The sequence below is a fragment of the Pantoea trifolii genome, assembly GCF_024506435.1.
Taxonomy (GTDB): Bacteria; Pseudomonadota; Gammaproteobacteria; order Enterobacterales; family Enterobacteriaceae; genus Pantoea; species Pantoea trifolii.
On record NZ_JANIET010000001.1, the window covers coordinates 3,506,308 to 3,563,978 of the forward strand.

The 57,671-nt window shown below is 55.4% G+C and carries 47 protein-coding genes (2 of these 47 only partly in view); 20 read left to right on the forward strand and 27 right to left on the reverse strand.

From position 1 onward, the window contains the following. From NQH49_RS16175 to NQH49_RS16195, 5 genes are all read right to left on the reverse strand, one after another. Positions 1-274 carry the beginning of a patatin-like phospholipase family protein gene (locus NQH49_RS16175; RefSeq protein ID WP_256697415.1) on the reverse strand. 779 nt of this gene lie to the left of the window's left edge, so 274 of the gene's 1,053 nt are visible here — the first part of the coding sequence; its start codon is at positions 272-274; the stop codon falls past the left edge of the window. Positions 275-453: 179 nt separating this feature from the next. Then, on the reverse strand, positions 454-615 hold the full coding sequence (locus tag NQH49_RS16180; RefSeq protein ID WP_007893192.1) for a DUF1328 domain-containing protein: 162 nt from the start codon (positions 613-615) through the stop codon (positions 454-456). Positions 616-708: 93 nt separating this feature from the next. Then, on the reverse strand, positions 709-1,323 hold the full coding sequence (gene osmY / locus NQH49_RS16185; RefSeq protein ID WP_101761824.1) for a molecular chaperone OsmY: 615 nt from the start codon (positions 1,321-1,323) through the stop codon (positions 709-711). Between the two features lie 261 nt (positions 1,324-1,584). Next, a complete protein-coding gene (prfC, locus tag NQH49_RS16190) occupies positions 1,585-3,174 on the reverse strand; it encodes a peptide chain release factor 3 (RefSeq protein WP_256697417.1) in 1,590 nt (529 codons plus the stop codon). A 327-nt stretch (positions 3,175-3,501) separates the two neighbouring features. Beyond that, a complete protein-coding gene (locus NQH49_RS16195; RefSeq protein WP_256697418.1) occupies positions 3,502-4,605 on the reverse strand; it encodes an amidohydrolase in 1,104 nt (367 codons plus the stop codon). Between the two features lie 238 nt (positions 4,606-4,843). Here NQH49_RS16195 and ftnA point away from each other — a divergent pair, with 238 nt between their 5' ends. Continuing rightward, positions 4,844-5,350, forward strand: a complete 507-nt coding sequence (gene ftnA, locus NQH49_RS16200; RefSeq protein WP_256697419.1) for a non-heme ferritin — start codon at positions 4,844-4,846, stop codon at positions 5,348-5,350. A gap of 60 nt (positions 5,351-5,410) precedes the next feature. On the opposite strand, the gene NQH49_RS16205 is transcribed toward ftnA, so the two are convergent. The 5 genes from NQH49_RS16205 to NQH49_RS16225 all read right to left on the reverse strand — a co-directional run bounded on the left by NQH49_RS16205 (position 5,411) and on the right by NQH49_RS16225 (position 14,075). Beyond that, positions 5,411-8,254: a bifunctional diguanylate cyclase/phosphodiesterase gene (locus NQH49_RS16205; RefSeq protein WP_256697420.1), complete on the reverse strand. Its 2,844-nt coding sequence runs from the start codon at positions 8,252-8,254 to the stop codon at positions 5,411-5,413. Between the two features lie 202 nt (positions 8,255-8,456). Further along, positions 8,457-10,193, reverse strand: a complete 1,737-nt coding sequence (locus NQH49_RS16210; RefSeq protein ID WP_256697421.1) for an ABC transporter permease — start codon at positions 10,191-10,193, stop codon at positions 8,457-8,459. 2 nt (positions 10,194-10,195) lie between these two features. Further along, on the reverse strand, positions 10,196-11,185 hold the full coding sequence (locus NQH49_RS16215; protein WP_256697422.1) for an ABC transporter substrate-binding protein: 990 nt from the start codon (positions 11,183-11,185) through the stop codon (positions 10,196-10,198). A gap of 25 nt (positions 11,186-11,210) precedes the next feature. Continuing rightward, on the reverse strand, positions 11,211-12,278 hold the full coding sequence (locus tag NQH49_RS16220) for an ABC transporter ATP-binding protein (RefSeq protein WP_256697423.1): 1,068 nt from the start codon (positions 12,276-12,278) through the stop codon (positions 11,211-11,213). 96 nt (positions 12,279-12,374) lie between these two features. After that, positions 12,375-14,075: a bifunctional ornithine lipid synthase OlsF gene (locus NQH49_RS16225; RefSeq protein WP_256698447.1), complete on the reverse strand. Its 1,701-nt coding sequence runs from the start codon at positions 14,073-14,075 to the stop codon at positions 12,375-12,377. Between the two features lie 277 nt (positions 14,076-14,352). Here NQH49_RS16225 and NQH49_RS16230 point away from each other — a divergent pair, with 277 nt between their 5' ends. After that, positions 14,353-14,973, forward strand: a complete 621-nt coding sequence (locus NQH49_RS16230) for a response regulator transcription factor (RefSeq protein WP_256697424.1) — start codon at positions 14,353-14,355, stop codon at positions 14,971-14,973. 85 nt (positions 14,974-15,058) lie between these two features. After that, positions 15,059-15,826: a capsular polysaccharide synthesis protein gene (locus tag NQH49_RS16235; protein WP_256697425.1), complete on the forward strand. Its 768-nt coding sequence runs from the start codon at positions 15,059-15,061 to the stop codon at positions 15,824-15,826. Between the two features lie 43 nt (positions 15,827-15,869). On the opposite strand, the gene NQH49_RS16240 is transcribed toward NQH49_RS16235, so the two are convergent. The 6 genes from NQH49_RS16240 to NQH49_RS16265 form a co-directional block, all read right to left on the reverse strand. Continuing rightward, positions 15,870-16,574 carry a proteasome-type protease gene (locus NQH49_RS16240; protein ID WP_008103315.1) on the reverse strand — a complete coding sequence of 235 codons (705 nt, stop codon included), beginning with the start codon at positions 16,572-16,574 and terminating at the stop codon, positions 15,870-15,872. 17 nt (positions 16,575-16,591) lie between these two features. Further along, positions 16,592-17,392, reverse strand: a complete 801-nt coding sequence (locus tag NQH49_RS16245; protein WP_256697426.1) for a transglutaminase family protein — start codon at positions 17,390-17,392, stop codon at positions 16,592-16,594. After that, a complete protein-coding gene (locus NQH49_RS16250; protein WP_256697427.1) occupies positions 17,389-18,318 on the reverse strand; it encodes an alpha-E domain-containing protein in 930 nt (309 codons plus the stop codon). Before NQH49_RS16250 ends, NQH49_RS16245 begins: the two co-directional genes overlap by 4 nt. Next, positions 18,312-19,751 (reverse strand): circularly permuted type 2 ATP-grasp protein, encoded by a 1,440-nt coding sequence (locus NQH49_RS16255; RefSeq protein WP_256697428.1) that lies wholly within the window; start codon positions 19,749-19,751, stop codon positions 18,312-18,314. Before NQH49_RS16255 ends, NQH49_RS16250 begins: the two co-directional genes overlap by 7 nt. A gap of 110 nt (positions 19,752-19,861) precedes the next feature. Further along, positions 19,862-20,476, reverse strand: a complete 615-nt coding sequence (locus NQH49_RS16260; RefSeq protein ID WP_256697429.1) for a cupin domain-containing protein — start codon at positions 20,474-20,476, stop codon at positions 19,862-19,864. A 312-nt stretch (positions 20,477-20,788) separates the two neighbouring features. Next, entirely contained in the window at positions 20,789-21,703 is a 915-nt protein-coding gene (locus tag NQH49_RS16265) for a flagellar motor protein MotB (protein WP_372340028.1), read from the reverse strand. On the opposite strand from NQH49_RS16265, the gene NQH49_RS16270 reads away from it, so the two are divergent. Further along, entirely contained in the window at positions 21,678-23,390 is a 1,713-nt protein-coding gene (locus NQH49_RS16270) for a flagellar biosynthesis protein FlhA (protein WP_256698448.1), read from the forward strand. The two genes, NQH49_RS16265 and NQH49_RS16270, sit on opposite strands and share 26 nt — an antisense overlap. Before the next feature lie 211 nt (positions 23,391-23,601). Here NQH49_RS16270 and NQH49_RS16275 read toward each other — a convergent pair whose 3' ends face one another. Next, positions 23,602-23,937: an endonuclease domain-containing protein gene (locus tag NQH49_RS16275; protein WP_256697431.1), complete on the reverse strand. Its 336-nt coding sequence runs from the start codon at positions 23,935-23,937 to the stop codon at positions 23,602-23,604. 174 nt (positions 23,938-24,111) lie between these two features. On the opposite strand from NQH49_RS16275, the gene NQH49_RS16280 reads away from it, so the two are divergent. Beyond that, positions 24,112-24,594 carry a YlaC family protein gene (locus tag NQH49_RS16280; protein ID WP_256697432.1) on the forward strand — a complete coding sequence of 161 codons (483 nt, stop codon included), beginning with the start codon at positions 24,112-24,114 and terminating at the stop codon, positions 24,592-24,594. Here the strand turns inward: NQH49_RS16280 and NQH49_RS16285 are convergent. Continuing rightward, a complete protein-coding gene (locus NQH49_RS16285) occupies positions 24,591-26,003 on the reverse strand; it encodes an aminotransferase-like domain-containing protein (protein ID WP_256697433.1) in 1,413 nt (470 codons plus the stop codon). The genes NQH49_RS16280 and NQH49_RS16285 overlap by 4 nt on opposite strands. A gap of 200 nt (positions 26,004-26,203) precedes the next feature. Here NQH49_RS16285 and NQH49_RS16290 point away from each other — a divergent pair, with 200 nt between their 5' ends. Next, positions 26,204-28,495: an Ig-like domain-containing protein gene (locus tag NQH49_RS16290; protein ID WP_256697434.1), complete on the forward strand. Its 2,292-nt coding sequence runs from the start codon at positions 26,204-26,206 to the stop codon at positions 28,493-28,495. A gap of 285 nt (positions 28,496-28,780) precedes the next feature. Continuing rightward, a complete protein-coding gene (locus NQH49_RS16295; protein WP_256697435.1) occupies positions 28,781-31,072 on the forward strand; it encodes an Ig-like domain-containing protein in 2,292 nt (763 codons plus the stop codon). Between the two features lie 73 nt (positions 31,073-31,145). On the opposite strand, the gene NQH49_RS16300 is transcribed toward NQH49_RS16295, so the two are convergent. Next, complete coding sequence (locus NQH49_RS16300) at positions 31,146-33,248, reverse strand: putative bifunctional diguanylate cyclase/phosphodiesterase (protein ID WP_256697436.1); 2,103 nt, start codon at positions 33,246-33,248, stop codon at positions 31,146-31,148. A gap of 156 nt (positions 33,249-33,404) precedes the next feature. Next, a complete protein-coding gene (locus tag NQH49_RS16305; RefSeq protein WP_256697437.1) occupies positions 33,405-35,507 on the reverse strand; it encodes a putative bifunctional diguanylate cyclase/phosphodiesterase in 2,103 nt (700 codons plus the stop codon). Positions 35,508-36,055: 548 nt separating this feature from the next. Here NQH49_RS16305 and NQH49_RS16310 point away from each other — a divergent pair. Genes NQH49_RS16310 through NQH49_RS16330 form a run of 5 tightly spaced genes read left to right on the forward strand, consistent with a single transcriptional unit; the run spans position 36,056 to position 41,278 of the window. Beyond that, positions 36,056-36,625: a spore coat protein U domain-containing protein gene (locus NQH49_RS16310; RefSeq protein ID WP_256697438.1), complete on the forward strand. Its 570-nt coding sequence runs from the start codon at positions 36,056-36,058 to the stop codon at positions 36,623-36,625. Positions 36,626-36,663: 38 nt separating this feature from the next. After that, positions 36,664-37,158 (forward strand): Csu type fimbrial protein, encoded by a 495-nt coding sequence (locus tag NQH49_RS16315; RefSeq protein WP_256698449.1) that lies wholly within the window; start codon positions 36,664-36,666, stop codon positions 37,156-37,158. A gap of 24 nt (positions 37,159-37,182) precedes the next feature. Next, positions 37,183-37,881: a fimbrial biogenesis chaperone gene (locus tag NQH49_RS16320; RefSeq protein ID WP_372340039.1), complete on the forward strand. Its 699-nt coding sequence runs from the start codon at positions 37,183-37,185 to the stop codon at positions 37,879-37,881. After that, positions 37,881-40,316 carry a fimbria/pilus outer membrane usher protein gene (locus tag NQH49_RS16325; RefSeq protein ID WP_256697439.1) on the forward strand — a complete coding sequence of 812 codons (2,436 nt, stop codon included), beginning with the start codon at positions 37,881-37,883 and terminating at the stop codon, positions 40,314-40,316. Before NQH49_RS16320 ends, NQH49_RS16325 begins: the two co-directional genes overlap by 1 nt. Next, complete coding sequence (locus NQH49_RS16330) at positions 40,313-41,278, forward strand: Csu type fimbrial protein (RefSeq protein ID WP_256697440.1); 966 nt, start codon at positions 40,313-40,315, stop codon at positions 41,276-41,278. Before NQH49_RS16325 ends, NQH49_RS16330 begins: the two co-directional genes overlap by 4 nt. Before the next feature lie 269 nt (positions 41,279-41,547). Here NQH49_RS16330 and tcuC read toward each other — a convergent pair whose 3' ends face one another. From tcuC to exbB, 3 genes are all read right to left on the reverse strand, one after another. After that, a complete protein-coding gene (tcuC, locus tag NQH49_RS16335; RefSeq protein ID WP_256697441.1) occupies positions 41,548-42,894 on the reverse strand; it encodes an MFS transporter in 1,347 nt (448 codons plus the stop codon). A gap of 178 nt (positions 42,895-43,072) precedes the next feature. Further along, positions 43,073-43,495, reverse strand: coding sequence for a TonB system transport protein ExbD (exbD, locus tag NQH49_RS16340; protein WP_008103349.1), 423 nt, complete (start codon positions 43,493-43,495; stop codon positions 43,073-43,075). 5 nt (positions 43,496-43,500) lie between these two features. After that, entirely contained in the window at positions 43,501-44,229 is a 729-nt protein-coding gene (gene exbB, locus NQH49_RS16345; RefSeq protein ID WP_071531643.1) for a tol-pal system-associated acyl-CoA thioesterase, read from the reverse strand. A 260-nt stretch (positions 44,230-44,489) separates the two neighbouring features. Here exbB and metC point away from each other — a divergent pair, with 260 nt between their 5' ends. Together metC and NQH49_RS16355 are read left to right on the forward strand one after the other, a co-directional pair. Beyond that, on the forward strand, positions 44,490-45,680 hold the full coding sequence (metC, locus tag NQH49_RS16350) for a cystathionine beta-lyase (RefSeq protein WP_256697442.1): 1,191 nt from the start codon (positions 44,490-44,492) through the stop codon (positions 45,678-45,680). A gap of 98 nt (positions 45,681-45,778) precedes the next feature. Beyond that, a complete protein-coding gene (locus NQH49_RS16355) occupies positions 45,779-46,441 on the forward strand; it encodes a DedA family protein (RefSeq protein ID WP_256697444.1) in 663 nt (220 codons plus the stop codon). Here NQH49_RS16355 and NQH49_RS16360 read toward each other — a convergent pair whose 3' ends face one another. After that, positions 46,442-47,353, reverse strand: coding sequence for an AraC family transcriptional regulator (locus NQH49_RS16360; RefSeq protein ID WP_256697445.1), 912 nt, complete (start codon positions 47,351-47,353; stop codon positions 46,442-46,444). 205 nt (positions 47,354-47,558) lie between these two features. Here NQH49_RS16360 and dkgA point away from each other — a divergent pair, with 205 nt between their 5' ends. Next, positions 47,559-48,386, forward strand: a complete 828-nt coding sequence (gene dkgA / locus NQH49_RS16365; RefSeq protein ID WP_008103359.1) for a 2,5-didehydrogluconate reductase DkgA — start codon at positions 47,559-47,561, stop codon at positions 48,384-48,386. A 134-nt stretch (positions 48,387-48,520) separates the two neighbouring features. Here dkgA and ftsP read toward each other — a convergent pair whose 3' ends face one another. The 3 genes from ftsP to parC form a co-directional block, all read right to left on the reverse strand. Further along, positions 48,521-49,948, reverse strand: coding sequence for a cell division protein FtsP (gene ftsP, locus NQH49_RS16370; protein WP_154155114.1), 1,428 nt, complete (start codon positions 49,946-49,948; stop codon positions 48,521-48,523). A 119-nt stretch (positions 49,949-50,067) separates the two neighbouring features. Next, positions 50,068-50,805: a 1-acylglycerol-3-phosphate O-acyltransferase gene (locus NQH49_RS16375; protein ID WP_061720484.1), complete on the reverse strand. Its 738-nt coding sequence runs from the start codon at positions 50,803-50,805 to the stop codon at positions 50,068-50,070. Positions 50,806-50,846: 41 nt separating this feature from the next. Continuing rightward, a complete protein-coding gene (gene parC / locus NQH49_RS16380) occupies positions 50,847-53,117 on the reverse strand; it encodes a DNA topoisomerase IV subunit A (RefSeq protein WP_256697446.1) in 2,271 nt (756 codons plus the stop codon). A 407-nt stretch (positions 53,118-53,524) separates the two neighbouring features. On the opposite strand from parC, the gene NQH49_RS16385 reads away from it, so the two are divergent. The 5 genes in view from NQH49_RS16385 to NQH49_RS16405 are tightly spaced (at most 24 nt apart) and all read left to right on the forward strand, a layout consistent with a single transcriptional unit that may run on beyond the window. Further along, the gene (locus NQH49_RS16385; protein ID WP_256697447.1) at positions 53,525-55,087 is read left to right on the forward strand and encodes a BglG family transcription antiterminator; all 1,563 of its coding nucleotides are present in this window, start codon (positions 53,525-53,527) and stop codon (positions 55,085-55,087) included. Between the two features lie 17 nt (positions 55,088-55,104). Continuing rightward, positions 55,105-55,575, forward strand: coding sequence for a PTS sugar transporter subunit IIA (locus NQH49_RS16390; protein ID WP_256697449.1), 471 nt, complete (start codon positions 55,105-55,107; stop codon positions 55,573-55,575). A gap of 24 nt (positions 55,576-55,599) precedes the next feature. Continuing rightward, positions 55,600-55,914: a PTS fructose transporter subunit IIB gene (locus tag NQH49_RS16395; RefSeq protein ID WP_256697450.1), complete on the forward strand. Its 315-nt coding sequence runs from the start codon at positions 55,600-55,602 to the stop codon at positions 55,912-55,914. An 11-nt stretch (positions 55,915-55,925) separates the two neighbouring features. Next, positions 55,926-57,017 carry a PTS fructose transporter subunit IIC gene (locus NQH49_RS16400; protein ID WP_256697451.1) on the forward strand — a complete coding sequence of 364 codons (1,092 nt, stop codon included), beginning with the start codon at positions 55,926-55,928 and terminating at the stop codon, positions 57,015-57,017. Between the two features lie 9 nt (positions 57,018-57,026). Then, positions 57,027-57,671, forward strand: the 5' portion of a protein-coding gene (locus NQH49_RS16405) for a class II fructose-bisphosphate aldolase (RefSeq protein ID WP_256697452.1). The gene runs 207 nt beyond the window's last position; 645 of the gene's 852 nt are visible here — the first part of the coding sequence; it begins with the start codon at positions 57,027-57,029; its stop codon lies off the right edge, out of view.

A 57,671-nucleotide genomic window follows, 5' to 3' on the forward strand; every position in this document is an offset into this window, starting at 1 on the left:
AGAACAGTTTGCTGGTGGTGTAACGGGAGATCACGCGTCGCGCGTAGCCAGGCTGGCCACAGACAAACGCCGACAGATTTTGTGCCCCGGCCGAGGTGCCGAGTAACAGTTGAAAGGGGTTGAAGCCTGCGCGTTGAAACTCATCCAGTACGCCTGCGGTAAAGATGCCGCGCTGGCCGCCGCCTTCGCACACCAGGGCGATTTTACTGGATTTGAAAGGGGTTAAAGCCAGCGGTTCAAGTGAACCTAACGTCAACGGAATACGTGTTCCCAATGGATGTCCCTCAGTGTTGCTTGCTCTGAGGGAGTCGCCGAAGCAGCATCCCGGAGAACCAGTCATTGTCGTTCCCTGACCAATTGCTTCTGCAATCGTTGCGGCTTCATAGTATGCCGCAAAAGACCGGTCTCCGCTTTAGGTGACTCGCGGGTTAGCGTCTATTGAGACGCAAGTAGTCAGGGTCGTTTGCGCCCGGTAAACAGGCTCACGAGGAACAGAATAATACCGACAATGAAGACAATTTTAGCTGCCCATGCTGCCGTACCCGCCAGACCGCCGAAACCTAATGCTGCAGCGATCAGAGCGATGACCAGAAAGATAATACCCCAACGAAACATAAGCCTCTCCTTTACCATTGTGAAAATCGAACTGCTTATTTACACCTTTGTTTTTATTACGAAACGGCACCAGCGGGTGCCGAGTCGCTCGCGTTAAGATTTCACCTTCAGGTCATTCTTCACGCTTTTCACGCCTTCAATGGCTTTGGCGATTTTCTCAGCACGATCGGACTGTGCCTGGTTCGCCACTTCCCCTGATAACTGCACCACGCCGTCGGTGGTTTCCACCTTAACGTTGCGTGATGGCACGATGTCATCTGCTAACAGCTTAGCTTTAATTTCGCTGGTGGTTGCGGTATCGCCCGCATAACCTTTGAGAGAAGCATTTTTGCTGTCTTTAACGTGTAGTTTGTCGCTGACGGATTTCACACCTTCGACTTTCTGCACCAGCGCGACGGCTTTTTCAGCCTGATCCTGAGAAGCCACAAAGCCGCTCAGTGTCACCACGCCATCATGCGTCTTGACGGAGATATCCGTACTTTTGATCGCGTCATCATCCACCAGCGCCGCTTTGGCTTTCGCAGTGATGCCGCTGTCATCCATATAACCATCGACTTTTTTCATAGAGCTATCGATCTTCGCACCCGCGCTGTCGGAGGTTTGCTGTGCTTTCTGCGACAGTGATTCATCTGCGAACGCCGCGCCGCTCAGCAGAGCAGAACCGGCCAGGGCAGCAATCAGGGTTTTGGCAATCTTAGTCTTATTCATCGATATCATCCTTCTATCAGTTAACTCATCCGTTATCGCGGATGCGCCAGCAACGAACGGCGTTGCTGAGTTACTGGACGTAATGAAACCCGAAAGGTCTCTTTTCTCGTCCGACAGAATAATAGTAGTAGGGATTACAGCTTTTGCTGGCTCTTGTGGTTGATATATCGCCAAAAAGGGAAAAAAGCAGCGGAATTAGGAGGAGTCTGTAACCAATAAAACAGGGCCAGTAAAAATCACAGGCCCTGCTTCCAACGCCGATTAGTGCTCGCGCGTTTTGCGGAATCGCACGTCAGGATAGCGTTCCTGGGTGATGTTGAGGTTCACCATGGTCGGCGCGATATACGTGAGGTTATCACCGCCATCGAGCGCCAGGTTCACTTCATTTTTACGTTGGAAATCGTCGAATTTCTTCGCGTCATCACACTCAACCCAGCGAGCAGTTGAGACGTTGATGGCTTCGTAAATCGCCTCAACGTTGTATTCGCTTTTCAGGCGCGCCACCACCACTTCGAACTGCAGCACACCGACCGCGCCCACGATCAGATCGTTGTTATGCACCGGACGAAACAACTGCACCGCGCCCTCTTCCGACAGCTGAACCAGCCCTTTCAGCAGCTGTTTCTGCTTCAGCGGATCGCGCAGACGGATACGACGGAACAGCTCTGGCGCGAAGTTCGGAATGCCGGTGAACTTCATGTTTTCACCCTGCGTAAAGGTGTCGCCGATCTGAATGGTGCCGTGGTTGTGCAGACCAATGATGTCGCCCGGATAGGCTTCTTCCACGTGCGAACGGTCACCGGCCATAAAGGTCAGTGCATCGGAGATCACCACGTCTTTGCCGGTGCGCACCTGACGCAGCTTCATGCCTTTTTCGTACTTGCCGGATACCACACGCATAAAGGCGACGCGGTCGCGGTGTTTCGGGTCCATGTTTGCCTGGATCTTAAACACGAAGCCGCTGAATTTCTCTTCTTTCGCTTCCACCAGACGCGTGTCGGTGTTGCGTGGCATCGGACGTGGCGCCCACGAAACCAGGCCATCCAGCATATGATCAACGCCGAAGTTACCCAGCGCGGTACCGAAGAATACCGGCGTGATTTCGCCGCTCAGGAACAATTCCTGATCGAACTCGTGCGACGCGCCCTGCACCAGCTCCAGCTCATCGCGCAGCTGCTGTGCCAGATCTTCGCCTACCGCCGCATCCAGTTCTGGATTTGCCAGACCTTTAACAATGCGCACTTCCTGAATGGTGTGGCCTTTACCGGTTTGATACAGGTAGGTTTCGTCGTTGTAGAGGTGATAAACCCCTTTGAACAACTTGCCACAGCCAATTGGCCAGGTAATGGGCGCGCAGGCGATCTTCAGCTCGCTCTCCACTTCATCCAGCAGCTCCATTGGATCGCGGATGTCACGGTCAAGTTTGTTCATAAAGGTGATGATTGGCGTGTCACGCAGGCGCGTCACTTCCATCAGCTTACGGGTACGATCTTCAACCCCTTTCGCGGCGTCGATCACCATCAAACAGCAGTCCACCGCCGTCAGCGTACGGTAAGTATCTTCGGAGAAGTCTTCGTGTCCTGGGGTATCCAGCAGGTTCACGAGGCTGTCGCGATAAGGGAACTGCATCACCGAGGTGGTGATGGAGATACCACGTTGTTTCTCCATCTCCATCCAGTCCGATTTCGCGTGCTGGTTGGAGCCGCGGCCTTTGACGGTACCGGCGGTTTGAATCGCCTGTCCGAACAGCAGCACTTTTTCGGTAATTGTGGTTTTACCGGCATCCGGATGCGAGATGATCGCAAAAGTACGGCGGCGCGCCACTTCTTCTAAAAAGGGAGCATTAGACATTGAGTGAATTCTTCTTCAAGGGCAACACGCGGGCGGCGCGCTGCGAATAAATCGTTTCGGGGTCATTCCGCAGGATAACGCGGCCAATGGCGACGCAGTGGCGTCAGTTCACAGCAAGAGGTGTGCGATCTACATTGGCGGCAGTTCCGATTATCCCGGCAGCATTGAGGCGGCATAGCATACAATATTTCGCAGAAAGGGGGAATCGGTGCCCTTCATGGCCCTCACCCTGGCCCTCTCCCAGAGGGAGAGGGAATAAATAGGCAAACCCGCATGGACAGTTCCCTCTCCCTCTGGGAGAGGGCTAGGGTGAGGGAAACCCTCTAATCACCCCAACACCCGCACCACCGCCGCCTTAAAGATCTTCACGCCAATCTCCAGCGAGCTGAGCTCAAAGCGCATCTCGGGATGATGCAGGCCCGGCACCAGATTGGTTCCCAGTCCCCAGAAACCGGCTTTCACCTGCGGATTTTTCACCGGGTAATAGAAGAAGTCCTCGCTGCCCGGCGTGGTTTTGGTATCCAGCAAACCGTCTTCACCCAGCACATCGACAATCGCCGCACGAATCACCGCCGTGGCTTCTTCATGAATTTCTGCTGCCGGCATCTCCTTCAGCACCGCCACGTCCGCCTTGGCACCCAACGCCGCCACGCTATGCTGAATCGCCAGCGTGACTTTCTCTTTCAGCACCTCCATTGGCGCGTTTTCCTGCGAACGCAAATCCCACACCACGCGCGCCTCATCCGGCACCGAGTTGGTCACGCCCGCATCGCACAGAAAACGCGTGGCTTTCACGCTCCAGGTCAAACCCGGCGGCAGATGGATGGCGTTGACGGCCTGCACCGCTTGCACCGCCGCATCCAGCGCGTTAACGCCCAAATGCGGACGCGCTGCATGCGCCGGCGCGCCCTTGATGGTGGCTTCCAGCGTGCTGCAGGCGGAGTAAATCACCGCTGGCGTCGCCTGCCCCACATGGCACTCTTCCAGCGGACGCACATGGAAGCCGAGAATCATCTCCACATCCTCCAGCGCGCCGCCCTCAATCATCGCCAGCGCACCGGCACCGAGTTCTTCCGCTGGCTGGAACAGCAGCTTCAGCCGCCCTTTCTTGATCGCGCCCTCATTCAACAGCTCTTGCGCCGCCGTCAGCACCACCGACGAATGGCCGTCGTGGCCGCAGGTGTGACGCGCACACGCCACGCCGTCAATGATATGACCGAGCGCATCCATATCCGCACGCAGGGCCAGCACCGGACCGGGCACGCCGCTGTCGATTTCCGCCACCATGCCAGTGGTATTATTGATGCCGCGCGTCACCTTAATTCCGGCGCTTTCCAGCTGATCGGCAATATAAGCAGAGGTTTTGAATTCCTGAAAACCCAGCTCGGGGATTTCATGCAGAAAATGGTAATGCTCTAAGACGTTCGACACCGCTAAGCTCCTGACAAGTAAAGGCAAGCCTCAGCATCGCCCGATGCGCAGCTATAATCAATCCAGCGTGAATGAAAATTAGTCAAAAGTGAGAACTCTTCGCATTCAACATGTGGAATAATTCCATTTACAATCAATAAGATAAATTCAACTTTTTTAAGGAAAGTCCTTCACAAAAAAGTATAGATTGATGCATAATTCGCCGTACTTCACCTGACAAATTAAAAAGGACTCAGCCATGTTAACTGCTGAAATGACCTCGCGTTTGAACGACCAACTGAATCTCGAATTCTTCTCTGCCAACCTCTATCTGCAGATGAGCGCCTGGTGCAGCGATAAAGGCTATGAAGGCGCCTCTTCATTCCTTAAAATGCACTCTCGCGAAGAGATGCAGCACATGCAGAAGCTGTTTGATTATGTCAGCGATGCCGGTGCACTGCCGGTGCTGGGCAGCATTGCGGCTCCGGCCATTAGCTGGACGTCACTGAACGACGTGCTGGAAGAAGCGTTGAAGCATGAGCAGTTGATCACCAAAAAAATCAACGAGCTGGTGCACACCGCATTAACCACGCAGGACTACTCGACCTTCAACTTCCTGCAGTGGTACGTTGCCGAGCAGCATGAAGAAGAGAAGCTGTTTAAAACCGTGCTGGATAAACTGGCGATGGTGGGTAATAAAGGCGAAGGCCTGTTCCTGGTGGACAAAGATCTCGGCCACATGTCTGTCGACGGCCACAGCGCATAATAATAAAGATGACACACAGCAAAACAGAAAACGCCCGACATGTCGGGCGTTTTTTTATGCCTATTCCAACTCTTTCAACCGCAATTCAGATGGCTGCGGACGGCCAAAGAAATACCCCTGGAACAGCGTACAACCCTCTTCACGCAGTTTGGCGTACTGCTCGCCGCTCTCCACGCCTTCGGCGGTGATCTGAATATCGAGGCTGCGGCTCATGCCAGTAATGGCGCGGATGATCGCCAGCGCCTCGCGGCTGTCGCCCATATCGTTGATAAACGACTTGTCGATTTTGATCTTGTCGAACGGGAACGATCGCAGATAGCTCAGCGATGAGTAGCCAGTGCCGAAATCATCCAGCGCAATCTGCACGCCAAGCGTTTTCAAACTCTGCAGCGTACGGATATTACCGAGCGTATCGTCCAGCAGCACCGATTCGGTGATCTCCACTTCCAGCCGATGCGGTGCCAGTCCTGATTCACGCAGCGCGCCCTCCACCACGGACACCAGCGAGCTGTTCTTAAATTGCAGTGGCGACAGGTTTACCGACACCGATTGTTCGGTGTTCCAGCTTTGCGCTTCGCGGCAGGCTTCATACAACGCATAAGCACCCAGCATATGAATCAAGCCGGTCTCTTCGGCAATCGGGATGAAATCGTTCGGCATAATCAGCCCTTTAATCGGGTGATGCCAGCGCATCAGCGCTTCATAGCCGATGATGCCCTTCTCGTCGGTGATCGGTTGATAATAGAGTTTGAGCTGACGGCCGGAGATCGCCTCGCGCAGATCGTTCTCAATCACGCGACGACTACGCGCCTGATCGTCCATTTCTATGGTGAAGTGTTCGAAGCGATTGCGGCCATTACGTTTTGCTTCGTACAGCGCCATATCGGCGCAGCGCAACATATGTTCCGGCGTGTTGGTGGCTTGCGAGGTGAGCGCGATGCCGACGCTCAAACCCACCGACAGGTTATGTCCTTCAACGTTAATGGGCGGACGGATTCCCTCGATCAGCCGCTGCGCCACCACCGCCGCTTCATCAGCAGAACGGACATTGGGCAGCACGATGGCAAACTCGTCGCCGCCAATACGCGCCAGCGTATCGTGATCGCGCAGCGCGCTGCGCAGGCGTTTCGCCACCACGCGCAACAGGTCATCACCAATCTGGTGGCCGAGCGCATCGTTAACGTTTTTGAAGTTATCGAGATCGAGACACAGCGTGGCACTAACCTGATTATTTTGATTATCCACGCGCAGCGCTTCACTCAGTTTCTGGCGGAACAGCACGCGGTTCGGCAGGCTAGTGAGATTATCGTGATGCGCCATATGACGGATGCGCGCATCGGCTTCGCGCTGGTCGGTCACGTCTTCGACAATCAGCATCACGTAGTTCTGACGCATATCTTTGCCGCTGATGGTGGTGGCACGCGTATGCAGAATACGCTCGCCGCCCGCCGTCAGCAGCAGCTGTTCGCGCGAGTGAATGCCCTCGCTGCGCAGCGCCACATCCGCCAGGCTATTAAAGTAATCGCCCAGCTCCGCCGACATACATTCGTGCGGGCGTTTATGCATGATCAGCGCTTTGTTGACGCCAAACAGCTGCTCGGCTTTGTCGTTCACCATCAGGATTTCACGGCTGATGGCATCTTCCACAATCACGCACGAAGGGATATTGCTGATGATGGTGTCGAGGAAGCCCGACAGCTCCGACATTTTGGCACTCTGCGACTGCGCCAGATCCCGCGCGCGCAGCAGCTGCTGCTCGTTTTCACGGCGTTCGGTGATATCGCGGGTAATTTTGGCGAAACCGATCAGTTTGCCGGTCTCATCCCGGATTGCCTCAATGACAACGTGCGCCCAAAACGCCGATCCATCTTTACGGTAGCGCCAGCCTTCATCTTCGTAACGGCCGGTTTTCAAGGCGATGCCAAGGTTGGCTTCCGGCGTGTTGGCATTACGTTCCGCTGAACTGTAAAACACTGAAAAGTGCTGACCGACAATTTCGTCAGCCAGATAACCTTTGGCGCGCTGCGCCCCATTGTTCCAGTTCACTACGCGGCCCTGCACATCCAGCATATAGATGGCGTAATCGCGCACGCCTTCCACCAGCAGGCGGAAATTCTTCTCCTGCTCGTGCTGTTTACGCAGCAGCGCCTGCTGTTCGGTGCAGTCACGGGTAATTTTGGCGTAACCGATCAGTTTGCCCGCATCATCGCGGATCGCGTCAATGATGACATGCGCCCAAAACGCGCTGCCATCCTTGCGGTAACGGTAGCCTTCGTCTTCGAAACGACCGGTTTTAAAGGCGGTGGTGAGGTTTTTTTCCGGGATATGGTTGAGTCGATCCTGCGCGCTGTAGAAGCGTGAAAAGTGCTGTCCAACGATCTCTTCGGCCACGTAGCCCTTCGCGCGCTGTGCGCCCACATTCCAATTTTCAACGTTGCCGTCCAGATCGAGCATGTAGATAGCGTAATCGCTGACGCCTTCCACCAGCATGCGGAAACGCTGTTCCTGCTCACGCTGTTTACGCTGCTGCTCCTGCTGCTCGGTGCAGTCGCGGGTGATTTTCGCAAAACCCAGCAGCTCACCAAACTCATCGCGGATAGCGTCGATCACCACATGCGCCCAAAACGCGCTGCCATCTTTACGATAGCGCCAACCTTCGGTTTCGAAGCGTCCGGTGGCCGTCGCTGTCGCCAGCCCACGCTGCGGCGCGCCGTTTTTACGATCCTCTTCGCTGTAAAATAGCGCAAAATTCTTCCCCACGATTTCATCGGGGGTATAGCCTTTGGCACGCTGCGCGCCGGCGTTCCAGTTCGCCACGGTGCCATCGGGTTTGAGCATGTAAATGGCGTAATCCACCACGCTCTGTACCAAAAGTCGGTACATGACGTCAGAGTTATTATTCATTGTTATTCGCCTATTGCTGGCCTGGTATCGTCAAGTTGATTAAGAAAATTCTTAATTATCATGCAGACTTAAGCGCAAATACGCAGCGCTGACAAGCGCTATTCATCCGCAGACAAATGTTGGTAGGTCAGTTATCGGCAGTGGCGAGAAAATGTTCAGCGGGATACTTTATAAATCATGATGCGTTGACGGCAGGCTGGCGTTACGTTTGCCACGGCAAAGTGCCGTGCGGCAGGCGCCGGGTCAGACATGTGGCCAACGCCATTAATAAACACACCACCACAATCATCAGGCAACCGACCGCCGCCGCCAGCGAAGCGGAACCGCCTTCATCGAGAAACACAATGGTCGGCCCGATGGTTTGCGTTTGCGAGGTGACCAGCAGCACCGAAACCTGGATTTCATTCAGCGCGGTGAGAAACACCAGCACGCTGCCTGCCAGCGCGGAGGGTGCCGCCAGCGGCAACAAGATGTCGCGCATGCGGCGCAGAAAACCGGCGCCGCACAAGCGTGCGGCTTCATCCAGTGCCGGTTCCAGTTGGGCAAATCCGGCCAGCGTGGGGCGCAACACCAGCGCGAGGAAGTTCGCCAGATAGGCGGCGAGAATGATCCACACCGTGCCATACAGCGAAATATTGACGATCGGCAGCGGGCGCAGGAAGAACAGCATCGCCGCCACGCCGGTGACAATGCCTGGCAGCGCGTAGGTCAGTTCACTCGCCAGCCACAAACCGCGCACCAGTTTGGTACGCCGCCAGCTAAGGAAGTAGGCGAGAAACAGCGCGCAAACCGTCAAAATCAGCGCCGTCAGCGTGGTTAATCCGAGGCTGGTGAAAAACGCGTGCCGCACCGCCGGATAGCCCCACAACGCGGCATGGAAGTTCTCCAGCGTCAGCGTTTGCCATCTGAGCGCCTGACCAAAACCGCTGGTGAGCGCGGTGATTAGCAGCGCGCTGAGCGGTAACAGCAAGGTCAGCGCCATCCACAGCCAGGCGACGCCCTCAACCGCTATACGCCCGCGCCCCAGCGATTGCTGCCACAGGCGCGGTGCACCGTTGACGCGCACATCATGGCGTCCGCCCAACCAGGCGCTGGCCGCCATGCCCGCTAACGTGATCACCGCAATCAATAACGCATACACCGCCGTGTTCGGCAGCGCGCCTGGGCCAATACCATTCAGCTGCTGATACACCAGCGTGATCAGCGTGGGCACGCGCGCCGGGATCCCCAGCATCGCCTGAATGCCGAAGTTGCCCGCCGCCGCGACAAAGGTCAGCGCGGCTCCGGCAAAAATCGCCGGGCGCGCCAGCGGCAGCACAATGGTGAACAGGATGCGCGCGCGAGACGCCCCGCTGGCCTGCGCCGCTTCCACCAAATCAGCAGGCAAACGGCGCAAACCGGCGCGCACGGTGAGAAACACTAAAGGCGCATTGTGCGTGCCGAGCAGCAGCACAATGCCGGTTAAGGAGTAAAGCGGCTGCTCGCCGGGGGCAAACCATGGCAATCCAAGCGTGGCGAACAGCAGCGCCAGCGGACTGCCTGGTGCCAGCGCCTGCAGCCAGGCCAGCGCAGTCACCTGCGGCGGAATCATCAGCGGCAGGATAAACGCAAACACCCAGGCGGTTTTAGCACGCAGATCGCTGAGCGCCACCAGCCATGCGGCGGCGGTGCCGAGCACCACGGAAATCAGGGTAGAACTGAGCGCGATGAGCAAGGTATTGCCGCTGGCGATCAACACGCGATCGCTCGCCAGCAGGCGCGTTAAGCGCGCGATATCCGGTACGCCGTTGGGCGCGATGGCGGTCCACACCAGCCGCATCAGCGGAGCGACCGACAGCAAACCAATCAGCAGCACCATCAGCGCCAGAATCAACCGCTCGCTGTTAACGCGCGGCGCTTTGCGCGCCGCACTGCGCCATTCGTTGCTCAACACGCTCATGCTTAGCCACCGAACAGCGCGGTGAACTGATCGCGCACTGCCGCATCTTCTTTGATCGCTTTCGCCACGTCCGGCGACAGCAGCTTGATTTTGTTGATCGGCGTGAAACCTTCCGGTGCTGAGACACGATCGTCCACCGGACGGTTGCCCTGCTCGACCACCAGCTGCTGGCCTTGCTCTGACAGCATAAAGTTGACGAAGGCTTTGGCGGCCGGCAAGTTGTGCGCGGTTTTCATAATGGCAACCGGCTCGGTGACGTAGGAAACGCCCTCTTTCGGATAGACCAGATCCACCGGCGAACCCTTTTTCTTCGCCAGAATCACGTCAGCGTCGGTGATGATGCCGTACTTATCCAACCCGCTGGCGACCGCTTTTAGCGCCGGGCCGTTGCCGCCCTGCGGCGCTACGCCGATGGCCGCCAGCTTCTTATAGAAGCTCCAGCCAATCGACGGCGTATTGATATCGGTGTGCAGCTTGTAGAGCGCCGCGCCGGAGTAGAGCGGGCTTGGCACCGCAATCTGCCCTTTATTGGCATCAACCGCCAGCGCGTTCCAGCTATCAATCGGCTGCGCGTGCTGGGTGTTGTAAGCAATCACCGTGGCGATGATTTTGGTGCCGAAGAAGGTTTTGTCTTTGTCGTAGAACGACGGATTGATGTGGCTGAGCGGCGCATCACTGTAGCTATAAAGATGGTTTTCGTTTTTCAGCGCGCCAAGGTTGATGGCATCGGCAATCAGCAACACATCCGGCTTGGCTTCACCGCTCATCATTTCGGTGCGCAGCACGTTCATTAACTGCGTGGTGCCGTTGCGCGTCCATTCGACCTGCACATGGGGATAGGCGGCTTTAAAGGCATCCATGGTTTGCTGGGCAATTTCCGGTGCCTGCGAGGTATAAACCACCAATCTTCCCGCCGGTGCCTCATCGGCAAGGCTGGCGGCAGAAACGAATAATCCACTGGCTAACATCAACACGTTGAACGACGTACGCATAGCATTTCCCTGAAGGGTTAAGAAGTTAAGAAGGAAGAATCCAGCCGTCGCGCAGTGCCACACCGACAGTGGCATCGACAGCGGGTAAAGGTTGATCGGCCAGCAGCAGCGTGATGCTGCACTCGGGCGCATCCAGCGGCGTGACATTCAGTTGATGGTGGCCGCCGCGATAAATCACCCGCTGCACGCGCGCGGCAAACTGCGGTTCGCCCGGCGCGGCTAACTGGAAATCGACGGCATGAAAGCTGGCTTGCGCCTGTGGCTGCGGGCGCTGATCCCGCGCGCAGCGTAACGGCACGCGCAGGCCGCACAGCGTGGCAAAGGCGCGGCCATCGCCGAGTGGTTCAATATCGCTGATCGGCAGTACTTTGCCGTCATCAACAAAGCGCGCGACCATGGCATTCGCCGGTTCGCGCCACAGCGTTTGCGGCGTGGCGAACTGCATCACGCGGCCAGCATCCATCACCACGATGCGATCGGCCAGCGCCATCGCTTCATGCTGATCGTGGGTGATGTAGAGCAAGGTGGCGCGGCTGTGATGATGGAAGCGGCGGAACTCCTCTTCCATGGTGGCGCGCAGGTGGACATCAAGGTTGGCGAGCGGTTCATCGAGCAAAACCAGCGTTGGCTGCGCCACTAAACAACGCGCCAGTGCCACACGCTGACGCTGGCCGCCAGAGAGATCGGCAGGACGACGTGCGGCGAACGCCTCTAATCCCACCAGCTCCAGCGCCTGCTGCGTGCGGCGCTCGCGTTCGGCACGCGCTACGCCGTTAACTTTCAGGCTGTAGGCGACATTCTCCGTCACCGTCATATGCGGCCACAGCGCGTAGCTCTGGAACACCACGCCAAGCTGACGATCTTCCGGCGGCAGATGCACGCCCGGCGCGGCGAAGCAGCGATCGCCAACGTGAATTTCTCCGCCATCGGCGGTTTCAAATCCGGCCAGCAGGCGCAGCAAAGTGGTTTTGCCGCAGCCCGACGGACCCAATACGGCGATGAATTCTCCCTGCGCAATCTGCAGCGAGATGTCTTGCAATACCGGCTGCGCCGCAAAGGATTTGCGCAGCCCGCGCAGTGTGATTGATGCCATGTTTCTGGCCTTTCGCTAACAGTCCGGCTAAGACCCTACGACACTGTGATGACGATTCCATGACATTGGGCCAGGTCGCCATAAATGGCGACCAATTCACAGGTGCATGCCGATATACCGCTCATAACGCGCAAGCTTCACCCGCGTCAGATCCACCAGCACCAAACCATCGATACAATTATTGAAATCTGGATCGCTGCCGAAATCGATAAACTGCACGCCGCCCGGCTCGCACACCTCGGAATATTGCTTGTAAAGCGTGGGAATGGCAGTGCCGAGATTCGCCAGCAGATGCTTCAAGCGGCGTAAATCTTCGCTGTAGTTATCGCCGGTGAACTGCGCCAGCACTTCCGGCAGCGAGGCCGGATAAGGGCGGCGAGAGGTCGCCAGCGGCAGTTCGGTGGGGAAATACAGGCGATAGAACGCCACCAGCAGATCGCGCGCCGCCAGCGGCATGCCGCCCGAGATTGAGACCGGACCAAACAGATAGCGGGTTTCGGGATACCTGGCGATGTAGGCACCAATGCCCATCCACAAATAATCGAGGCCGCGTTTACCCCAATAGGCGGGCTGAATAAAACTGCGGCCCAGCTCCAGACCTTGATTGATGATCGGCAACATGCGCTCGTCGTAGTGGAACAGGCTATCGCTGTAGATGCCCTCCAGCCCGCGGCGCTCCAGCTGCTCAGCGCCGGGAATAAAGCGATAGGCACCGACGATCTCCAGCGCATCGTCATCCCACAGAATCAGGTGATAGTAATCGTCATCGTATTTGTCGAGATCGCGACGTCGCCCGCTGCCCTCGCCTACTGCGCGGAACGCCACTTCGCGTAAACGTCCAAGCTCACGCAGCAACGGCACCCAGCTGGCGCCGTTGCGTCGCCACAGGTAGATCTGCTTGCCATCCGGCAGCGTGCCCAGTCGCTCGCTTTCCATCAGCGCTTTTTTCAGCTCGGCGCGATCTTCCGGACGCGCAATCGCCGCTTCGGTCGGGAACAGGCCGCGCCGCCCTTGTCCAATGCGATACAGATGTTTGCGTAGCCGCTTCGCCAGCTCTTTGCCCGGCGTGTGGCCATCATGCCAGTTGGCAAAGGGGATCTGCTCGCCGATGTGCAGCTTGATGCGCGTACCGCGCTGGCGAAACATTTCGCGTACCAGCATTAATAACGCCAGCGGCGAGGCTATTTTAGCGGCGGCGTAGAACGCCAGGCTGTTGCGCCCCACCACGTGCACCGGCACGATCGGCGCGCGAGCGCGGGCGGCGAGGCGTAAGAAACTGTGGTGCCAGTGACGATCGCGTACGCCACGGCTGGAAAGGCGCGACACTTCGCCCGCAGGGAAGATGATCAGTACACCCTGATTATCCAGATGCTGCTGCATATGCGTTAGCTGTTCGCGGCTGGTGCGGTTGCCCATATTATCCACCGGCAGCATCATGTTGTTGATCGGTTCCAGCATCATCAACATGCGGTTAGCGACAATTTTCACATCACGCCGCACCTGCGAAACCGCCGCCAGCAGCGCCAGGCCATCCAGCGCACCAAGCGGATGATTAGCAACAATCACTACCGGCCCGCGCGTTGGGATCTGCTCCAAATCGCGTTCGCTCAGTTCACAACGCACATCCAGGTGCTCCAGTACTTGCTCCACCATATCCACGCCTTTAAGGTGGCGATAGCGGGCGGCAAACGCCTGGAATTCATGTTCACGAACCGCCCATTTCAGGACGCTTTTTTGCCAGTTCGCCGGTTGATGGCCAGGCCAGTAAGTATCGAGAAGCTGATCAACTGAAAACATCATTCACCTTTTTATGCGCAGCGGTTTATCGCCTCGACGTTAAAACGGCTTGTTTTCAGATTTATGACTGCTCTACAGCCAGAGCGTAAAAAGCAGCAGCCTGCTTTGTTCTAACGCATAAAAAACAGCAACTCACCTTAAAATCCTAAATTCAAGACATGGCTTAAAGCTTATTCTTAAGCAGCGTGAATTAATCTGGTCACACCACTATTTAGTGTTTAGTCATTGGTGTTTTAACTTTGCATTTATTTTTTATTTTCTCCTTTGGACTACACATATGATTCACTCAGTTTTTATTGTGGACGATCACCCATTAATCTGTACGGGTATCCAGGCGCTGTTACAGTCATTTAACTACACCATTGTCGGAATAGCCGAAAAAGGCGATCTTTTGATTACTCAGCTTCATCAGTCACGCCCGGATGTCCTTTTACTCGATCTCACCATGCCAGGCCGCGCGGGAATTCCGCTAATTGCAGATATTAAGCGCGCCATGCCAGAGCAAAAAATCATTGTCTTTTCTGCTTCAGAAAGCCTTTTTTATCAACGCTGTTGCCTGCAACTGGGTGTGGAAGGATATGTTTACAAGCGCGGAGAGTTAGAGATGCTTCTTAGCGCAATTAAAGAGGTTGAGCGCGGAAACCGCTTTTATCCTGTCACGCATACGGCTGCAGACATGAATGAGTTCATTGAAAGTGAAAAATTGATGAGCCTCACACGCCGGGAATTGATGGTATTAGTTAAGCTCGCATCAGGAATGAGTAATAAAGAGATTGCCTCCCAATTGCAGCTGAGCAGTAAAACTGTGAGTACTTATAAAATAAAAATCTTGCACAAGCTTGGATTGAAAGGGATAAGCGGGATTAATATGACAGCGAAGATCAACGAACTGGTGTAATCGATCGGTGCTCTTTTGAACCCTGCCACTTAAGTTTTTTCACAGCGTGTCGCCTAAGCTTTTCATGCCACTCAGGAGACACGAAATGATTATTTACACCTATTGGGTTGACCTGCCAGGGAAAACCAAACCGGCCTATCTTAATTTATGTATGAAGAGTTGGAAAAACAACATCCCCAACCTGGAAATAAAAATCATTAATCATAAAAATATCTATGATTTCATACCTAAAAAGATACTGCCGCCGGTTTTCTTCCAGTTCTCTTTAGCAATGCAATCAGACATGGTTTCAGCATGGGTATTAACCATGTTAGGCGGTGTTTTTATTGATGCCGACACCATAATCACAAAAAACATCAGTGATATGAATTTTCTCAAAGGGGATAAACTGTATACTTTTGGCTATCCAGCATCGCGAGGCATTCATCTTGCCGTGTTATCTGCTAATAAAAGAAACAAACTGACTGCCGCGTGGTTCATGGGGATCATCGCGCGTCTTAATAACATTAGAGGCGAAATTTCATGGAACTATGTCGGCAACGGCATTTTAGATCCCCTGATCAAAAGTGGTGAGTATGATGATTACCTTCATATTCTGGATGCCGTTGAAGAGGGAAATATTTTAGAGGCCAGGCAACCTGAGAAAGAGCCATGGGAACGCTATTTGTCATACTATTTCATGCCAAAATCGCAGAAGGATTTTTCCAGCGAACTGGCAAAGTGTAAATGTGGCATTATTTCACTGCATAATTCATGGACACCAGAAGTCTTCAAAGATTTCTCTGAAGAGAAAATTACAAGCATGAAAAATGATTACTTGCTTCCTTATATTCTGATGGAAGCGAATAGCTAGATATAACGTAATAATATCCAGCTTCGCTTTCATAACGCTCAGCTTATAGCTTCAACGGAGGCAGTTGCGAAAAAACGCTCAGCAGCCCTTTACTCCACAGCTGACGAATTTGTGAAAAATAGGGATGGTGCTCGGTGATGTGATATTGCTCGCTGTCGCTGAAACTGTCAGTACGGTAGACCATCACATCCAGCGGTAAACCCACTGAAATATTACTCGCCAGCGTCGAATCCATCGAAATCAGCGCACACTGCATCGCCTGACTCAGCGGCGTTTCATAGCGCAGCACGCGGTCAATAATCGGTTTACCGTACTTACTCTCACCAATCTGAAAATAAGGCGTATCGACGCTGGCTTCGATGAAGTTGCCCTGCGGATAGATCTGGAATAGACGCGGCTCCTCACCACGAATCTGCCCGCCCAGCAGCAGCGTGCCGCCAAACTCCTCGCCATCGCGCTTGATCACCTCGCGCAGCGTTTCACCCACCATCAGCGCGATGTCATACAGCGATCGCCCATTGAGCAAATTCGGTTGATCGCTATCGCCGTTGTTGCGTCGCAGCAGGCTCAGCACGCTCTGCGTGGTGGCCAGATTGCCGGCGCTTTGCAGCACCAACGTGCGTTCATCATCGACCTGAAATACATGCAATTTACGGAACGAGGAAATATGATCGACGCCCGCATTGGTGCGTGAATCGGATACAAAAATCATCCCTGACGATAAACGCATTGCCACACAATAAGTCATAGTCACGCCTGTTCTGATTACTGCTGCGCATGCACCTGAAGCACCGCAGCCACCGCCAGCATATCTTCACCGCCGCCGCCCAGCCGCATACCGCGCACCGGACACGCATCGAGATAATCCACACCGACCGCCAGACGTAAATGCTGGCGCGTGCTGCGAGTATTATTGGTGATATCAAAGCTGTGCCAACTGCCATCCAGCCAGGCTTCAACCCAGGCGTGAGTGGCGACGTGCTCAACGTTTTCAGTATAGAGATAGCCGCTCACATAGCGCGCCGGAATCCCCAGACTACGACAGCAGGCGAGAAACACGTGACTGTGATCCTGGCAAACGCCGCTGCCGGCGGCAAATACTTTCGTGGCGGCATCAGTAACCAACGTGCTGCCCGGACGATACGGCATCTTCAGCAGCAGTTCATCCATGAGTTTTTCCAGGCTGGCCAGCGGTTTTTCCGGTCGCCAGTAGCGCTTGGCGAACTCACGGATCTCACCGTCCGGCTGCGTCAGCGGCGATGAGCGCAGAAACACCAACGGCGACAATAATGATTCCGGATCGGGTGCCCATTCGCCATCATCAAGGATCTCCACCACGCCACGCGCGGCGATATCCAGCTGCTGATGCGGCGTATCTAGCGTCAGCACATGCATCACATTGCCGTATGCATCCTGCGTGCAGGTGGCTTCACACGGCAGCTCGAGCTCCCACGAGAGTATCTGCTGATGCACCGAATTTTGCGGCGTCAGGCGCAGATATTGGGTGCTGAGTGTCACCTGATGTTCATAGGCGTAACGGGTTTTATGCTCGATGTTCAGTCTCATTTCGCCTCCAGATAGGTGTGATTGATGCTGTCGGCCAGCGCATTCAGGCGCGTCAGGAATGCATTGAGCCAGTGATACAAGCCTTCCTGAGTCAGGCTTTCCCAGGTACTGAAGCGCATTTCGGCCAGCAGCACGGTGATCAAATAGCGCGGGCGATCTTCGCCGCTGCTGCCGATGTTCTCTAACTGTGTGGCGATCTCATCAATACAGGAGTGCAGCGATCGCGGACTTTCACTGCGCAGGATCAGCATCTCATTCACCAGATCGGGCAACAGCTGCTGCTTGAAGATGGCGTTGTAAGCTTCACGCGCTGAAACCGCGCGCAGCAAGGTGTCGAGGCAATAATATTCGCGTACCGAATCCGACTGCTGCTCCAGCAATTGCTGATTCACACTCAGCAAACGCGCAGTGCCGTCGCTGCGCTCCATCAGCGTGCCAATGCGGATAAAACTCATCGCATCGCCGCGCAGCAAGGTGCCGAACATCGCGCCACGAAACAGGTGCGAACGCTCTTTCACCCAATCGAAAAAGGTGTCGGCGTTAGCGCTGGTAATACCGCGTCGCCGCGTGTTACGCATCTCAATCCACGTCGAGTTGATGCTCTCCCACACTTCCGACGACAAGCTGCCGCGCACCGCATGCGCGTTGTTCCACGCCTCCTGCCAGCAGCTGAAGATGCTGCACGGATTGCGGTCATCGAGCGCGAAGAAGTTGAACAACTGCGGCATGGTGCAGCGGCCATTCAGGGTTTCAAACAGTTCACGTGTGCCGGTGAGATTGAGCGGCAGCAGCAGCTCATCGCCCTGGCTGCCGCGCACCGGCATTAATGACAAACGGTTGGTCACGTCCAACACGCGTGCGAGTTGTTCTGCGCGTTCGAGATAGCGCGCCATCCAATAAAGGCCACTGGCCGTGCGGCTTAGCATGATGCGTCATCCTCCAGAACCCACGTGTCCTTGGTGCCGCCGCCCTGCGACGAATTCACCACCAGCGAACCTTCGTTCAGCGCCACGCGGGTTAAACCGCCGGGCACCAGACGAATATCCGCGCCGCACAGCGCAAACGGACGCAGATCGATATGGCGTGGCGCGAGGCCGTTGTCGATAAAGGTCGGGCACGTCGAGAGCGACAGCGTGTCCTGCGCGATGTAGTTTTCCGGCCGCGCTTTGAGGCGATCGCGGAAATCACTCAGCTCCTGCTGGCTCGCCACCGGTCCAATCAACATGCCGTAACCGCCCGCGCCGTGTACCTCTTTCACCACCATTTTCGCCAGATTAGCCAGCACATAGGTAAGATCCTGCGGTTTGCGGCATTGCCAGGTTGGGACGTTATTGAGGATCGGATCTTCATCGAGGTAGAAGCGGATCATGTCCGGCACATACGGGTAGATCGATTTGTCATCGGCGACGCCGGTGCCGATCGCGTTCGCCAGCACCACGTTGCCAGATCGATATACCGATAATAAGCCCGGCACGCCGAGCATAGAATCCGGGCGGAATGCCAGTGGATCGAGGAAGGCATCATCCACGCGACGATAGATCACATCGACTTTGCAGGGCCCGGCGGTGGTACGCATCATCACTGCGCCATCTTTCACAAACAGATCGGCGCTCTCCACCAGCTCAACGCCCATCTGCTGCGCAAGGAAGCTATGTTCAAAATAGGCGCTGTTAAAGCGGCCCGGCGTCAGCACCACCACCACCGGATCGTTGACCGGCGAGCTTTCCCGCAGGGTTTGCAGCAGATGCGAGGGATAGCGCTCAACCGGCGCGATGTGCTGCCCGGCGAACAACTCCGGATAGAGGCGCATCATCATCTTGCGGTTCTCCAGCATGTAGGAGACGCCAGACGGGGTGCGCAGATTGTCCTCCAGCACGTAATATTCGCCATCGTTATTGCGCACCATATCCACGCCGACAATATGCGCGTAGATATTGCGATGCAGATCGACGCCTTGCATACAGGGCTGATATTGATCGTTCACCAGCACCTGTTCGGCAGGCACGATGCCCGCTTTGAGGATCAGTTGCTGATGATAGATATCGTGCAGGAAGGCGTTGAGGGCTTGCACGCGCTGGCGAATGCCGCGATCGAGCATCGCCCACTCGCTGGCAGGAATGATGCGCGGCACGCTGTCGAAAGGAATTAAACGTTCCGCGCCGCCATCATCACCGTAAACGTTGAAGGTGATGCCGACGCGATGAAACAGCAGTTCCGCCTCTTCACGCTTGCGCGCTACGGCATCGACGTCCGCCTGTTGTAACCATTCCCAGTATTGCTGGTAGTGAGCGCGGTGTTGGCCATCGCTCAACAACATCTCATCATAGAAGTGCGATGCTATCTGGTAGCTTTCTTTCATGATTTACCCGGCGCTTGTCTAGAGATATTTCTCTCCTGCACAAACTGTGCCAGAGGCTTGCCCCCGGCATGTCACACGCGCCGCGTCTACGGAAATGGCTGTTATGCACTTTACTGGTGCATCAGCTGCTGCGCGATTGGCAGCCAGATCTCCGTCATCGCGCCTTCGCCACCGGTAAAGGGATCGCGGTGCGGCAGGGGAACATGCTGGATCGTCTCCTTCGACGCACGTAAACGCGACGGCTCATCACGCACGGTTTCCGGGGACATGCCTTCAGGATAGGCGCCAACGGTGAAAAAATCCTCTGAGGCAAAGACCTGTTTGTGGCCAACGCCTGCGGGGATCAACACCGCGTCGCCTTCGCGCAACGTCACCATGCGACCGCTGTCGCCGCCGAACAGTACTTCCGCCCAACCGGCAGCGACGCCCAGCACTTCATGGGTGTTCGGATGGTAATGCGTATACGGGAAAATCGGCGCACGCCACGCGGCAGGCCAACCGTTGCGGGTAAAGGTGGTTTCAAACCAGACGGCGCTGTCTTCGGTGGGATTTTCAGCGTCATACGGCACGATGCCAGGCCAGATGATCAACGGTAACGGGCTGTTGGGCACGCCGCCGGAGGGCAGCGACAGCATCAAATGTTGCGGATTGCTGGAGGATCCAGCAGAAAAGGTGCCGGCGGCGAAAGACATCAGTAACAGCAGGCTGGAGTGGTTGGCAGTCATACTCTTTCTCCGGTTAATCACGATGCTTAATTGTGGCTTACCAAAGCGGCATTGCAATGTGCGCCCGGCGACAAAATTCACAAAAAAGAATGATTTAGCTAACTAAAGCCAAATTTATTGGTAACATTTTTAACATCGCGTGCGGGAAATGAGTGGTCGCCATGAATGGCGACCCTACGATGCATTATCACGATTTTGTAGGGTCGCCATTTATGGTGACCCGGCCGCAAAGTGCAGGAATTTTAGGCGAAAAAAAACCGGTGGATTTCGCCACCGGCCGAATCAAAAAAACGATTCAAAGGCACTGACAGGTTATCGCAGGCGCTCAGCGATGGGCTTCACAACGTTCTCCCCTTCGCGGCCATAAAATTGGAATAAGGTTTCAGCAGCGGCATCGGTTAACACCAGAATTTCGATGCGACGATTGCGCGCACTCATCGGATCGTCTCGATCGCGTGGCATACGTGATGCCATGGCATTAACCTGCAATACACGCGCACTCTCTAATCCGCCACGCTCCAGCGCACGGCGCGCCGCCAGCGCGCGATCGCCAGACAGGTTCCAGTTGTTGTAGGAGGCTTGGCCGCTATATTTCGCAGCATCGGTATGACCGCTGATCATGATTTTGTTGTCGATACGGTTAAACACCGGACCGAGTTCGGTCAGCAATTTCTGGAAGAACGGGGTTAACACCGCGCTCCCACGTGGGAACATCATGCGATCCTGATCGTCCTGAATCAGAATGCGCAGCCCCTGTGGCAAGGTTTCCAGCATCAGATAATTTTGCGCGTTATAGCTGTTGATCATCCGTTGCAGCTGGCTATGTAACAGCGCCAGTTCCGCATCCGAACGCGACAGCACACTGTCTAAATCTTCCTGCGGTTGGTTGCCCGCGTTCAGGCTGATGTCATCCTGAGATGAACTGACGGTCGCAGCTTGCGTCGGCGGAGAAACCGCCATGGTTTCGCCAATGATCGCCGATGAGCCCGCGCTCTCAACATCAAAGGGATTGAAGTTGGTCCCAGTAAAAACGGAAGTGCCGTTCAATTGCGCGACGATCTCTTTACGTTCCTCTTCGCTCACCGCGCCCATAATCCACAGCACCATAAACAACGCCATCATCGCCAACGTAAAGTCGGCAAACGCCACTTTCCACGCGCCGCCATGATGCGCATGGTGCGCCTTTTTGCCGCCGCGTTTGATGATCAACTTTGTGGTGGTCACCAAAGGTGCCGAGCGTATTTCCGAAGTCTCGGCACGTTTTACCCTCGATGCCTTGCCGGGCAAGCAGATGGCGATCGATGCCGATCTGAATGCCGGTTTAATCAATCAGGAACAGGCCGGTCTGCGCCGTAAAGACGTTGCCAACGAAGCCGACTTCTACGGCGCGATGGACGGAGCCTCTAAGTTCGTGCGCGGTGATGCTATCGCCGGGATCATGATCCTGATGATCAGCGTGATCGGCGGGATTTTGATCGGCGTGTTCAAGCACGGTTTACCGGCGGGACAAGCATTTGAACAGTATGTCCTGCTGACCATCGGTGATGGTTTGGTGGCGCAGATTCCATCACTGCTGCTTTCAACCGCCGCGGCCATCATCGTGACGCGCATCAGTGATGGCGCGGACATGGGCGATGACATCAAGACGCAGCTGCTGGCACGACCGGGTACGCTGTACACCGCTGCCGCCGTAATGTTTGTGCTGGCGATTGTGCCGGGCATGCCGCATCTGGTGTTCCTGATTTTTACCGCCATGCTGCTGTTTGCCGCCTGGCGTCAAAGCCGTGGCGTGAAAGCACCGACGCAAGATCACCACGATATGGCAGCGATCAATCAGGCGCTGATGCAGCCGGAAGAGCAGCCCGCCATCGGTTGGGACAATATCCCGATGGTTGAGCCCATCGGCCTGAATCTCGGCTACAAGCTGGTGACGCTGGTGGATAAAGGCAAAGGCGCGCCGCTGACGCTGCGTATGCGCGGCGTGCGCCAGGTGGTATCGGAAACCAGCGGCGTGCTGCTGCCGGAAATTGCGCTGCGCGAGGATTTCCACCTCAAACCGGCGCAGTATGCGATCAAGATCAACGGTGTGCGCACCGCCGTCGGCGAAGTGCATGCCGATCGTTTAATGGCGATCCCGACGCCGGAACAGTACGGTGAGATCGATGGCGTATTGGATACCGATCCCGCCTACGGCATGGCGGTGACGTGGATCCTGCCCGAGCAGAAAGCCAAAGCGCTGAACCTCGGTTATCAGGTGGTGGATTGCGCCAGCGTGGTCGCCACCCATGTGAATAAAGTGGTGCGTGAGAATCTGCCCGAGCTGTTTAACTATGATGACATTACCCAGCTGCATCAGCGTCTGGCGAACGTGGCACCTAAACTCTCTGAAGATGTGAATGCGGCGGTGAACTACAGCTTGCAGCTGAAAGTGTATCGTCTGCTGCTGAACGATCAGGTCTCGCTGAAGGACATCACCACCATCGCAACGACTTTGCTGGAGAGCGTGGCGATCACCAAAGATCCGATCCTGCTGACGTCCGATGTGCGCTATGCATTGCGCCGTGCGATGGTGGCAGCGATTGCGCCGGATAATAAACCGCTGTCGGCGTATACGCTGGAGAACAGTCTGGAGAACCTGCTGCTGGCGGCGCTAAATCAGGCGCAGCAAGCCGGTAAAGTGGCACTGGATAGCTTCCCGGTGGATCCGAATATCCTGACGCAGTTGCAAAGCACGCTGCCGGTGATGATGGAGCAGCTGAAAGCGCAGAACCTGACGCAGGTGCTGCTGGTCACGCCGCAGCTGCGTCCGCTGATTGCGCGCTACGCGCGTCTGTTTGCCAATGGGTTGAATGTGCTGTCGTATAACGAAGTGCCCGATGAGGCGAATTTGCAGATTGTGGGTCAGGTGAGTTAGAGCGTACTGGCTGTCTTGGAACGTGCTCGCTGGTCCCCCATCCCGGCCTTCCCCCGCTAGCGGGGGAAGGAGACGCTGCCACATGCAGCTTCAGAACTAACATATGGCAGCATCCTCCTCCCCCATTCATGGGGGAGGACCGAGGAGGGGGACACCGAGCACCGACCGAGGAGGGGGACAGCGAGCACCGACCCAATTCTAACAGCCAGCACTATCCCATCAACGCCGCCATAATCACTGCAAAAACCGTGTCCGGCTGCAGCATCACCTCATGATTCCAAAACCTCAGCACACGCCAGCCCTGTCTGTTTAACCGTTGCGTACGTTCATCGTCATATCTGACAGTTTCGCCATGGTGCGATCCATCGAGTTCAATCGCTAGCCGCTTCTCCAGGCAGGCAAAATCCAGGATATACGGGCCATAAGGATACTGGCGGCGAAATCGCAAGCCACCACATTGTCTGGCGCGCAGCAGAATCCAGAGCTTTCGCTCTGCTGGCGTCATGTTATTTCTCAGTTCCTTAGCGCGCAGCACATGATGTCGCATCAATATTCATCCTGAAAAAGCGCATCGTGTTCCCGCTGGTGCCCAATCACAACGCATGGAGTGCCATCTTGAGCAGTAGATTCCAACTGTTATAAAAAAACACACCGAATCTGTCTCTAATTCGCTTCACTGTTATGTGCTTTACTGGCAGGCAGTGATAATTAGAGGTGAACAATGGACGCGATCAAACAAATCCTGCTCGACGAAATCGCCACGCTGAACCGTGAAGGACAGCGTGATAATTTGCCGCGCTTTAGCTTTTCCTTCCTTAAAACCCATCCGGGACTCTGGGCCATCATGTACTTATGCTACGCGCTGTGTGTGGCGTTGATCTTCTCAACCGAGATGCTCGGCTGGCCCGCGTTCTGGTTTGCCACGGTGTTTGTGGTGGTGATGAGCGTGCTGATGCTGATGGATATCAACCCGAAATACCGCTTCGAAGATATCGATACGCTGGATCTGCGCGTGTGCTACAACGGCGAGTGGTATTACGTGCAGCCGGTTTCGCAGCAGGCGCTGGACAAAATTCTTGATAATCCGCATACGCCGGATCGCGTGCGCAGCGGCATTGATCGTCTGATGAAGCAGAAAGGGGAAGTGGATTTCTACGACGTCTACTATCTCACCTGGGGCCACCAGCAGGCAGCCCACGTTTAATGGTTTAATCCGGCAATCAGTTTTCCCAACATCTCCACCGCCGCTTCAGCGCGTGCATCCCACGGCCAGGCGGTGTTAAAGCGGAAGCAGTGGCTGAAACCTTCGCTACTGGAAAACAGCTGGCCGGGCGCGATGCTGATCCCCTGCTGCAAGGCCAGGTGGTAGAGCTCAGTGGTGTTGATCTGCGCTGGCAGCGTGATCCACAAAAAATAGCCGCCCGGCGTATCGCTGATGCTGGCATCCGCGGGCAATAGGCGGCGCAGCGCCTGTTGCGCCAGCTGTTTACGTTTTGCCAGCGTCTGACGCAGCTTCTTCAGATGCGTATCGTAGCTGCGCGTGCTGAGGAAATCGGCGAGCGCCAGCTGCATCGGCGCGCTGGTCGACAGCGTGCTCATCAGCTGAATGCGCTGCACGCGCTGCGCGTGACGTCCCGCCGCCACCCAACCGACGCGAAATCCCGCCACCAGATTCTTCGAAAAACTGCCGCAGTGCAGCACGTTGCCGTCACGATCAAAGGCTTTGGCCGGCAGCGGTTTGTCATGGCCTTCATACAGATCGCCGTACACGTCGTCTTCAATCATCGCCACATTGTAGCGCGCCAGCAGTGCCACCAGCTGCTGCTTACGCTCGGCGCTCAGGGTAAAGCCGAGCGGATTTTGTCGGTTGGTCATTAGCCAGCAGGCTTTCACCGGCCAACGCTGCAGCGCCTGCTCCAGCTCATCCAAATCCATGCCGTGTTCCACATCGCTGGCGATGGCAATCGCGTTCAGCTTAAGGCGTTCGATAGCCTGCAATGCGCCATAAAACGACGGATTTTCAAGGATCACCCAATCGCCGGGTTCGGTAACGGCTTGCAGGCTGAGATTGAGCGCTTCCATCGCGCCGTTAGTGATGACGATGTCATCCGGCGACAGCGTGATGCCCTGTTGCGCATAGCGCTGGGCGAGAATTTTACGCAGCGCTTCATTGCCTGGCGGCAGGTTGTTGAGCGCATCGGTGGGTTTCAGGTTGTGTGAGACTTTCACCAGCGAGCGCATTAGCTGGCGCTGCGGGAAGAGTTCGGGATCGGGAAACGCCGAACCAAACGGCATGATGGCGGGATTGCGCGTGGCTTGCAGCACATCAAACACGAAGCTGTTGGTATCGGCCTGGTCGGTTTTGGCGATCTCCTGGGTGGGCAAGCGCGGACGACTTTCGGCGGCGCGCGGCGCGACGTAATAGCCCGATTGCGGCTTTGAGACAATCCAGCCCTGGCTCTCCAGCACTTCATAGGCGTGCATCACCGTCATCAGGCTTAATCCGCTCTGTTCCGCCTGCTGCCGCAGAGAAGGCAATTTCTCACCCGGCGGCCAGATGCGCGCTTCCATTTGCGTGCGCAGCCTGTCTACCAACTGCTGATATTTCGCCACCCGAACTCCGATGTAGAGGATTTGGCGGCTATTTTAGCGCAAATCGCTGACGCCTGAACGCCTCTGGTTTGTCAGCGACCGTTTGTCCGCTCTAAGAGTTTTCCTACTTCGAGACATTTCTGCTAAGTCAACGTTAGCAACCTCACTAACATCACGGGTTTTCAGGCCTACCCAACATCAGATAGACAAGGATATTTATCATGCAAGAAACAGTGCAAAAATGGACCACGAATCCTAAACCCTCTCTCAGCACAACCATTCCTGAGGAGAAAGGCGGGATTATGGAAATCGTGCTGAATGGCACCATTTACAAGGCGGATATTGACAAGGTGACGGGCACATGGAGCTGGACACCGGATGCCGCACTCGCCGATGGGCCCTATAACATCACCTTCCGGGTGATTGACGACGCGGGCAATTATGGTGATCCCACGCAGTTAATTCTTCACGTTGATACCACGGCGCCTTCTAAACCTGAAATTCTGCGCGTATTGGATGATGAAGGTTCAGAGCAAAGCTGGCTGATGCCGGGTGCCAAAACCGATGATAAAACGCCGGTCCTGAGCGGCTACGCTGAACCCGGTTCGATTGTGCGCCTGTACGACGGCAGCAATGAAATTGGCAGCGCTAAGGCTGCTCAAAACGGCCGCTGGGAAATTACTCCAGCGACCGAACTGTCCGAGGGTACGCACAGTTTCACGGTAACCAGCACCGATCGTACGGGCCACACCAGCAAGGCGTCTGATGCCTTTAGCCTAATAATTGAGTCTCCGCCCGTTGTGGGCGACGCAACTATTACCTATGCCACTGATGATGTGGGTACCGTTACGGGCATGCTGGGTGATGGTGCCATCACGGATGACACCACCCCGACACTGAACGGCACGGCCAACGCAGGCAGCGATGTGCGCATACAATATCGCGCACAAAACGGCAGCTGGACTGAGGGCGGCCTGGCAACACTGAACGGCACTGACTGGACGTGGACACCCAACCCGGCGCTGACCGAAGGTAAATACGAATTCCGTGTCAATGACGGCAGCGGTTGGAGCGATGAGTTCAAACTGGAGATTGATCTGACGCCCGAAGATCGCTACGAGATTACGCACGCTTACGATGATTTCGGTTCTTATACCGGTGAACTCGGCAACGGCGCGATCACCGACGACCGCACACCAACGCTGCACGGTCGCGGCGAAGCGAACAGCGTGGTCTATATTCACTGTCTCAATCTGCAAGGCGCGTGGGTATTGCTGGAAAGCGTCACCGTCGGCGCGGATGGTCAGTGGCGCTATGATCCCGATTTGCTGGATGTGGGCAATTATCAATTCAGCGCAGAGAGCAGTGCCGTTCATGATGCTAACGCGAAAAGCTTTGGTCTGAAAATTGTGCCTGAAGGCAGCTTTGCCCCCACCATTGACGGCGCCATTGATAATGCAGGACCGATAGCGGGATTTATTAAAAATAATGCTTTAACAGATGATACCACCCCCACCTTGACAGGCACGGCTGAAGCGAACAGCCTGGTGGTGATTTCATACAAATCTGACACAAGTAGTGACGACCTTGTTTTCTCCGTTGTGGCTGACTTCCGTGGCAAGTGGACCTTTACACCCGACGAATTAACGCAGGGCTTATGGGAATTCAACGTTAAACGCCCGGAAGGTGACTTTTTATCAAATGCATTCAATTTATCTATTGTGCAGGATGACAGCGAGGCTTACTCATACGGTTTTGATGATAAAACAAAACGTGAAGATTTGATTACAGGCAAACTCTACTCCCTGACTCAGGACGTCTCTTTAAAAATAAATAGTGGAGATGGAACATTCATGGGAGGAGGTGCAGGTGATCACTATAATGTTGGTGAAGGGACATTACACGTAGGCAAAAATAGTTTGATTGAATTTCAATTATCTAATATTAGAGAGTTTTCTTTTTCTATCGCTGGTGCGCACGGCGGCACTGCTACTGTAATAGCGTACGATACATCTAACAAAATTCTATCAAGAACAACATACGTATTAAAAGACAACGCAGTAATGGGCCCTGAAAAACATGACCAATTCACATTTAATTTCAACAACCAATTACTTGGAAAAATAGAAATAACTCACACTGACCCTGGTTTTTTCATTGATCATTTGAAATGGTATCCCGCATTAAATCCTAATCAGATTTTAGATGTAAATAATAACGACCATTCTCTATTCATTATTGACGATGCTAACCCGTTATCACTGAACATTTCCGACGTTCTGACATCCGGCCAAAAAGATCTTTATATTGATGACGGTAAAACCCAGTTAATGGTCAACGGTAAAGCGGATGACATCCTGCAGCTGGACGATATTCTGCCAGCAGGCAATGAAACCAGCGGCTGGACGGCGCTGGCGGGCACCGTCACCATTGCGGGCTGCGAATATCAGGTTTACAGCAATGGCGATGCCGAATTACTGGTGCAGGAGGGTGTGAAAACCGAACTGGTGTAATTGCTGACATCACCACCCTGAAGGCCGGATTAACAACCGGCCTTTTTTTATAAACCGCACTGTCTTGCCCCTGCCGCAGCAACGGCCATTTCTCATCCTGCGTCCTCATTCGTGCTTCCTTTTGCCTGTGCAGCCTGGCCACCCACTGCTGATTTTTCAGCGGCCGCTTGTCCGCTCTAAGAGTTTTCCTACTTCAAGACATTTCTGCTAAGCCAACGTTAGCAACCTCACTAATATCACGGGTTTTCAGGCCTACCCAACATCAGATAGACAAGGATATTTATCATGCAAGAAACAGTGCAAAAATGGACCACGAATCCTAAACCCTCTCTCAGCACGACCATTCCTGAGGAGAAAGGCGGGATTATGGAAATCGTGCTGAATGGCACCATTTACAAGGCGGATATTGACAAGGTGACGGGCACATGGAGCTGGACACCGGATGCCGCACTCGCCGATGGGCCCTATAACATCACCTTCCGGGTGATTGACGACGCGGGCAATTATGGTGATCCCACGCAGTTAATTCTTCACGTTGATACCACGGCGCCTTCCAAACCTGAAATTCTGCGCGTTGTGGATGATGAAGGTTTACATCAAAGCTGGCTGATGCCGGGTGCCAAAACCGATGATAAAACACCGGTCCTGAGTGGCAGCGCTGAAGCCGGTTCGATTGTGCGCCTGTACGACGGCAGCGTTGAAATTGGCAGCGCCAAGGCCGATCAAAACGGCCGCTGGGAAATTACTCCAGCAACCGAACTGCCAGAGGGGACGCACAGTTTCACGGTAACCAGCACCGATCGTACGGGCCACACCAGCAAGGCGTCTGATGCATTTAGCCTAATGATTTATCCTGACAGCCCGCCACCGATTGCTGGCGAGGCAACCTTCACCTACGCCATGGATAATGCGGGTAGCATAACGGGCATGCTGCTTGATGGTGCCATCACCGATGACACCACTCCTACCCTGCACGGCACTGCCTTAGCTGGTAGCGCTGTACGCATACAATATCGTGCAGAAGACGGCAACTGGATTGATGGCGGCCTGGCAACATTAAACTGTACGGAGTGGACCTGGACACCAAGCCCAGCGCTGCCTGAAGGAAAATACATATTTCGCGCCAATAGCGGAAAAGGATGGAGTTGGGAGTTCAGACTGGACATTGATCTGACACCTGGCGATCGTTACGAGATTACGCACGCTTACGACAATTCCTACAGGTATCTTGGAGAACTCGGTGACGGCGCGATCACCGATGACCCCACGCCAACGTTGCACGGTCGTGGCGAAGCGAACACCATAGTTTATATTCACTGGCTTAATCTGCAGGGCGCATGGGTATTGCTGGAGAGCGTCACGGTTGGGGCGGATGGTAAGTGGCACTATGAACCTGAAATGCTGGAGATGGGAAATTATGAATTTAGCGCGGAGGGAAGTGCTATTCATGATGCCAATGCGAAAAGCTTTGGCTTGAAAATTGTGCCTTATACCAGCTTTAACCCAACCATTGAAGGATTCATTGATGATGCAGGGCAGATACAAGGATTTATAAAAAAGGATGGTGCAATAACGGATGATACGACACCCACGTTGACAGGCATAGCTGAAGCCAACAGCGAGGTCATTATCAGATACAAATCGGGCACTAGTAATTTTGAACAATACGTTGTTGCTGATTCCAGTGGTAGGTGGACCTTCACACCCGAAGATTTAACGCTTGGCATGTGGGAATTCAAAGTCAAACGCGTGTATGGTCACTCAGAAGAAATAATAAATTTATCTGTCGTGCAGGATGACAGTGAAGCTTACTATTATGGTTTTAATGGGAAAATAGCTGGTGAAAAATTAGTTACAGATACACCCTGTCATCTTACCGGGGACATTTCATTAACATTATTAGAGGGAAACGCAGAGTTTCATTTCCCCGTTCTTACTCCGATCCCTGATAAATCCATGCTATTATGGGCACAAAATAATAGTCAACTTGAGTTTAATTTAACCGATACCAGAACATTTTCCTTTGACGTCGGCCTTGGTAATGGTGGCAACCTTAATATATCGGTATTCGACACATCCAATAACCTTATATCAAGCGTAAGTCACCAATTAACTGATAACTATGCAACTGGATACCTTTTAGAAAATATTTCGCTTAATGTCGATAACCAACCAATTGGCAAGGTAGTTATAGATGTTGATGACCTGGGTGGAGTTTTCATCGATAACCTGACATGGTTACCGTTAATAAACCCCAATCAAATTTTAAAAGATAATACCAGTGACAGTGCATTATTCATTATTGACGACGCTAACCCGTTATCACTGAACATTTCCGACGTGCTGGCATCCGGCCAAAAAGATCTTTATATCGATGACGGTAAAACCCAGCTAATGGTCAACGGTAAAGCGGATGACATCCTGCAACTGGACGATATTCTGCCAGCAGGCAATGAAACCAGCGGCTGGACGGCGCTGGCGGGCACCGTCACCATCGCCGGCTGCGAATATCAGGTTTACAGCAATGGCGAAGCCGAATTGCTGGTACAGGAAGGTGTGAAAACCGAACTGGTGTAATTGCTGACATCACCACCTTGAAGGCCGGATTAACAACCGGCCTTTTTTTATTAACCGCACTGGTGCCGCAGAATTAAGGCATCTGCTCCACTTCCCGTTCGTCCTCTTCCACCGCCGCAAAAAAATTCGGCAGCTCCTCAATACGTTCCGGCGGCACCGGTTTTCCCAACAAGTAACCCTGCAACGTATCGCAACCTAAACCGGTAAGAAACGCCTGCTGATCCTGCGTTTCTACCCCTTCAGCCACCACTTTCAGGTGCAGCGACTGCGCCAGCGCAACAATCGCGGAAACGATGGTGGCATCTTCGGAGTGCGCCTGTAACTCGTTAACAAAGGCGCGATCGATTTTCAGCTCGCTGGCCGGTAAACGCTTGAGATATAACAAGCTGGAGTAGCCGGTGCCGAAATCGTCAATCGAGGCTTTTACGCCCATGTTGGTGAGTTCGGTGAGGATACGCACACTCTCTTCCGGATCGCGCATCGCCGTGGTTTCGGTGACTTCCAGTGTCAGCAGCTCAGCCGGAATTTGGTGCTGCGCCAGCGCCTCGGTAACGGTTTCCACCAGATTGCTTTGCTCAAACTGTACCGCCGACAAATTGACCGCCACCGACCAGTGCGGATGGCCCTGCAGATGCCAGGAACGCAGTTGGCGACAAGCTTCGTTAATCACCCAGTTGCCGATATTAATGATCATGCCGGTCTTTTCCGCCATCGGCAGGAAGGCGTCCGGCGCCAGTAAACCGCGTGAAGGATGCTGCCAGCGCAGCAGCGCTTCAAAGCCCAGAATCGGGCCGCTCGGCGCGCAGTATTTTGGCTGGTAGAACAGGCGTAACTCTTCGTTATCCAGCGCTTGCCACAGATCGTTATTCAGCTGCAATTGTGACTGCGCCAGCGTGTTCATCGACGGCTGAAAGAAGGTATAGCCGTTGCGACCGTTGTTTTTGGTGTGATACATGGCGGCATCGGCGTTGAACATCAGCTCGCGATCATCTTTGCCATCGCCAGGGTAGACCGCAATACCAATACTCAGCGACACCACCAGCTCATAGCGCGAGATATCGAACGGACGATCCACCGCTTTAACCAGCGTATCGGCGACCGCTGCGGCATCGTTGGGTTCATCGATTTCCAGCAGTAGTACAAATTCGTCGCCGCCCATGCGCGCCAGCGTATAGTGCCCTTTCATCTGTTCGGTCATGCGCTCGGTCACACCAATCAGCAAATTGTCGCCCACGTGATGACCAAAGGCATCGTTGACCGCTTTGAAGCCGTCAAGATCCATAAACATCAGCGCAAACTGCGACTTCTCGCGATTGGCTTTATTGAGGGCTTGTTCGAGGCGATCTTCCAGCAAAATACGGTTGGGTAAGCGCGTCAGGTTATCGTGCAGCGCCAGCTGCGCCAGTTCGCGGTTGGCCTCCGCCAGCGAATGCGCAAGGATCGAGGTGCGTGCCTGCAAACGCGCATCCAGCATCGAGACCAGCAAGGTAATGCCGAGGATCGCCAGCGTCACCACCGTCACCACAATCGCCAGCCAGTTGCTGTTAACGCCCATTTGCGTCGCGTGGCTGTGCATCGGGAAGTCGGCCGCCGCCATGCCGGTGTAGTGCATGCCCGCAATCGCGCAGCCCATCACCACTGAGGCACCCAAACGCAACACGGTGACGCGGCCGTGGCCTTCTCGCAGGTTAAACGCCAGCCACAGCGCGGCACCCGACGCCACCAACGCAATCGCCACCGATGCCGCCACCCAACCCCAATTCCACGTAATGCCAGGCGCAAACATCAGCGCCGCCATGCCGGTGTAGTGCATCGCCACCACGCCGGACCCCAGCACCAAGGCACCACCGCACAGTCGCGGCCACGGTAACGTCGGCGTTGAACACACCAGCCACAGCGCAAATACCGAGGCTAATACCGCCACCACCATGGAGGTGACGGTGAGCATGGGATCGTAGCTCATGACCATGTCGAGGCTCATCGACAGCATGCCGATAAAGTGCATCGCCCAAATGCCGACGCCCATAGCGAATCCACCGCCAAATAACCAAACCAGCGCCACCTTGCCAGTTGAGGAAGCCACGCGCCCTGCCATATCAAGTGCAGTAAACGAGGCCAGCATCGCCACCAGAATCGAGACGATGACGGTAAACGAGTCGTACGAAGTCACTAACATAGTGATTTACCAAGTAAAAGCCGGTTTGAGTCAGCTGTGGTGTTGTGATTAAAAGTGAGATCTATGGGTTTTATTGTAGGAATTATCGGCAGCATCACTGCCGATCTGAGTTTTTGAACGATGAAACCTTCCGATGGGGAAGAAACTAAAAATTGTTTATTGCGCGCCTGCCAGCGGCACCAGGTTATCGCTATACGCCAGCGGCACGTTAAGCGCAGCGGTAAATTCACCGATGCGGTCGGCGGGTGTGGGCTTGCCGAGCAGATAACCTTGCAGCGTGTCGAAGCCTAAACCGGTGAGCAAACGCTGCTGCTCCTCGGTTTCGACGCCTTCCGCCACCATGCGCAGGTTGAGCGTTTGCGCCAGCGTCAACATCGCGGTGACCACCGTGGCGTCTTCGCTACCGGCGCGCAAACTGTTGATAAAGGCGCGATCGATTTTTAGCTCGCTGGCTTCGAGGTGTTTCAAATGCAGCAAGTTGGCGTAGCCGATGCCGAAGTTATCGATCGCCACTTTTACGCCAAGACGATGCAGCTCGGCAATGCGCTGCTGGCTAAACTGCGGATCGCGCATCGCGATGTTCTCAGTAATTTCCAGCATCAACGCCCCTTCCGGGATCTGATGGTGCTGCAATGCCTGGCGCACGCTCTCAATCAAATCGCGCTGCTGGAACTGCAGAGCCGAGAGATTGACAGAGACGGTCCAGTCACCATTGCCTTCATCGTGCCACTGCTTAAGCTGGCGGCAGGCTTCATTGATCACCCAGTTACCCAGCGCGACAATTTGCCCGGTTTTCTCGGCGCGCGCCAGAAACATATCCGGCATCAGCAGTCCGCGACGCGGATGCTGCCAGCGCAACAGCGCCTCAAAACCGATTAATACCGTGCCGCCCGCGCGGAATTTTGGCTGGTAGAACAGGCGCATCTCCTGATATTCCAGCGCGTTCCACAAATCGTTGGCCAGCGCCAGCTGATGCTGCGCCACCGCGCTCATCGCCGGTTCAAACAGGCACCAGCCGTTACGGCCGCTGTGTTTGGTGTGATACATGGCGGAGTCGGCGTTAAACATCAGCTCCTGCTGGCTGCGGCCGTGCAGCGGGAAGATCACAATGCCAACGCTCAGGGAGACGCGCAGCGAATAGCGATCGAGATTGAAAGGCGCATCAATGACCTGCACCAGCCGCTGCGCCAGTTTGGTGGCCTGATGCAGATGGAATTGCGGACACAGCAGTACGAATTCATCGCCGCCCAGACGCGCCAGCAGAATCTCTTCAGCGAGTTCACTTCGTAAACGCTCAGCCACCGCAATCAGCAAGCGATCGCCGACGTGATGGCCCCATGTGTCATTAATGGCTTTGAAACCATCGAGATCCATGAACATCAGCGCAAAGTTCTCATCCTGCAGCGTCGCCTGTTTGATCTCCGTGGTGAGTTGCTGCTCCAGCATCACGCGATTTGGCAGCGCGGTGAGGTTGTCATGCATCGCCAGCTGGCGCAGCTCGCTGTTGGCGCGCTTGAGTTTAGCGGCGAGGCGCGCGGCACGGATCTGCGCATCCAGCATCGAGATCAGCAACATGAATCCCAGAATACTCAGCGTGATAATGGTGACCCACACCGCCAGTCCCTCTTCGCTGGCACCGTGATGTTGCATGCTTACCGGCATAACGAACTCTGCTGCCGCCATGCCGGTGTAATGCATGCCGGCAATCGCAATCCCCATCACTAACGCTGCGCAGGCGCGCAGTAATAACAGGCTTTCGCCCTGGCGCAGATGAAACGCCAGCCACAACGCCGCGCCTGATGCCGCATAGGCAATCAGCACCGAGAGCGCCACCAGCGGCAGATTCCAGTCAATTGGGCTTTCAATCATCAGCGCGTTCATGCCGAGGTAATGCATGACAATGATGCCGCTGCCCATGATCAGGGTGCCGCGAATTAAGCGTCGCCGGGTAAGATGGCTGCCCTGCACGCCCTGCGCAAAGGCAAAGATGGCGGTGACAATCGCCACCAGTAATGAGATGGCGGTGAGTTCGACGTCGTAGCGCATGGTCATTGGCATCATCATCGCCAGCATGCCAATAAAGTGCATCGCCCACACGCCGATGCCCATCGCGGTGCCTCCGCCGATTAACCACAGTTTTGCCAGACAGCCGCGTGAAACGGCTACGCGCCCGGCGGTATCTAAGGCGGTAAACGCGGCAATGAAGGCCACGATCAGTGAAACGGTAACCAGAACGCTATCCCAGGTAACCAGTAGCATGTGCGCTCCTAAATTCCACCCGCTACGGAGCAGGTGCGGTGTCGTCAAATTAGAACAAGGATGATAAAGCGCCGATCAAGGGCGATTCATGACCGCCTGCGGCGAAGTTCAACTTAGAACCGATCCAGACAAATCTTGAGTCATGGTGCGGATTTTTTTTATTTTCATCGTCAGTCGTTAAGCGAAAAATTAATAATATCTGATTAATGCACGAACATAACATTGAACCGTAGCGTGCGGTAGAGGGAGAAATCATCGGCTGTTTAGTTTTTCTAACCGCTCGCTACCCCTTGTGTTTACTGAGTTATCGGCGAAAAGTGTGAATTGATTAGGGAAAAATTGAACCCCTGGCGTACAAGTGCCGATTTGCTGATCTATAGTAAAGAAAACTGATATAAATCATTAATCCGTCATCTAGGAATTTTCTTAGATGGCAGGCGCTTACGCTGTCGAGTCCATTGCGGCTCTTGTTTGATTTCGGATGTATTTCCATAAATGTCTGACCAGGTGAAAAAGCACTGACCTTGGATAATCAGTAAGGAATGATTATGAAACTCAAGCTTTTTCTTATGGCTACTAGCCTAAGCGCCGCGCTAGCCCCTACTGCTGTTTTTGCCGCCACCACCACGGGAACCATCAATGCGACGTTGACGCTGACCACCGGTTGTTTGGTAAACGGCCAGTCTGCAACGACGGGGGTTAACTTCGGTACCCTGAACTTTGGTAGCAGTGCCGCCACCTTTGATACGCTCAACGCCACGCTGGTCGGTGCCTCGGGTAACGGCATCTTTGTCCGCTGCACCACCGGACAAACCTTCAACGTGCAGGTCACCAGCAGTAATGCCGCTCCGGCGACCATTTACGGCACGGTGAGTGGGCAGCCACGCTATCTGATCCTCGGCTCCAACAATACGCAGGGTATTGCCTATACGTTGTATAGCGATGCCGCCTTTACCACTGCTATCGCCAACAACACCAATATCGCCGCCAGTGGCACCACGGATCCAACGTTGGGTACCAACTACGCCATTTATGGTCGCGTGGTCGGCGGCGGCTTTAACCCGTTGATTCCCGCAGGGACTTACACCGACACCATTAACGTGGCGGTGAATTACTGAGGGAAAGGATAATCAGGGTGGCCGTGGTGCAGCGGTTGATGCACAGTGCAGGCGGCCTTGCCCTGCTGATAGGGAGCGTCTCCGCCTGGGGGTTGCCCACAGCAACGTTTCAGGTTTCAGCATCAGTAGTGGCAGGCTGTGTTGTTTCCGGTACCAATACCGGGGTCTTTGGCACGCTTAACTTTGGTACCCAATCTGGCGTGGCTGCAAGCAGCGTCAGCGCCAGCTATGTGCAAAGCACCACTATCACTCTCGCCTGCACGCCAGGCACCGCCGTCAGCATGAGCATTAACGGTGGCAGCAATTACACCTCCACGCGCAACCTCAAGCATACCAGCAACACCGATACCGTGGCCTACAGCCTGTATACCAATGCGGCACACACCACGGCGATTCCAGTGAACAGCCCGATGGCGTTGAGTTACAGCAATGCCAATAACATCACGTTGCCGATTTACGGCTTATTAACGCTGCTCGGCCCCACGCGCGCCGGGACGTATACCGACACCTTAACCGTCACGCTGAGTTGGTGACGGCGCCAATAAGAAGGATGAATGATGATGAACCTGCGCGCCCTGATTCTGTTGTTATGTGTGGCACTAACACCTGCGGTGCATGCCGCCAATTCACTGATGGTGTGGCCAATCGATCCGGCAATCGATCCACAAGATAAAGCCAGCGAGCTGTGGCTGGAGAATCGCGGCAATGCCACCACCATGATGCAGGTGCGCATCTTCAGCTGGCAGCAGGTCAACGGTCAGGAGCAGTATCAAACCCAGCAGCAAGTGGTAGCGAGCCCGCCGATGGTACGCCTTGAGCCAGGGCAAAAGCAGCTGGTGCGTTTAATCAAGCAAACGCCGCCTGAAGCCGGACGTGAGATGTCCTATCGCGTGGTGCTGGATGAGATCCCCACGCCGCGCACGCCGGGCGAGAATCAGGCCGGGCTGACGTTCCAGATGCGCTATTCGGTGCCGCTGTTTGTTTACGGCAACGGCGTAACACGCGACACGGCGAAACCGCAGCTGAGCTGGCAGGAAGTGAACAGCGGCGGCAAGCGCTGGCTGGAGCTGACCAATCACGGTAACGGCCACGCGCGTTTAAGTAACGTGACCATTGGCGGGCACAAAATGGGCAACGGCTTGTTTGGCTACGTGCTGGCCAACAGCAGCCATCGCTGGCCGTTAACCCGCAGCGTAAGCGGTGAACTGTCGGCCGAAATGAACAAAGGCCACTGGAGCAGCGCTGCCGCGCGTTGATGAAGTTAACGCCGCATCCCTGCGCGCTGGCCGTTGCCAGCGTGCTCTGTATTTGCCCGATGAGTAGCAGTGCGGAGACCTTCTCCGAACTGCCACCGCCGCCTGCGCTAGAGAATAACGCCAGCGGTCAGCAATACATGCTGGAACTGGTGGTGAATCAGGGCGAACGTGGCGACATCGTGCCGGTTGAACGCAAAAACGGTGATTTCTGGCTGCGACGCGGCGATCTGCAACGCGCCGGTATTCCGGCCGAGAAGTTGCAAGGGCAGCAGATCGATGTCAATCAACTGAGCGGAGCGAAAGTGGAGTATGACGAACGACGCCAGCGCCTGTTACTGACGGTGCCGCCCGCCTGGCTGCCGGGCCAAACCATTGGCCAGCTGCAGAATGCGCCGCGCTTTCCCGGCCGCGCCAGCAATGGCGCCCTGCTCAACTATGACTTCTACGCCACGCGCACCGATAACGCCGGTTCGCGCCTCTCCAGCTGGAATGAATTGCGCTTCTTTGGCCCGGTTGGGCAGTTTTCGACCAACGGTGTTTATGTGCAGCAACTGGAAGGTGGCGTTGCCGGTCAGCAGGAAGGCTATATCCGCTACGATACCTGGTTCAGTAATGAAAACGAGAACGCAGCAATTAGCTGGCGCGCCGGGGATTTGGTTACTGATGCGTTGAGCTGGAGCAACAGCGTGCGGCTGGGTGGCGTGCAGATTGGCCGCGACTTCAGCGTGCGTCCGGATCTGGTGACCTATCCGCTGCCGGCGTTTTCCGGTCAGGCGGCGGTGCCCTCGTCGGTCGATCTGTTTATTAATGGTTATCGCAGCACCCAGGCCGATGTGCAGCCGGGTCCGTGGTCGCTCACTAACGTACCTTTCGTTAACGGCGCAGGCGATGCGGTGATCACCACCACCGATGCAGTGGGCAGACAAGTCACCACCACGCTGCCGTTTTACGTCTCCAGCAGTTTGCTGAAAACCGGGCTATCCGATTACTCCTTTTCCGCTGGTGCCATTCGCGAAAACTACGGCATCAACAATTTTGATTATGGCGCGGCGGCGGCCAGCGGTTCGTATCGCTACGGTATCAACGATTGGCTAACGCTGGAGAGTCACGCAGAAGGCAGCGACAGCGTGGCGATGGGCGGCGCAGGTGGCCTGGTGAAGCTCGGCAGTTTTGGCGTGGTGAATGGTGCGCTGGCACAAAGCCAGATGGACGGCAATCCGGGTACGCAATACAGCTGGGGCTATCAGTACAACAACAGCTGGTTCAGCCTCGGAACTCAGCACATAATTCGCAGCGCCGATTTCGGCAACCTCGCGCTGGTTGGCAGTCGCGGCGACAGCGCGAACACCAGCTATTCACTGGCTCGGCGCAGCGCGCAGTACACCGCCAGCGTATCGCTGAATGATTACGGCAGCCTGGGATTGGCCTATTTTGATATCTCCGGCGGCAACGGTGACCGTACACGGTTACTCAATCTGTCGTGGAGTAAAAATCTGTGGGGTAACAGCAGTTTGTACATCTCCGCTAGCCGCGATCAGGAACAGGGAAACTGGAGCGGCGCGATTTCGCTGGTCATCCCGTTTGGCGAGCAGAGCAGCGCCTCGGTCAGCACCGAACGCGATCAGCAAGGCAATAACAGCCAGCGACTATATGTGTCGCGCGCAATGCCAACTGACGGTGGCTTCTCATACGATGCCGCGTGGGCCAATCAGGCCAGCGACAGCGGCGATTATCGCCAGGCCAGCCTGCGTTATCGCAACAATAAAATCGATACCTCAGCCGGTTTCTACGGCGATAACGACAACACCACGCAATGGGCTGATTTCACCGGTTCGGTGGTGTTGATGGATAACCGCGTGTTCGCTGCCAACGATATCAACGATGCCTTTGTGGTGGTGAAAACCGATTATCCCGACGTGACGGTGCGTTATGAGAACCAAACCATGGGCCGCACCGATAAACAAGGTTATCTGCTGGTGCCATCGATCAGCAGCTATTACGGCGCGAAGTACGATATCGATACGCTGGATCTGCCTGCCGATCGCACCGCGCCGAAGGTCGAACAGCGCTTTGCGGTGAAGCGTAAGAGCGGCTATCTGCTCAACTTCCCGGTCGAGCGCCTGCGCGCCGCCAGCGTTGTACTGCACGACAGCAATCATCAGCCGCTGCCGATTTCCAGCCAGGTGTTACGTCCGAATCAGGCCACCGAATATGTCGGCTGGGACGGCATTGTATGGATGGAAGATCTGGCTGCCAGCAACCCGATTCACGTGGTGACGCCAGATGGACGCAGTTGCGATACGCAACTGGAGATCGCCGACGGCCAGCCAAAAGCGCTGGAAACCTACGGACCGCTTACTTGCCCGCTGCCACCGCCGCCGCAAGGTTCTGCGGTGAGCAGCGCGGATAATTCACAGTCAGGGATTTCACCATGAGAAAGCTTCTGCTCCTGCTGGCGCTGTTTTTACTGCCGGGCACCAGCTATGCGCTTTGTAGCTTATCGGCGCCGACTGCGACCTTTGGCTCGGTCACCACATTTTCGGTGGCTTCAACGGTGAATAACACCTCCAGTACCACCAATGTTAACTGTGGCTCAGGTACGCTTTCGCTGCTGGGCTCCGATAACATCACCTATGCCTTTACCACCGCCTCTAACCTCAGCGGCACGCGCGCCGTGTTGAAAACCGCCAGCGGCGGCACCGATAACATTCCGATCCAGCTGTGTATCGATAGCGCCTGCGCCACTGAATTACAGCAGGGCGGCAGCTATCGCTGGAGTTCCGCCTCGCTGCTGGCGCTGGGTAACACCCTCAACTTCAACATTCCGCTCTACTTCCGCACCCTTACCGGGCAGGTGATTGCCGCTGGCACCTATACCACCACCATCACGCTGACCGTGAGTTATACGGTGTGCGCCGGGTTGAACGTGGCAGGATTGTGCGTGGGAACGGTGCAGAGCAGCACCGGTACGGCGATGCCGATTACCGTGAATCTGGTGGTTACCAACGATTGCACCACCATCACTGCGCCGAATGTTAGTTTCGGCAGTGCACCTTTGGTGGGCAGTTTCTCAACGGTGCAGCAGACGATTAACGTGGTGTGTTCAAAAGGCAGTACTTACACCGTGGGTTTGAGCAACGGCAGTTACTACAGCGGCACCACGCGGCAGATGGCGAGCGGGGCGAATCGGTTGGCGTATGACATCTACAAAGGCACCACCACCACCTCGCGCTGGGGACCGACTGGCACCGATCGCTGGAGCAGCACCACCTCGACCTCGTTGAATGCGGATACCGTGACGCGCAACTTTACTTATACGGCGCAGATTTTGACGACGCAGAATACGCCCGCGGCGGGGAATTATACTGATAGCGTGGTGGTGGATGTGTCGTTTTAGGTGGGTGCGCGCTGTCCCTCATCCCAGCCTTCTCCCGCAAGCGGGAGAAGGAGCCGATCGAGCGGTTACCTAAACATTCCCTCTCCCGCAAGCGGGAGAAGGAGCCGATCGAGCGGTTACCTAAACATTCCCTCTCCCGCAAGCGGGAGAAGGAGCCGATCGAGCGGTTACCTAAACATTCCCTCTCCCGCAAGCGGGAGAAGGAGCCGATCGAGCGGTTACCTAAACATTCCCTCTCCCGCAAGCGGGAGAAGGAGCCGATCGAGCGGTTACCTAAACATTCCCTCTCCCGCTTGCGGGAGAGGGTTAGGGTGAGGGGAACGGTGTTGCGCTTGATATTGCTTCACCATACGGCCAATCAGCAGCGTACCAACCAGCCCGCACACTGCCGCAAAAGAGAGCCACACGCCCGGCATCGCTTTGTCGCCGGTGGCATGAATCAGATAGCTCGACACCGCTGGCGTAAAGCCGCCAAACAGCGCGGTTGCCAGGCTGTAAGCGAGCGAAAAGCCCGAAGCACGCACTTCTGCCGGCATGATCTCAGCCAGGTAAACCACCATCGCGCCGTTGTAGCTGGCATAGAGGAACGACAGCCACAGTTCGGCTTCAACCAGACGGGCAAAGGTCGGCGCGCCCACCAGCCAATGCAGCACCGGCCAGGTGGTTAGAATCATCAAGATAGTGCAAACAATCAGCAGCGGACGACGACCAATGCGGTCCGACAACGAACCCATCACTGGCAGCCAGAACAGGTTGGAGATGCCGACAAACAGCGTCACCAGGAAGCTCTCTTTATCGCTCATCATCAGAACGGTTTTGCCAAACGTCGGGGTAAACGCGGTGATCATATAGAACATCACGGTGGTGGTAACCACCATCAACATCCCTGCCAGCACCAGCGCCCAATTCTGCCCGACTGAACGCATAATCTGGCTCATGGAAGGATGATGTTTGCGCTGGCTGAAGGCTTCGGTCTCTTCCAGCATGCGACGAATGTAGAACAGGAACGGCACGATCATACATCCCACCACAAACGGAATACGCCAGCCCCATTCGGTGACGGCATCTTTCGCCAGCAGATGATTCAGACCCAAACCGAGCAGCGCGGCGAAGATTACCGCCACCTGCTGGCTGCCCGACTGCCAGCTGACATAAAAGCCTTTGCGCCCTTTCGGCGCCACTTCAGCCAGATAAACCGACACGCCGCCCAGTTCAACGCCCGCCGAGAAGCCCTGCAATAAACGACCAAGCAGAATCAAAATCGGCGCGGCAGCACCCAACGTGGCGTAACCGGGTACCAACGCAATGGTTAAGGTGCCGATCGCCATCAGACCAAGCGTTAACAGCAAGCCTTTACGACGACCATGATGGTCGATGTAAGCGCCGAGAATAATCGCGCCGAGCGGGCGCATCAGGAAGCCTGCGCCGAAGGTCATCAGCGTGAGCATCAGAGAGGCAAAGGGATCATCGCCGGGGAAAAAGGTTTTGGCGATTGCGGTGGCGTAATAGCCAAATACCATGAAATCGTACATCTCAAGGAAGTTACCGCTGGTAACGCTAAAGATGGTTTTGGCACCGCCTTGCGACGACTTTTGTAAAGAGTGACTCGAGCTCATATTGTCCTTCCTGGTTTTTTCTTCCGTTTTAACGTGCCGGGCCAGGAATAAACGTGATCCTCTTCACCATTGCAGTTTACAAAAATAAGACCAATGGTAACAATAAATTAACAAACTGAGTATCAGATATAAAAAAAGGTCGCCATGAATGGCGACCCTACGATTGAGCTGAGAAACGTTACTTTTTGACCGTTTCCATGCCCATCAAGCCAATCTTCAGATAACCAGCTTCACGCAGCTGATCCATCACTTCCATCAAAGTAGCGTAATCAACCGATTTATCCGCCTGGAAGAAGATGGTGGTGTCTTTCTTGCCTTCGGTTTGTGCCGTCAGCGCGTTCACCAGTGTCTCTTTGGTGACCGCATCGTTACCGATGAAGATCTGCTTATCTTCCTTGATGGAGAGATAAACCGGCTTTTCCGGACGCGGCTGCGGCGCGCTGGTCGATGCTGGCAGATTTACGCGCACATCGACGGTGGCTAATGGCGCGGCGACCATAAAGATGATCAGCAGAACTAACATGACGTCGATAAACGGCGTCACGTTGATTTCGTGCATTTCGCCATCGCCGACCGAGTCATCGTTTAAACGCATCGCCATAATACTTATCCTACGCGCAGTTTCTGTGCCGCCGCTGGACGGTTGGCTTCTTTCGCAGTATCGACGTTGCCGAGATCCAGATCGCGGCTCTGCAGCAACATCACCTGCGCGGCGACATCGCCCAGCGACGCTTTGTAGCTGGCAATCATACGCGCGAAGACGTTGTAGATAACAACTGCTGGGATTGCTGCAACCAGACCAATCGCGGTGGCCAGCAGCGCTTCGGCGATACCGGGCGCAACAACTGCGAGGTTGGTGGTTTGCGTTTTAGCGATACCGATGAAGCTGTTCATGATGCCCCATACGGTACCGAACAGACCGATAAACGGCGCAACCGAACCGATGGTGGCGAGGAAACCATTGCCGCGACCGGCATGACGGCTGAATGCGGCCACGCGGCGATCGAGACGGAAGCTGGTGCGCTCTTTAATGCCATCCAGATCTTCGGTGCCGGCAGACAGCTCCAGCTCATTCTGCGCATCGTTAAGCAGCACAGCGCTGTGGCTGTTGGCTTTGAAGGTTTCAGCAGCACGGTAAGCATCGTTTAACGAGCGGGCTTCGCCCAGCGCTTGCTGCTCGCGTTTCAGGCGACGTTTCGCCCCGCTCAGCTCAGCAAACTTACCGAAGAAAATTGCCCAGGTGACAACGGAAGCCAGTAACAGGCCAATCATCACTATCTTTACCACGATATCGGCATGCTGATACATGCCCCAAACAGAGAGATCCGTTTGCATCAAATCACTGGCTACCACGCTGCATCTCCAACTTCTGTTGCACAGTTCACGATTGAAGCGCGGATCATAGCAAAAAAAACGCCCGAAGTGATAGTGGTTCTCATTACTATTTACAAAGCAAAGAGACCAGCAATTTCCACAATTTAGCGGATGTTATGCGCAATACTGGCCTCACTCTGATAATCCGCAATCAGGCTCAACCCACTACGCTGATTCGTGGTAACGTGGATGTTTTGTGGGAAATGTCAGGAAAGGCAGTGATGGCAACGAAGAAAATAGACACCACGCTTGTCAGCGCGGGACGCAGTAAACGTTACACTCAAGGCTCAGTTAACAGCGTAATTCAACGCGCTTCATCCCTGGTTTTTGACACGGTCGCCGACAAGAAACGTGCTACCGCCGGTCGCGCTTCAGGCGAGCTGTTTTATGGCCGTCGCGGCACCCTCACCCATTTCTCGCTGCAAGACGCCATGACCGAGCTGGAAGGCGGCGCAGGTTGCGCGCTCTATCCGTGCGGTGCGGCGGCGGTCTCCAATGCCATTTTGTCCTTTGTCGAAGCTGGCGACCACATTCTGGTCAGCGGCGCGGTCTACGAACCGACGCAGGATTTCTGCTCGAAAATTCTCAGTAAGCTGAACGTTACCACCAGCTATTTCGATCACTGCATTGGCAGCGAAATTGGCGAACTGGTGCAGCCGAATACGCGCGTGGTGTTCCTGGAATCACCAGCGTCGATCACCATGGAAGTGCAGGATATTCCGGCGATTGTTGCCGCCGTGCGCGCCAAAGCGCCGGATGCGATCATCATGATCGATAATACCTGGGCGGCGGGCGTGCTGTTTAACGCGCTGCAGCATGGCATCGATATTTCGATTCAGGCCGGCACCAAATACATCATTGGTCACAGCGATGCGATGATTGGCACGGCGGTAGCGAATGAACGTTGCTGGCCACAGCTGCGCGAGAACTCCTATCTGATGGGCCAGATGGTCGATGCCGATACCGCCTATATGGCGAGCCGCGGCATTCGTACGCTGGGCACGCGTTTGCGTCAGCACGAAGAGAGCGGATTGCAGGTTGCCGAATGGCTGGCAACGCAGCCGGAAGTGGCGCGCGTGAATCATCCAGCGCTGGCTCAGTGTAAAGGCCATGAATTCTGGCAGCGTGATTTCAGCGGCAGCAGCGGTTTGTTCTCCTTCATCCTGCATGAAAAACTGAGCCGTGAGCAGCTGGCGAATTACCTCGATCACTTCCACCATTTCAGCATGGCGTATTCGTGGGGCGGCTATGAATCCCTGATTCTGGCAAACCAGCCTGAAGAGCTGGCGGCGATTCGTCCGGCGGGCGGCCTGGATTTTGACGGCACTTTGGTGCGTCTGCATATCGGCCTCGAACATGTCGACGACTTGTTGGATGACCTTAAAGCCGGTTTTGCACGTTTAAGAAGTTAAACAGAAGATAAACCACGCTGTGGCGGCGATGAGAGATCAACGTATGTGATGCCACAGAAGGTTAAAATTAGACTCCTTGTGACTCGATGGAATAGCTGATGGGTGTTTTACATGAGATTGTCCAGGCGCTTTGGCATCAGGATTTTGCCGCGCTCGGCAATCCGGATGTCGTTTGGATTGTTTACGGCGTGATGTTTTTAACGCTGTTTCTGGAAAACGGTTTGCTGCCCGCCTCATTCCTGCCGGGCGACAGCCTGCTGTTACTGGCGGGCGCGATGGTCGCCAAAGGTGTGATGGATTTCGTGCCGACGATTGTGATTTTGACCACGGCGGCCAGTCTCGGCTGCTGGCTCAGCTATCTGCAAGGTCGCTGGCTCGGCAACACCAGACTGGTGAAAAGCTGGTTACTGCATCTGCCCGCGCAATATCACCAGCGCGCGTGGAATATGTTTAACCGCCACGGTTTGATGGCGTTGCTGGTTGGCCGCTTCCTCGCTTTTGTGCGCACCTTGCTGCCCACCATGGCCGGCATTTCCGGTTTGAACAATGGCCGCTTCCAGCTGTTTAACTGGCTGAGCGGTTTGTTGTGGGTTGGGATTGTGGTGACGCTGGGCTACGGCATCAGCCATGTGCCCTTTATCAAGCGCCACGAAGATCAGGTGATGGCGATCCTGATGATTCTGCCAATCGCGCTGCTGTTTATCGGCCTGGCCGGCAGCATTGTGGTGATTTGGAAAAAACGCCGCCAGAAAGTTTCCTGATTACGACGCGGCGTCAAACGGTAAGGTTTGACGCACGCGGCTCGCCTCCTCTCCCGGCGTCACGCCGAAATAGCGCTTAAACTCACGCGAAAACTGCGACGGACTTTCATAGCCGACGCGCACCGCCGCCGCGCTGGCTTTCATGCCATCCTGCAGCATCATCAGGCGCGCCTGATGCAGGCGATAGCGCTTGAGGTATTGCAGCGGCGAGGTTTGCGTCACCGCTTTGAAGTTGTGATGAAACGCCGAAACGCTCATGTTCACTTCAGCAGCCAGCATGTCGACGCTCAGACTTTCCGCAAAGTGACTTTCGATGCGACGCAGCGCGCGCGCAATCTGGCTGAACTGCGTCTGGCGATTGACCAGCGACAGCAGCGCGCCGCCAATCGGTCCGGTTAACACGTAATAGATCATCTCGCGCACCAGCTGCGGACCGAGCACGCGGGCGTCACGCGGATTGTTCATCACATCCAGCAAGCGTTCGGCCGCACACAGCATCTCTTCGCTCATAAACGCCGAATGGATGCCGGAGGTTTGCGCTGGCGGCTGGAACTGCTCGTCATCGCCGATATCCATCAGCAGATCCTGCAGGCTGGCGACATCCACGCTCAAACACATGCCGGCCAGCGGCTCCGCCAGCGTGGCTTCGGTTTCGCACTCCACCGGCAGCGGCACGGTGAGCATCAGATATTTGGTAGCGTCGTAGTGGAAAACCGTGCTGCCGAGATAACCGGTTTTACGCCCCTGAAACAGAATCACAATGCCGGGTTGATACATCATCGGCGTACGCGGCAAGGTTTCGCAGGCGTAAATCAGCTTGACGTTTTCTACCGCGCACAGCGGCTTATGCAGGTCACTCATCAGCGCGACTACACGCTGCGCCAGCTGGCGGCAAAGGGCGTCGTTTGGCATGCATCTCTCTCGGGCAGCAAAAAAGTCAGTTTGCCGTAAGGCTGTGCAAAGCTCCACCATCCTGGAGAATCAGGCAAGATTCTTGCAGAAATCCATCAGGCAAAAGTGCCGCCCGCTTGCCACAATGATCCTGAGGTGAGGTTTGTTGACTAGACTTAAGCACATCTTTTCTACGGTAAGTCACTGCAACAGATAAGGAGCAACTATGGCAGAGCAACCCATTATTAAATTGCGCGACGGCAACATGATGCCGCAGCTTGGCCTCGGCGTGTGGCAAGCGAGCATTGAGGATGCACGTAACGCCATCCTGGAAGCGTTGAAAGTCGGCTATCGCTCCATCGATACCGCCGCTATCTACAAAAATGAGGAAGCGGTTGGGCAAGCGCTGCAAGAGACCGACGTGGCGCGTGAAGACATTTTTATCACCACCAAGCTGTGGAACGACGATCAAACCAACTGGCAGCAGGCGATGGAAACCAGCCTGAAGAAGTTGCAGCTGGAGCAGGTGGATTTGTATCTGATGCACTGGCCGTGCCCGGAAAAAGACAACTACGTCGAAGCCTGGAAAGGGTTGATTGAGCTGCAGCAACAGGGCTTAACCAAGAGCATCGGCGTATGTAACTTCCACGAGGCGCACCTGAAGCGTTTGATCGATGAAACCGGTGTGTCGCCGGTAGTGAACCAGATTGAGCTGCATCCGATGCTGCAACAGCGCACGCTGCATGCGTGGAATGCGCTGCACCAGATTCAAACTGAATCCTGGAGCCCGCTGGCGCAAGGCGGGAAAGGCGTGTTCGATCAGGAGATTATCCGCGAGCTGGCGAAAAAGTATGGCAAGACGCCGGCACAAATCGTGATCCGCTGGCATCTGGATAGCGGTTTGGTGGTGATTCCGAAGTCGATTACCCCGGAACGTATTCGTGAGAATTTCCAGGTGTTTGATTTTAGATTGGATAAAACTGAAGTGAGTGAGATCAGTAAGCTGGATAGCGGTAACCGTTTGGGGCCGGATCCGGAAGCGTTTAACGGGTAGGATGGTGCGCTTTTCCCCTCACCCTAGCCCTCTCCCGCAGGCGGGAGAGGGAACAGATTGAGCGCTGATGTAAAGCTGAAATCCACCTAAACGTCCCTTCTCCCACTTGTGGGAGAAGGTTAGGATGAGGGACATCAGGACACCGAGTTAACCAACAACTGCCCCGCCGTACCGCGATCCGCCATCTCTAGCGTCTGGCTGTAATAAACAAACGGGAAGTGATCCGATGAACTCTGCGGGAAGCTCACCAGTAACTCCACGCTGCCATCCACCCACACGGTATCTTTCCAGCCGCGATCTTCACCCATCGGCTGCGCGCCATTGACGTTCTTAATCAGGAACATCACGCCCTGAATATGCAGCGATTGCGGGCGATCGGCGTGGATAATCCAGCGCTCAAAGGTCCCCTGCTGCACAGTGGTATCGATGCGGTTCATGTCCCACAGCACGCCGTTAATGCCCGGCTCGCTGTCGCCAATGCGGAATTCACGCGTGCGAGTCGCTACGCCATCAAGAATCTGATCCGCCAGCAAACGCATCGGCAGATTGTCGGTGACCAGCGGCAACAAACCGGTTGGGCGCAAGCTCAGCACCAGCGTGTTGGTCAGAATTGATGACGGCTCAAACAGCCCGCGCAGGCGATCCATCAAACCCGCCGCCGTACCGGCCGTAATCGACACTTCATCGCCCTGCGACATATCCACCAGCACTTCGCGACGCTCGCCGGGTGCCAGCGTCAGCAGCTGCACCGCCACCGGCGCAGGCAGGAAGCCCTGATCGCTGGCGATCACCGTAAAGGGACGATTATCGGAGAAGCTGAGATCGAAGCGCCGCGCGTTCGATCCGTTCAGCAAACGCAGGCGCACCCAGCCGCGTGACACTTCGACATACGGATTTTGCACGCCGTTCACCAGCAGCACATCGCCGATAAAACCGCCGCTGGAGGGCGGGTTATAAACCGGCGTGGCGAAGTTATCGAGGCGCTTGTCTTGAATGATCAGCGGGAAATCATCGACGCCATAATGCTTCGGCAGCGGCAGCGATTTACTGACGTCATCTTCCACCAGCCACATACCGGCGAGTCCGTTGTAAACGTGCGGCGCCATGCGGTTTGGCGTGTTGGCGTGATACCACAATGTGCCCGCGCCCTGACGAATCGGCAGCACCGGTGCCCAGTCGGCCCCCGCCGACATCATGCGCGGCGCACCGCCCATTAATGCGCCCGGCACCTGCAAACCGCTGACGGTCATTGAGACCGGTTCGTTGAGGCGATTGCTGTAGATCAGCTTCACATCGTCGCCGCTGTAAACGCGCACCGTTGGGCCGAGATACATGCCGTTAAAGCCCCACACCGGCACTTTATTGCTGTTGCCGCTGAACGACCAATGGCTGCGCTGCAAGGTGAGAAACAGCGGCTGACCGCGACGGGATTCAATCAGCGGTGGAATAGGAAGTGGCGTATCGCCCAATGGCGCGGCGGCGCGGGCGGCGAAAGGCATAGCGCCGGAAGCCAGTGCGACACCGGCAGAAAGCTGAATAAACTGACGTCTGCTGCAAGACATAAAACTTCAGACCTTTTGAGCGTGGCGTGAGGACGCCGTGTCCATGTTGTTTTAATTAATGATGAGTTGCTGTGTGGCTTGAGAACGGGGCAGATGATCACCTGCCCCATTTTGGCTGGTCAGAGTTTACCGCTTTTTTCGCGCTCGGCGACTTCGGCGTTCAATTCTTCCAGTTTAGTCGACATTAATTCACGGCAGTGCGTGGCGAGCTTGCGCACCGAGGTGGTAGCAAACTGCGAGGTATCAACCGGCGGCAACATCTCAACAATCACCAAGCCGTTGTTCCAGCGGTTCAGCTTGATCTTGTCGTGGGTGTTAGACACCACGATCGGGATGATCGGCACACCAGCCGCGACCGCCGCATGAAACGCACCGGTTTTGAACGGCAGCAGACCACGTCCGCGGCTGCGCGTCCCTTCAGGGAACATCCAGAACGAGATGCGCTTTTTGTTGAACTGATCCACCAGCTCACCGATGGTGCCGTGCGCTTTGGAGCGGTTATCACGGTCAATCAGCAGGTTACCGGTCAGCCAGTAGAGCTGGCCAAAGAACGGAATCCACAGCAGGCTTTTCTTGCCCACGGTCACGGTGGTCGGCTGCACGATTTTGGCTGCCGTGATCATGTCGTAGTTGTTCTGGTGGTTCGCGATATAGATCGCGTTACCGTAATGCGCGGCTTCCGCCGGTTTACGCAGTTCCACCTTGAGACCAAATACCGTCGACAGGCGACCAAGCATATGGCCGAACGTCGCAACATGACGCGGGTTGCGCGGTGAAAACAGACACCAAATACTGCCGAAGATACAAACCAGAATCGAATAAACAATAACAATAATTGCTCGTAAAATTAGTAACATAGATTCCTCAAATTGGGCATTCCGTCGCCTGAATAACAGCGTTACTCTTCACTCGCGTCGGCTTTCGGACGCGCTGGTGCATTCACTTCTACGCTATCGATACGTTGCAGACCACGCGCCACGCTGCCGCGACGACCGCGCTCGGCACGCACTTTCTGCAGATCTTCATCACGCATGATCAGCTTACGTTTACCGACATACACGGTGATCGAGGCGCCTGGCGGCAGAATCAGCAACCATTGTAGTTTGTCGGTGCCCGCAGCGGCTTCCGCTGAAGGGATCGAGATGATCTTGTTGCCTTTGCCTTTCGACATCTGCGGCAGATCGCCAACCGGGAACATCAACATGCGTCCGGCCTGGGTAATCGCCAGCAGCATATCATCGCCCGAATGCACCGCCATTGGCGTCATCACTTTGGCGTTTTCCGGCAGCGTCAGCAGCGCTTTACCGGCACGGTTGCGCGATACCAGATCGGCAAAGGTACAGATAAAGCCATAACCGGCATCAGAGGCCATCAACAGCTTCTGATCATCGGGTTCCATCAGCACCTGCTCAATCACCGCGCCCGGTGGTGGCGTCAGTTTGCCGGTGAGCGGTTCGCCCTGCCCGCGCGCGGACGGCAATGAGGTTGGATCCAGCGTGTAGCTGCGTCCGGTGGAGTCGATAAAGGCGACTGGCTGATTGCTCTTACCGCGTGCGGCGGCCAGATAGCTGTCGCCCGCTTTGTAACTCAGGCCCGCTGGATCGATATCGTGACCTTTGGCGCTGCGTACCCAACCCATTTGCGACAGCACGATGGTCACCGGCTCGGCGCTCACCAGCTCGGTTTCGCTCAGCGCTTTGGCTTCTTCACGCTCGCGCAGCGGCGAACGACGATCGTCGCCGTAGGTTTGGCTGTCGGCCAGTAGCTCTTTCTTCAGCAGATTGCTCATCTTGCGTTCGGACGCCAGAATCGCCTGCAGCTGATCGCGCTCTTTTTCCAGATCCGCTTGCTCACCGCGAATCTTCATCTCTTCCAGTTTGGCGAGATGACGCAATTTGAGTTCGAGAATCGCTTCGGCCTGGGTTTCGCTGATATCAAAGCGCGACATCAGCACCGGCTTCGGCTCATCCTCGGTACGGATGATGTGGATCACTTCATCAATATTGAGGAACGCCACCAGCATACCTTCAAGGATATGCAGGCGGCGTAGCACGCGATCTAAACGATAGTTGAGGCGGCGCGTCACGGTATCGCGACGATACACCAGCCATTCAGACAAGATTTCCAGCAGGTTCTTCACCGCCGGACGGTTATCCAGTCCGATCATGTTCAGGTTAACGCGGTAGCTTTTTTCCAGATCGGTAGTGGCAAACAGGTGATTCATCACCTGCTCGAGATCCACACGATTGGAGCGCGGCACAATCACTAAACGCGTTGGGTTTTCGTGATTGGACTCATCACGCAGATCTTCCACCATCGGCAGCTTTTTATTGCGCATCTGGTTAGCGATCTGCTCCAGCACGCGGGCGCCCGACACCTGATGTGGCAGCGCGGTGATGACCACATCGCCATCTTCTTTCTTCCACACCGCGCGCTGGCGAATCGAACCCCGTCCGCTTTCATAAAGCTTACGGATTTCGTTGCGTGGCGTGATGATTTCCGCTTCGGTCGGGTAATCCGGACCTTGCACAATATCCAGCAGCTCATGCAGCGTGGTGTTCGGGTTGTCGATCAGCTTGACCGCCGCTTCCGCTACTTCGCGCAGGTTATGCGGCGGAATGTCCGTCGCCATACCCACGGCAATGCCGGTGGTGCCGTTCAGCAGAATGTTGGGCAGACGCGCCGGCAACATCTTCGGCTCCTGCATGGTGCCGTCGAAGTTCGGAATGTAATCGGACGTGCCCTGGCCGAGTTCACCCAGCAGGATTTCAGCGTATTTCGACAGGCGCGATTCGGTGTAACGCATCGCGGCGAAGGATTTCGGATCGTCCGGCGCACCCCAGTTTCCCTGACCATCCACCAGCGGATAGCGGTAAGAGAACGGCTGCGCCATCAATACCATTGCTTCATAACAGGCGCTGTCGCCGTGCGGGTGGTATTTACCCAACACGTCACCGACGGTACGCGCCGATTTTTTGAATTTGGCATTGGAATTGAGGCCCAATTCCGACATGGCATACACAATACGGCGCTGCACTGGCTTGAGGCCATCGCCGATGTACGGCAGCGCGCGGTCCATGATCACGTACATGGAGTAGTTCAGGTACGCGTTTTCCGTAAACGTGTGCAGGGCAAGACGCTCTGCACCATCCTGCGTCAATTCGCTCATTCAGCTCGCATCCTCACTTCGTGGCCCGCAACGGCGGGACATCCGGCGGTCATTTGGCGAGGATATTACCTTATTCGTGCGGTTTAGTCACAGAGAAGCCCGCTCAGCAAACAGAATCGTCTTGCATTAAATAGCGTGATATTGGTCAGAGAATTAAAACGGAATGGGAGCCCTGTCACAGTGAATATCGCCCATAATCTGTGAGTAACGTCGCAATTAATATCCCGATGCGCCTGGCGTATTAATCGTGTCCGCAAGCCGGGACAACATTTAGTATTGTTGCCTACTGATTACTCTCCTAAATTCATACTCCACCAGCACCACATTTTTGCGCGTCTGATTTCTGGCATGGGATAAATATAAACATCAATTAGCCATAAACGTTTTGCCAAAATAAGGGTGAACGAATGCAAATACTGACTTCGCGACAACACCGATTAGTAAAATTGCTGCTGCATCATGCCGCGCCGCAGCCAACAAAAGAATTAGCGTTACAGCTTGGCGTGTCGGAGAAAACCATTCAGCGCGATTTACAGTGGCTGGAGAGCTGGCTGAGCGACTGGTCGCTACAGCTGGAAAAAATGCCGGGACGCGGCGTGCGCCTGCGGGTGGACGATCTGCAGCAGTGTCTGCAACTGGAGCAGCAGCTCAACGGCGACGAAAGCCGTTCGGATGCGCTGAGCCACAATAGCCGACGGGTGAAAATTGCTTCGCAGCTGTTGAGTGATGCGCCACGCGCCACCTCAATCAGTAAATTGTCGGAGCGCTACTTCATCAGCCATGCGTCGATCGTGAATGATCTGAAGGTGATTGAAGAGTGGCTACAGCCGTTGGGATTAATGCTACAGCGCGGCCCCGGCGGCACGCATATTGAAGGCAACGAGCAGACGCTACGCCAGGCGATGGTATCGCTGATTAATGATGTGATGCAGCAGAACGTCGCCGGCACGCCGCTGCTACCGCGGCTCGATCCAGGCAGCCAACAGGCGCTGGTGCACTATTTTGGCGATGAGGATGTGACTTTTGTGCAGGCGCTGCTGGAGCAAATGGAGCAGCAGCTGAGTTATCCGCTCGGCGATGCGTGGTACCTCAATCTCTGTACCCATATTCTGATCATGATGCATCGCATGGCGCAAGGTAACGCGCTGGCGCTGGAAACGCTGACCAGCGCGCAGGATCTCGACCAGCGCATTCTGAACATTGCCCAGCAGATGGTGGTGCAGATTGAACAGCGCATGTGCTGCGCATTGCCGGCCGATGAAGTGGGTTTTATTTATCAATATATTGTTTCGTCCGGCATTGTGGTGGAAGAGCGTGGCGATAATGCACCGCTGCATAATCAATTTTCCACCGCTGAATCGGTGAAAATAACTTGTGAATTAATCGATCGCTTCGCCTCATTTATTCAGCAGGACTTAGCACAGGACCGATTATTATTTGAAGGCTTATTAGTCCATATAAAGCCATTATTAAATCGACTCAAATATCATATTCATATTCGTAATCCGCTGCTGGAGGATATTCAGCAGGAGATGAAGGCAATATTTTCCTTAACTCAACAGGCGATGCAATTAACCGCGCGCAGTCAGGGACTTTCATCGGTGGCGGATGATGAAATAGGTTATCTGTGCGTGCATTTCCAGGCGGCGCTGGAGCGACAAATTGCCCACAAACGCATTCTGGTGGTGTGCTCGAGCGGCGTGGGGACCTCGCATCTGCTAAAGAGTCGCATTCTGCGCGCCTTCCCGGATTGGGCGATTGTCGGCGTGGTTTCCGCCAGCAATCACGCGGCGTTTTGCCAGCGAGAAACGGTGGATTTGGTGATCACCACCATTCACCTCAATGCCGGATCGGTTCCGGCGGTGTATGTCAGTGCCTTTTTTAACGATGACGATATTCGGCGGGTGACAGACGCCATGATTGGCAGCCAACTGCCCGACGGCGCCTCCTGCGCTTTGGCTGAACATTAATTGAATGAGGATTGATCATGGATATTTCGCGCATTCTGACGCCACGCCGCGTTAACCTGGCGCTGACCGCCACCACCAAAGAGCAAGCGATTCATGAGCTGACCGATTTGCTCTACCAAGACGGCGCCATCAGCGACCGCGCCGCCTTTATCGAAGACGTCTGGCTGCGGGAAGCCGAGGGTTCCACCGGCTTCGAAAATCACATCGCCATTCCGCACGGTAAATCTGCGGCGGTGAAACAAACCACGCTCGCCATCGGCCGCACCCAACACGACATTCCGTGGGAAACACTCGATGGCAGCCAGGTGCGCTGCATCATTCTGTTCGCGGTGCGACTGGAAGATCAGAACACCACCCATATTCGCCTGTTGTCGCAGGTGGCCAGTGCGCTGGCCGATGATGAGGTGATAGCCCAACTGCTGGTCGAAAATGATGCCAGCAATATCATCCGGCTGTTTAGTCAGTACGCCGAAACCGACCTCTGTTAACACCCTAACTCTTTGAGGTGACACATGAATATCGTCTGTGTAGCGGCCTGCACGGCAGGCATCGCGCATACCTATATTGCGCGCGAAAAACTGATTAAAGGGGCCCACGCGCTGGGCCACACCATCCACGTTGAAACCCAGGGCACCATTGGCACCGAAACGGCGCTGACGCAGGAAGAGATCGCCGCCGCTGACGTGGTGATCCTCGCCGTTGACGTGAAGATCAAAGGCGAGGAGCGCTTTCAGGGCAAACCCATAGTGCGAGTGAAAACCGAAGTGGTGATCAAATCACCGGTGAAATTCCTCGAAAAAGTGGCGGATTCACTGGCGCGCGCCTGAGGAGATCCATCATGAGTGACAATAAACGTCAGTACGGCCAGGAGATCAAAGGGCACTTGCTCACCGGGATCTCGTGGATGATCCCGCTGATCGTCGCCGCCGGGATCTGCATCGCGCTCGGCCAGGTGATTGGCGGCCCGGATGTCGGCAAACAGACCGGCACTGTCGCCTGGATGCTCAACCAGATCGGCGGCTGGGGCATGGGCTTAATTGTGCCGCTGATCAGCGCGGCGATCGCCTACTCCATTGCCGATCGTCCCGGCTTCGCGCCCGGCCTGATCGTCGGGTTTATCTGCGGGCAGATCGGTACCGGCTTTATCGGCGGCATCTTCGGTGGCTTCCTGGTCGGTTATACGGTGCTGCTGCTGCGCCGCACCATTAAGTTACCGAAATCGATGCAGGGTTTAATGCCGATTATGGTGCTGCCGGTGCTGAGCACCATCATCGCCGGGCTGCTAATGATGACCTTTATCGGCCAGCCGATTGTCTGGCTGCAGAAGGCGCTGATTGCCCTGCTGGAGTCGATGCAGGGCGGCTCGAAGTTTGTGATGGGCGCGATTCTCGGCGCGATGGCCACCTTCGATTTCGGCGGTCCGGTGAATAAAACCATGTCGCTGTTCGCCGACGGCATGCTGGTTGACGGCATTTACGGGCCGGAAGCGGTGAAATTTGTCGGCTCGATGATTCCGCCGTTCGGCATCACGCTCTCTTATCTGCTGAGCCGCAACAAATACACCAAAGCGGAAAAAGAGGCGCTGAAAGCCGCCTTCCCGATGGGCATCTGCATGATTACCGAAGGGGTGATTCCGATTGCGGCGCGCGACCTGTTCCGCGTGGTCGGCAGCTGCGTGGTGGCCTCCGCTATCGCCGGTGGACTGATTATGGTGTGGGGCGTTGGCGCACCGGTGCCGCACGGCGGCATGTTTGTGGTGCCGCTGTTCACCAAACCCTGGCTGTTCTGTTTAGCGCTCGGCATTGGCACCACGGTGTGCGGCGTGATGCTGTCGGTACTGAAAAAGCCGGTTACGCAGGCGGATGAAGAGTTCGATGACGTGGAAGCCCCCGGCGTTCGCGATGAAGAGATCAAATTCACTCTGGAATAAGGAGCCACCATGTTTGCCATGATGAACGACCTGATTCAGGCCGCTGCCCAACAGCGTTATGCGGTGCTGGCGATCAACTGCTTCAACCTGGAAACCGCGCGCGCCGCCATTCAGGCCGCTGAACAGCAGCGCGCCCCGCTAATCCTCAATGTGTATCAGGGACACAGCGCGCACTTTCCCCCTGCTGTCGCGGTGCCGTTAGTGCGAGCGCTGGCCGATGCCGCCAGCGTGCCGGTGGCGCTGGCACTCGATCACGGCAAAGCCTTTCCGCTGATTGGTCAGGCGTTTCGCGCCGGTTTTACCGGCTTGATGATCGATGCCTCGTCTGAGCCGCTCGCCGAGAACATTCGCCAGACCGCTGCCGTAGTGAAGATGGCGCATACCGCTGGTGTATGTGTGGAAGGCGAGCTGGGGCACATCGCCGATGCACCAACCTACGAGCTGGCCGATGCTTCAGTGAAGATGACGCAGGTGGCCGATGTGCTGCCGTTTATCGAACAGACCAACATTGATCTGCTGGCGATCTCGGTCGGTACCGCGCACGGACTTTATCCGGCTGGGGTGAAGCCGAAAATCGATTTTCAGCGCCTGCAGGCGCTGCATGCGGTATCCACGCGACCGTTGGCGCTACATGGTGGATCGGGCACGCCGACC

Coding starts and splice junctions, on each gene's coding strand:
- NQH49_RS16240 (WP_008103315.1), bottom strand. CDS start 16,574: ATGACTTATTGTGTGGCAATGCGTTTATCGTCAGGGATGATTTTTGTA.
- NQH49_RS16310 (WP_256697438.1), top strand. CDS start 36,056: ATGAAACTCAAGCTTTTTCTTATGGCTACTAGCCTAAGCGCCGCGCTA.
- NQH49_RS16375 (WP_061720484.1), bottom strand. CDS start 50,805: ATGTTACTAATTTTACGAGCAATTATTGTTATTGTTTATTCGATTCTG.
- NQH49_RS16225 (WP_256698447.1), bottom strand. CDS start 14,075: ATGTTTTCAGTTGATCAGCTTCTCGATACTTACTGGCCTGGCCATCAA.
- NQH49_RS16325 (WP_256697439.1), top strand. CDS start 37,881: ATGAAGTTAACGCCGCATCCCTGCGCGCTGGCCGTTGCCAGCGTGCTC.
- NQH49_RS16280 (WP_256697432.1), top strand. CDS start 24,112: ATGGACGCGATCAAACAAATCCTGCTCGACGAAATCGCCACGCTGAAC.
- metC (WP_256697442.1), top strand. CDS start 44,490: ATGGCAACGAAGAAAATAGACACCACGCTTGTCAGCGCGGGACGCAGT.
- NQH49_RS16295 (WP_256697435.1), top strand. CDS start 28,781: ATGCAAGAAACAGTGCAAAAATGGACCACGAATCCTAAACCCTCTCTC.
- NQH49_RS16385 (WP_256697447.1), top strand. CDS start 53,525: ATGCAAATACTGACTTCGCGACAACACCGATTAGTAAAATTGCTGCTG.
- tcuC (WP_256697441.1), bottom strand. CDS start 42,894: ATGAGCTCGAGTCACTCTTTACAAAAGTCGTCGCAAGGCGGTGCCAAA.
- NQH49_RS16360 (WP_256697445.1), bottom strand. CDS start 47,353: ATGCCAAACGACGCCCTTTGCCGCCAGCTGGCGCAGCGTGTAGTCGCG.
- ftnA (WP_256697419.1), top strand. CDS start 4,844: ATGTTAACTGCTGAAATGACCTCGCGTTTGAACGACCAACTGAATCTC.
- NQH49_RS16315 (WP_256698449.1), top strand. CDS start 36,664: ATGCACAGTGCAGGCGGCCTTGCCCTGCTGATAGGGAGCGTCTCCGCC.
- NQH49_RS16395 (WP_256697450.1), top strand. CDS start 55,600: ATGAATATCGTCTGTGTAGCGGCCTGCACGGCAGGCATCGCGCATACC.
- NQH49_RS16220 (WP_256697423.1), bottom strand. CDS start 12,278: ATGGCATCAATCACACTGCGCGGGCTGCGCAAATCCTTTGCGGCGCAG.
- NQH49_RS16400 (WP_256697451.1), top strand. CDS start 55,926: ATGAGTGACAATAAACGTCAGTACGGCCAGGAGATCAAAGGGCACTTG.
- NQH49_RS16330 (WP_256697440.1), top strand. CDS start 40,313: ATGAGAAAGCTTCTGCTCCTGCTGGCGCTGTTTTTACTGCCGGGCACC.
- NQH49_RS16255 (WP_256697428.1), bottom strand. CDS start 19,751: ATGAAAGAAAGCTACCAGATAGCATCGCACTTCTATGATGAGATGTTG.
- NQH49_RS16275 (WP_256697431.1), bottom strand. CDS start 23,937: ATGCGACATCATGTGCTGCGCGCTAAGGAACTGAGAAATAACATGACG.
- dkgA (WP_008103359.1), top strand. CDS start 47,559: ATGGCAGAGCAACCCATTATTAAATTGCGCGACGGCAACATGATGCCG.
- exbD (WP_008103349.1), bottom strand. CDS start 43,495: ATGGCGATGCGTTTAAACGATGACTCGGTCGGCGATGGCGAAATGCAC.
- NQH49_RS16230 (WP_256697424.1), top strand. CDS start 14,353: ATGATTCACTCAGTTTTTATTGTGGACGATCACCCATTAATCTGTACG.
- ftsP (WP_154155114.1), bottom strand. CDS start 49,948: ATGTCTTGCAGCAGACGTCAGTTTATTCAGCTTTCTGCCGGTGTCGCA.
- parC (WP_256697446.1), bottom strand. CDS start 53,117: ATGAGCGAATTGACGCAGGATGGTGCAGAGCGTCTTGCCCTGCACACG.
- NQH49_RS16300 (WP_256697436.1), bottom strand. CDS start 33,248: ATGTTAGTGACTTCGTACGACTCGTTTACCGTCATCGTCTCGATTCTG.
- NQH49_RS16355 (WP_256697444.1), top strand. CDS start 45,779: ATGGGTGTTTTACATGAGATTGTCCAGGCGCTTTGGCATCAGGATTTT.
- NQH49_RS16290 (WP_256697434.1), top strand. CDS start 26,204: ATGCAAGAAACAGTGCAAAAATGGACCACGAATCCTAAACCCTCTCTC.
- NQH49_RS16245 (WP_256697426.1), bottom strand. CDS start 17,392: ATGAGACTGAACATCGAGCATAAAACCCGTTACGCCTATGAACATCAG.
- NQH49_RS16250 (WP_256697427.1), bottom strand. CDS start 18,318: ATGCTAAGCCGCACGGCCAGTGGCCTTTATTGGATGGCGCGCTATCTC.
- NQH49_RS16235 (WP_256697425.1), top strand. CDS start 15,059: ATGATTATTTACACCTATTGGGTTGACCTGCCAGGGAAAACCAAACCG.
- NQH49_RS16215 (WP_256697422.1), bottom strand. CDS start 11,185: ATGCGTACGTCGTTCAACGTGTTGATGTTAGCCAGTGGATTATTCGTT.
- NQH49_RS16205 (WP_256697420.1), bottom strand. CDS start 8,254: ATGAATAATAACTCTGACGTCATGTACCGACTTTTGGTACAGAGCGTG.
- NQH49_RS16180 (WP_007893192.1), bottom strand. CDS start 615: ATGTTTCGTTGGGGTATTATCTTTCTGGTCATCGCTCTGATCGCTGCA.
- NQH49_RS16305 (WP_256697437.1), bottom strand. CDS start 35,507: ATGCTACTGGTTACCTGGGATAGCGTTCTGGTTACCGTTTCACTGATC.
- NQH49_RS16320 (WP_372340039.1), top strand. CDS start 37,183: ATGATGAACCTGCGCGCCCTGATTCTGTTGTTATGTGTGGCACTAACA.
- exbB (WP_071531643.1), bottom strand. CDS start 44,229: ATGCAAACGGATCTCTCTGTTTGGGGCATGTATCAGCATGCCGATATC.
- NQH49_RS16390 (WP_256697449.1), top strand. CDS start 55,105: ATGGATATTTCGCGCATTCTGACGCCACGCCGCGTTAACCTGGCGCTG.
- prfC (WP_256697417.1), bottom strand. CDS start 3,174: ATGTCTAATGCTCCCTTTTTAGAAGAAGTGGCGCGCCGCCGTACTTTT.
- NQH49_RS16270 (WP_256698448.1), top strand. CDS start 21,678: ATGATCAACTTTGTGGTGGTCACCAAAGGTGCCGAGCGTATTTCCGAA.
- osmY (WP_101761824.1), bottom strand. CDS start 1,323: ATGAATAAGACTAAGATTGCCAAAACCCTGATTGCTGCCCTGGCCGGT.
- NQH49_RS16260 (WP_256697429.1), bottom strand. CDS start 20,476: ATGACTGCCAACCACTCCAGCCTGCTGTTACTGATGTCTTTCGCCGCC.
- NQH49_RS16210 (WP_256697421.1), bottom strand. CDS start 10,193: ATGAGCGTGTTGAGCAACGAATGGCGCAGTGCGGCGCGCAAAGCGCCG.